Origin of the sequence: Psychrobacter sp. TWP2-1-2, assembly GCF_049896785.1 — a bacterium.
Lineage (GTDB): Bacteria > Pseudomonadota > Gammaproteobacteria > Pseudomonadales > Moraxellaceae > Psychrobacter.
In genome coordinates this window covers 1-57,671 of sequence record NZ_JAFCVA010000014.1, presented here as the reverse complement: position 1 = coordinate 57,671, position 57,671 = coordinate 1, and the positions used below count along the sequence as shown (strand labels likewise).

Annotated in this window: 48 protein-coding genes, 2 tRNA genes and 1 pseudogene (1 of these 51 running past the window's edge); 30 read left to right on the top strand and 21 right to left on the bottom strand. The window is 44.0% G+C overall.

The window, feature by feature from the left end; genetic code table 11:
* On the bottom strand, positions 1 to 411 hold the start of the coding sequence (locus ACP7AE_RS11965) for an IS3 family transposase (protein WP_426243301.1). Its footprint begins 465 nt before the window's first position; the window shows 411 of its 876 coding nt (coding positions 1-411); the start codon lies at positions 409 to 411; its stop codon lies beyond the left edge, outside the window.
* Positions 412 to 413: 2 nt separating this feature from the next.
* Complete coding sequence (locus ACP7AE_RS11960) at positions 414 to 725, bottom strand: transposase (RefSeq protein ID WP_379544545.1); 312 nt, start codon at positions 723 to 725, stop codon at positions 414 to 416.
* A gap of 397 nt (positions 726 to 1,122) precedes the next feature.
* On the opposite strand from ACP7AE_RS11960, the gene ACP7AE_RS11955 reads away from it, so the two are divergent.
* The 5 genes from ACP7AE_RS11955 (at position 1,123) to ACP7AE_RS11935 (ending at position 4,260) form a co-directional block, all read left to right on the top strand.
* Positions 1,123 to 2,022, top strand: coding sequence for a toll/interleukin-1 receptor domain-containing protein (locus ACP7AE_RS11955; protein WP_426243295.1), 900 nt, complete (start codon positions 1,123 to 1,125; stop codon positions 2,020 to 2,022).
* A gap of 27 nt (positions 2,023 to 2,049) precedes the next feature.
* The gene (locus tag ACP7AE_RS11950; protein WP_426243293.1) at positions 2,050 to 2,586 is read left to right on the top strand and encodes a hypothetical protein; all 537 of its coding nucleotides are present in this window, start codon (positions 2,050 to 2,052) and stop codon (positions 2,584 to 2,586) included.
* Between the two features lie 18 nt (positions 2,587 to 2,604).
* Entirely contained in the window at positions 2,605 to 3,015 is a 411-nt protein-coding gene (locus ACP7AE_RS11945) for an OsmC family protein (protein ID WP_426243291.1), read from the top strand.
* A 52-nt stretch (positions 3,016 to 3,067) separates the two neighbouring features.
* Positions 3,068 to 3,532, top strand: a complete 465-nt coding sequence (locus ACP7AE_RS11940) for a flavodoxin family protein (RefSeq protein ID WP_426243289.1) — start codon at positions 3,068 to 3,070, stop codon at positions 3,530 to 3,532.
* A gap of 74 nt (positions 3,533 to 3,606) precedes the next feature.
* On the top strand, positions 3,607 to 4,260 hold the full coding sequence (locus ACP7AE_RS11935; RefSeq protein WP_426243287.1) for a DUF938 domain-containing protein: 654 nt from the start codon (positions 3,607 to 3,609) through the stop codon (positions 4,258 to 4,260).
* A gap of 94 nt (positions 4,261 to 4,354) precedes the next feature.
* Here the strand turns inward: ACP7AE_RS11935 and ppc are convergent, their stop codons facing one another.
* Positions 4,355 to 7,144: a phosphoenolpyruvate carboxylase gene (gene ppc / locus ACP7AE_RS11930; protein WP_426243285.1), complete on the bottom strand. Its 2,790-nt coding sequence runs from the start codon at positions 7,142 to 7,144 to the stop codon at positions 4,355 to 4,357.
* A 94-nt stretch (positions 7,145 to 7,238) separates the two neighbouring features.
* Positions 7,239 to 8,030, bottom strand: coding sequence for a dienelactone hydrolase family protein (locus tag ACP7AE_RS11925; RefSeq protein ID WP_426138027.1), 792 nt, complete (start codon positions 8,028 to 8,030; stop codon positions 7,239 to 7,241).
* 295 nt (positions 8,031 to 8,325) lie between these two features.
* On the opposite strand from ACP7AE_RS11925, the gene ACP7AE_RS11920 reads away from it, so the two are divergent.
* Both ACP7AE_RS11920 and ACP7AE_RS11915 read left to right on the top strand, forming a co-directional pair.
* Complete coding sequence (locus ACP7AE_RS11920) at positions 8,326 to 10,413, top strand: catalase (RefSeq protein ID WP_426243283.1); 2,088 nt, start codon at positions 8,326 to 8,328, stop codon at positions 10,411 to 10,413.
* 246 nt (positions 10,414 to 10,659) lie between these two features.
* Entirely contained in the window at positions 10,660 to 11,448 is a 789-nt protein-coding gene (locus tag ACP7AE_RS11915) for an MBL fold metallo-hydrolase (protein ID WP_426243281.1), read from the top strand.
* 63 nt (positions 11,449 to 11,511) lie between these two features.
* On the opposite strand, the gene ACP7AE_RS11910 is transcribed toward ACP7AE_RS11915, so the two are convergent.
* From ACP7AE_RS11910 to ACP7AE_RS11895, 4 genes are all read right to left on the bottom strand, one after another.
* Positions 11,512 to 11,587, bottom strand: a tRNA-Lys gene (locus tag ACP7AE_RS11910).
* 160 nt (positions 11,588 to 11,747) lie between these two features.
* Positions 11,748 to 11,823: transfer RNA gene (locus ACP7AE_RS11905), tRNA-Lys, on the bottom strand.
* A gap of 397 nt (positions 11,824 to 12,220) precedes the next feature.
* A complete protein-coding gene (locus tag ACP7AE_RS11900) occupies positions 12,221 to 14,170 on the bottom strand; it encodes a MacB family efflux pump subunit (RefSeq protein WP_426243299.1) in 1,950 nt (649 codons plus the stop codon).
* 192 nt (positions 14,171 to 14,362) lie between these two features.
* Positions 14,363 to 15,703, bottom strand: a complete 1,341-nt coding sequence (locus ACP7AE_RS11895) for an efflux RND transporter periplasmic adaptor subunit (RefSeq protein ID WP_426243279.1) — start codon at positions 15,701 to 15,703, stop codon at positions 14,363 to 14,365.
* Between the two features lie 153 nt (positions 15,704 to 15,856).
* On the opposite strand from ACP7AE_RS11895, the gene ACP7AE_RS11890 reads away from it, so the two are divergent.
* On the top strand, positions 15,857 to 16,342 hold the full coding sequence (locus tag ACP7AE_RS11890; RefSeq protein WP_426243277.1) for an Imm63 family immunity protein: 486 nt from the start codon (positions 15,857 to 15,859) through the stop codon (positions 16,340 to 16,342).
* On the opposite strand, the gene holA is transcribed toward ACP7AE_RS11890, so the two are convergent.
* The 3 genes from holA to leuS form a co-directional block, all read right to left on the bottom strand.
* A complete protein-coding gene (gene holA / locus ACP7AE_RS11885; RefSeq protein WP_426243275.1) occupies positions 16,316 to 17,389 on the bottom strand; it encodes a DNA polymerase III subunit delta in 1,074 nt (357 codons plus the stop codon). The genes ACP7AE_RS11890 and holA overlap by 27 nt on opposite strands.
* 58 nt (positions 17,390 to 17,447) lie before the next feature.
* Entirely contained in the window at positions 17,448 to 18,167 is a 720-nt protein-coding gene (locus ACP7AE_RS11880) for a hypothetical protein (RefSeq protein ID WP_227676280.1), read from the bottom strand.
* A 73-nt stretch (positions 18,168 to 18,240) separates the two neighbouring features.
* A complete protein-coding gene (leuS, locus tag ACP7AE_RS11875) occupies positions 18,241 to 20,928 on the bottom strand; it encodes a leucine--tRNA ligase (protein WP_426243273.1) in 2,688 nt (895 codons plus the stop codon).
* A gap of 143 nt (positions 20,929 to 21,071) precedes the next feature.
* On the opposite strand from leuS, the gene ACP7AE_RS11870 reads away from it, so the two are divergent.
* Both ACP7AE_RS11870 and ACP7AE_RS11865 read left to right on the top strand, forming a co-directional pair.
* Complete coding sequence (locus ACP7AE_RS11870; RefSeq protein ID WP_426243271.1) at positions 21,072 to 21,683, top strand: hypothetical protein; 612 nt, start codon at positions 21,072 to 21,074, stop codon at positions 21,681 to 21,683.
* A gap of 38 nt (positions 21,684 to 21,721) precedes the next feature.
* The gene (locus ACP7AE_RS11865) at positions 21,722 to 22,093 is read left to right on the top strand and encodes a Spx/MgsR family RNA polymerase-binding regulatory protein (RefSeq protein WP_426243269.1); all 372 of its coding nucleotides are present in this window, start codon (positions 21,722 to 21,724) and stop codon (positions 22,091 to 22,093) included.
* Between the two features lie 31 nt (positions 22,094 to 22,124).
* Here ACP7AE_RS11865 and ACP7AE_RS11860 read toward each other — a convergent pair whose 3' ends face one another.
* The 6 genes from ACP7AE_RS11860 to ACP7AE_RS11835 form a co-directional block, all read right to left on the bottom strand.
* Positions 22,125 to 22,358: a hypothetical protein gene (locus ACP7AE_RS11860; RefSeq protein ID WP_426243267.1), complete on the bottom strand. Its 234-nt coding sequence runs from the start codon at positions 22,356 to 22,358 to the stop codon at positions 22,125 to 22,127.
* A 12-nt stretch (positions 22,359 to 22,370) separates the two neighbouring features.
* Positions 22,371 to 23,285 carry an acetylglutamate kinase gene (gene argB, locus ACP7AE_RS11855; protein WP_055124537.1) on the bottom strand — a complete coding sequence of 305 codons (915 nt, stop codon included), beginning with the start codon at positions 23,283 to 23,285 and terminating at the stop codon, positions 22,371 to 22,373.
* An 82-nt stretch (positions 23,286 to 23,367) separates the two neighbouring features.
* Positions 23,368 to 25,146 carry a phosphomannomutase/phosphoglucomutase gene (locus ACP7AE_RS11850; RefSeq protein ID WP_426243265.1) on the bottom strand — a complete coding sequence of 593 codons (1,779 nt, stop codon included), beginning with the start codon at positions 25,144 to 25,146 and terminating at the stop codon, positions 23,368 to 23,370.
* A gap of 90 nt (positions 25,147 to 25,236) precedes the next feature.
* Positions 25,237 to 25,701 (bottom strand): dUTP diphosphatase, encoded by a 465-nt coding sequence (gene dut, locus ACP7AE_RS11845; protein ID WP_045444733.1) that lies wholly within the window; start codon positions 25,699 to 25,701, stop codon positions 25,237 to 25,239.
* 110 nt (positions 25,702 to 25,811) lie between these two features.
* Positions 25,812 to 27,215 carry a magnesium transporter gene (gene mgtE / locus ACP7AE_RS11840; protein ID WP_083475673.1) on the bottom strand — a complete coding sequence of 468 codons (1,404 nt, stop codon included), beginning with the start codon at positions 27,213 to 27,215 and terminating at the stop codon, positions 25,812 to 25,814.
* Positions 27,216 to 27,327: 112 nt separating this feature from the next.
* Positions 27,328 to 29,361, bottom strand: coding sequence for a UvrD-helicase domain-containing protein (locus ACP7AE_RS11835; RefSeq protein WP_201539519.1), 2,034 nt, complete (start codon positions 29,359 to 29,361; stop codon positions 27,328 to 27,330).
* Positions 29,362 to 30,262: 901 nt separating this feature from the next.
* On the opposite strand from ACP7AE_RS11835, the gene ndhC reads away from it, so the two are divergent.
* From ndhC to ACP7AE_RS11765, 14 genes are all read left to right on the top strand, one after another.
* The gene (ndhC, locus tag ACP7AE_RS11830) at positions 30,263 to 30,886 is read left to right on the top strand and encodes an NADH-quinone oxidoreductase subunit A (RefSeq protein ID WP_055124534.1); all 624 of its coding nucleotides are present in this window, start codon (positions 30,263 to 30,265) and stop codon (positions 30,884 to 30,886) included.
* Positions 30,887 to 31,006: 120 nt separating this feature from the next.
* Positions 31,007 to 31,675, top strand: a complete 669-nt coding sequence (locus tag ACP7AE_RS11825; protein WP_404642164.1) for a NuoB/complex I 20 kDa subunit family protein — start codon at positions 31,007 to 31,009, stop codon at positions 31,673 to 31,675.
* Between the two features lie 246 nt (positions 31,676 to 31,921).
* Positions 31,922 to 33,697 (top strand): NADH-quinone oxidoreductase subunit C/D, encoded by a 1,776-nt coding sequence (nuoC, locus tag ACP7AE_RS11820; protein WP_201539521.1) that lies wholly within the window; start codon positions 31,922 to 31,924, stop codon positions 33,695 to 33,697.
* Positions 33,698 to 33,869: 172 nt separating this feature from the next.
* Positions 33,870 to 34,379: an NADH-quinone oxidoreductase subunit NuoE gene (gene nuoE / locus ACP7AE_RS11815; RefSeq protein WP_109592522.1), complete on the top strand. Its 510-nt coding sequence runs from the start codon at positions 33,870 to 33,872 to the stop codon at positions 34,377 to 34,379.
* Complete coding sequence (gene nuoF, locus ACP7AE_RS11810; protein ID WP_426243261.1) at positions 34,376 to 35,800, top strand: NADH-quinone oxidoreductase subunit NuoF; 1,425 nt, start codon at positions 34,376 to 34,378, stop codon at positions 35,798 to 35,800. The genes nuoE and nuoF overlap by 4 nt, the downstream gene beginning before the upstream one ends.
* A gap of 10 nt (positions 35,801 to 35,810) precedes the next feature.
* Complete coding sequence (gene nuoG, locus ACP7AE_RS11805; protein WP_201539523.1) at positions 35,811 to 38,891, top strand: NADH-quinone oxidoreductase subunit NuoG; 3,081 nt, start codon at positions 35,811 to 35,813, stop codon at positions 38,889 to 38,891.
* 52 nt (positions 38,892 to 38,943) lie between these two features.
* Positions 38,944 to 39,936 carry an NADH-quinone oxidoreductase subunit NuoH gene (gene nuoH, locus ACP7AE_RS11800; RefSeq protein WP_045445151.1) on the top strand — a complete coding sequence of 331 codons (993 nt, stop codon included), beginning with the start codon at positions 38,944 to 38,946 and terminating at the stop codon, positions 39,934 to 39,936.
* Between the two features lie 55 nt (positions 39,937 to 39,991).
* On the top strand, positions 39,992 to 40,540 hold the full coding sequence (gene nuoI, locus ACP7AE_RS11795; protein WP_045444743.1) for an NADH-quinone oxidoreductase subunit NuoI: 549 nt from the start codon (positions 39,992 to 39,994) through the stop codon (positions 40,538 to 40,540).
* Entirely contained in the window at positions 40,537 to 41,283 is a 747-nt protein-coding gene (gene nuoJ / locus ACP7AE_RS11790; RefSeq protein WP_426243259.1) for an NADH-quinone oxidoreductase subunit J, read from the top strand. Before nuoI ends, nuoJ begins: the two co-directional genes overlap by 4 nt.
* 98 nt (positions 41,284 to 41,381) lie before the next feature.
* Entirely contained in the window at positions 41,382 to 41,690 is a 309-nt protein-coding gene (nuoK, locus tag ACP7AE_RS11785) for an NADH-quinone oxidoreductase subunit NuoK (RefSeq protein ID WP_045445153.1), read from the top strand.
* Positions 41,691 to 41,694: 4 nt separating this feature from the next.
* Positions 41,695 to 43,569 (top strand): NADH-quinone oxidoreductase subunit L, encoded by a 1,875-nt coding sequence (gene nuoL, locus ACP7AE_RS11780; protein ID WP_426243257.1) that lies wholly within the window; start codon positions 41,695 to 41,697, stop codon positions 43,567 to 43,569.
* A 1-nt stretch (position 43,570) separates the two neighbouring features.
* Positions 43,571 to 45,196 carry an NADH-quinone oxidoreductase subunit M gene (gene nuoM / locus ACP7AE_RS11775; protein ID WP_201539525.1) on the top strand — a complete coding sequence of 542 codons (1,626 nt, stop codon included), beginning with the start codon at positions 43,571 to 43,573 and terminating at the stop codon, positions 45,194 to 45,196.
* A gap of 3 nt (positions 45,197 to 45,199) precedes the next feature.
* Positions 45,200 to 46,678: an NADH-quinone oxidoreductase subunit NuoN gene (gene nuoN / locus ACP7AE_RS11770; protein ID WP_426243255.1), complete on the top strand. Its 1,479-nt coding sequence runs from the start codon at positions 45,200 to 45,202 to the stop codon at positions 46,676 to 46,678.
* A 167-nt stretch (positions 46,679 to 46,845) separates the two neighbouring features.
* The gene (locus ACP7AE_RS11765; protein WP_426243253.1) at positions 46,846 to 47,688 is read left to right on the top strand and encodes a ferredoxin--NADP reductase; all 843 of its coding nucleotides are present in this window, start codon (positions 46,846 to 46,848) and stop codon (positions 47,686 to 47,688) included.
* 138 nt (positions 47,689 to 47,826) lie between these two features.
* On the opposite strand, the gene ACP7AE_RS11760 is transcribed toward ACP7AE_RS11765, so the two are convergent.
* Positions 47,827 to 48,606, bottom strand: a complete 780-nt coding sequence (locus ACP7AE_RS11760) for a hypothetical protein (protein WP_426243251.1) — start codon at positions 48,604 to 48,606, stop codon at positions 47,827 to 47,829.
* Between the two features lie 532 nt (positions 48,607 to 49,138).
* Here ACP7AE_RS11760 and ACP7AE_RS11755 point away from each other — a divergent pair.
* Both ACP7AE_RS11755 and ACP7AE_RS11750 read left to right on the top strand, forming a co-directional pair.
* Entirely contained in the window at positions 49,139 to 50,023 is an 885-nt protein-coding gene (locus ACP7AE_RS11755) for a TonB family protein (protein WP_193837034.1), read from the top strand.
* A 165-nt stretch (positions 50,024 to 50,188) separates the two neighbouring features.
* Entirely contained in the window at positions 50,189 to 51,064 is an 876-nt protein-coding gene (locus ACP7AE_RS11750) for a mechanosensitive ion channel family protein (protein WP_045451667.1), read from the top strand.
* 16 nt (positions 51,065 to 51,080) lie between these two features.
* Here ACP7AE_RS11750 and ybeY read toward each other — a convergent pair whose 3' ends face one another.
* The gene (gene ybeY / locus ACP7AE_RS11745; RefSeq protein ID WP_426243249.1) at positions 51,081 to 51,695 is read right to left on the bottom strand and encodes an rRNA maturation RNase YbeY; all 615 of its coding nucleotides are present in this window, start codon (positions 51,693 to 51,695) and stop codon (positions 51,081 to 51,083) included.
* Between the two features lie 152 nt (positions 51,696 to 51,847).
* Positions 51,848 to 52,930 (bottom strand): PhoH family protein, encoded by a 1,083-nt coding sequence (locus tag ACP7AE_RS11740; RefSeq protein WP_426243297.1) that lies wholly within the window; start codon positions 52,928 to 52,930, stop codon positions 51,848 to 51,850.
* A 623-nt stretch (positions 52,931 to 53,553) separates the two neighbouring features.
* On the opposite strand from ACP7AE_RS11740, the gene ACP7AE_RS11735 reads away from it, so the two are divergent.
* The 4 genes from ACP7AE_RS11735 (at position 53,554) to ACP7AE_RS11720 (ending at position 57,591) form a co-directional block, all read left to right on the top strand.
* Positions 53,554 to 54,861 (top strand): FAD-dependent monooxygenase, encoded by a 1,308-nt coding sequence (locus tag ACP7AE_RS11735; RefSeq protein WP_426243247.1) that lies wholly within the window; start codon positions 53,554 to 53,556, stop codon positions 54,859 to 54,861.
* 73 nt (positions 54,862 to 54,934) lie between these two features.
* The gene (locus tag ACP7AE_RS11730; protein ID WP_426243245.1) at positions 54,935 to 56,203 is read left to right on the top strand and encodes an FAD-dependent monooxygenase; all 1,269 of its coding nucleotides are present in this window, start codon (positions 54,935 to 54,937) and stop codon (positions 56,201 to 56,203) included.
* A gap of 38 nt (positions 56,204 to 56,241) precedes the next feature.
* Positions 56,242 to 56,961, top strand: coding sequence for an OmpA family protein (locus ACP7AE_RS11725; RefSeq protein ID WP_201539531.1), 720 nt, complete (start codon positions 56,242 to 56,244; stop codon positions 56,959 to 56,961).
* A 12-nt stretch (positions 56,962 to 56,973) separates the two neighbouring features.
* Positions 56,974 to 57,591, top strand: a complete 618-nt coding sequence (locus ACP7AE_RS11720) for an OmpA family protein (RefSeq protein WP_426243243.1) — start codon at positions 56,974 to 56,976, stop codon at positions 57,589 to 57,591.
* Here the strand turns inward: ACP7AE_RS11720 and ACP7AE_RS11715 are convergent.
* A pseudogene (locus tag ACP7AE_RS11715) lies at positions 57,566 to 57,671 on the bottom strand (IS5/IS1182 family transposase); the annotation flags it as partial. The gene ACP7AE_RS11720 and the pseudogene ACP7AE_RS11715 overlap by 26 nt on opposite strands.

Sequence of the window (57,671 nt, the reverse complement as noted above, 5' to 3'; positions counted from 1 at the left end):
GCCACCTTTGATACGAACATAAGTCACATCACCTGTCCAAACTTGATTAGGCGCATTTGGGCTAAACCTGCGGTCTAATATATTGTCATGGGTTCTATGCGCTTGATCAGCGTGCTTGTACTTGTGAGACTTAAGCTGACAACTGACCAAACCCATTTGCTTCATAAGCTTAGCGGCTAAGTAGCGCGTCAACCTAATGCGATGCTCATTCCACAGCATGGCGATAATGGTGCGAGTGCCTGCTGACTGCTTTGATTCGTTGAATACCTGACGTATCAAAGCTTTGAGTTTGACACGCTCAATATCAATGGGCTTAGTCTGTTTGCCGTAGTAGTAGGTGCTTCTCACTATACTAAATAGACGACACAACTGGCTTTTATTTAGGCGTTTGTCTTGCTCTACAAGCTTAATTATCAGTAGTAGCTTTTGAGACTGTCTGATGCCAGTAGAGCTGAAGCCTTTTTTAAGATGTCGCGCTCCATGGTCAATTGCTTAACTTGTTTGCGAAGCGCCTGTAGCTCTCGTTGTTCATCGGTGAGTGCCAAACCTTGAGTTGGCGTAACCCCTTGCTGCTCTTTTTTATACTTGCGTACCCAGTTATCTAGAGTAGAAGCTCCAATCCCTAACGATTCTGCCACTTCTGCAATCTTACGCTTATGATCAACCACTAAGCTGACGGCTTCTAACTTGAATTCTCGGGTATATTCTCTGCGTTTGGTAGTCATACTGGTTATCCTCTTTGGGGTAATATAACCGCTTATGCGCTGTCCAATTTTATTATGCCACTACAAGCTAATAATTTTCTTTAAGAAAAATTAGTTGGTGGTTATTAGATTTTTTATAGATATTACTATTTGAACAGCTTAATCCTCAAATAGATAAAGTCGTTAGTTTGCAGTTATGGTTTTATACTATAATCCAGAAGTAAAATATTGTAGCGCCAATGGTTGAGTAGGTCATCGTCAGCTCTCTATTCCTAGATCATCTTCTAACGTTAACTCGTTGGGTTTTTTCATGTGAGTAATTCTGTGTATGGCGTAGTTTATGTTGCTATATAATTGATTTATCATATTTATTTTAAATCTGAAGGGTGGTAAATTATAAATTTAAAGGAATAGACTATTGAATAATATTGCGATACCTAGCGACATAATTTCTTATTCATGGGACTCGGACAAACATAAAACGTGGGTTCGTGAAATTGCTACTCGTCTCAGACTGAATGGTGTAAATGTTAAACTAGATCAATGGCATGTAAAACCTGGACAAAGCCTTACTCAATTTATGGAGAAAGAAATAGTCGAATGTGATTATGTCATAATCATATATACTCTTAACTATTATGAAAAATCACTTAAGCGTCAAGGTGGAGTTGGCTACGAACAACAAATTATTTCTGGGCATATTGCAGCCGGAGTTTCTAGAGAAAAATTTATTCCAGTCGTGCGGGAAGGAGCATTTGAACCTGGATTAACTTGTGCTATACCACCTCATTTCGCAGGTATTTTTGCAATAGATATGAGAAAAAAAGACGCTATAGATAGTTCTGTTGAACTACTTTTAAGAAATATATTTGGAGACTTAGTGCATATAGTTCCAGAAATTGGTAGTCCTCCAAATTGGGAAGAGCAAGAGAAGGAGTTTAAATCTCTTCGGTTAGCAACGATGGACTTAGATGGATATGAACTTTTAAGTGGTTTAGCTCAAAATCATCGTACCCCTGACACATTTTATATGCCTAATGAAAATAATCGTCAAACTTTGAAAAATAATGATTCTGTTAAACTAATTTTTAATATTGAAGTTGAAGAGGATCTTAGCGACCTAGAAGATCATGGTTCATTTAGTGAAAGAATGTGGGTTATAGTTACTGGACGTAATGGCCCTTATTATACAGGATTACTAAAAAATGTACCGATCACTTCAGATGAACAAAAATGCCTATCTATGGATGACAAAGTGATATTCTTGCCAGAGCATGTAATTGATATTCAATTACATGAACATAAAGTTGTGAATTAATGAGTTATTACCGCACAAAGGAAACTTATGCTCAAATCTTTCACAGTAAAAGATATCGAAGAGCTCAAACAACTTGAGCAAAAACTATACGAATCAATGGATAAGACTTTATCGCAGATTAGCTCTGAGATTACCTCAAATTCTTCACAAACGCTCTTTTCAAAAATGAAGTTTGGCGGTATAGGTTTTGACCCTTTAGATTCTAAGCGTGAACTCAATATAGTCGAGCAGATTAACCAATCTTTTACTTATTTAGCTTCATTTTACGCATTGGAAATTCTATTTACTGAATACCAAGAATTAGCCCCATTTAGACTTAATCTTGGAACTGCTCCAGGTTCAGATATTGAATCAGAATGTGGTGAATTAGCTGCTGAAGTTTTTGCTGCAGTGGCTCCTACAAGCAATCAGAAGCTTAAGAAAGACATAAATAAGGTATTAGAAACTAATGCCAAATTAAAATTTGTATTTTTTATGTGCCCCAATTTTAAGTTAGGACGACAACTTAAGTTTGAGAGAGATGATGTAGTTGTATGGGCATCGAAGGGTGCAAATATATTATAACTATCAAAGAGAACCCCCATGACGACATCAAAAGTGACCTACCAAGGCGATTTGCGTACCACCGCCATTCATTTGCAGTCAAATAATGAAATCATTACTGATGCACCAGTTGATAACCAAGGCAAAGGTGAGGCGTTTTCGCCGACTGATTTGCTGGCGACGAGCTTAGCCAGTTGTATGTTGACCATTATCGGTATCAAAGCTCGCGATATGGAGATTGATATAGCAGGTACTACGAGCGAGGTGACCAAAATAATGGCTGCTGATCCAAGACGTGTTAGTGAAGTGCATATTGCTATTACTTTTAATCAAGAGTTAGATGATAAGACGCAAAAAATATTCTATAACACTGCGCTGACTTGTCCGGTTGCGAAAAGCATCCATCCTGATATTATTCAAAAAGTGACTATTAATTCTAAGAGCTATTGATTCCAAGAATTACTAATTCCAGAAACTAGCAATCTCTATAAGGGTGATTAATATGGCTAACAAAACCTTACTGATCGTTGCGCATGCGCCATCGCCTAATACTAAGAAGTTGGCGCAAGCGGCTTATGATGGTGCCAATCATCCTGATATAGATATCAATGTCATAATCAAATCTCCCCAAGATACGCAGCCTGAAGATGTGCTGGCAGCCGATGCACTATTATTAGGGACGACTGAGAACTTGGCGTATATGGCAGGGCTGACCAAAGACTTCTTTGATCGTTGCTATTATCCTGTGTTGGAAGAGAAGCAAGGCATGCCATTTGCACTATATATTCGCGCAGGTCATGACGGTACGGGTACTAAGCTTGCTATGAAAACCATTACGACCGGATTGCGTTGGTCATGGATTCAAGAGGCGCTGATTTTGCAAGGTGATTGGCAAGATGGTTTTACTGAACAAGTAGAAGAACTGGCGATGACACTGGCAGCTGGGGTAGAAGCGGGTATTTATTAGTTTTTTCAACGCTTTGCTTGTCGCCATTATTAATATCAAAGCTACAGTAATGAAGATATATAAGGATATTAGCAGTGTTGAATGATGATTTAGATAATAGCCAATCGATTGCTCCTGCTGGAATAGCATTTTCTCAAGCGTGTGAAAATAATAAACAGCCGATTCTGACAGTTCTACAAGAAGAGCTAAAAGACTTTAAGCATGTGTTAGAGGTTGGTTCTGGAACTGGTCAGCATAGTGTGTATTTCGCACCAAGATTGACGCATTTAACATGGCAGACCAGTGATGTGTTTGTCAATCACGCCACCATCAATGCTTGGCATGTTGCTTATCCTGCCCCTAATTTATATGCACCGCTTACTTTTGATGTATCGTGTGATTCAGTGCCAATGAAAAATGCGGTCGATATAACGTATGATGCGGTATTTACCGCCAATACCTTGCATATTATGTCGTGGTCTTTAGTGGCTAAATTATTCCAATTGGTCGGCGATATATTACCTTTAAATGGTAAGTTCATCGTTTATGGACCCTTTAACGAAAAGGGCAGTTATAGCAGTGCAAGCAATCGTCAGTTTGACCATAGCTTGCGCCAGCGTGATGCTAACAGTGGCATCCGTCATTTAGAAGACGTTATAGATTTGGCAAATGCACATCATTTAACGTTAAGTAGGCGTTATGAGATGCCATCTAACAATCAAATATTAGTATTCGAAAAACTCTATTAACGTAAAAAGCTGAGTTGATTCACTGTGATAACACCATGAATCAACTCAGCTTTATATAAGTTTGAATCCGTAAAGACCAACCTATTTATAAATACTAACCCGTATTGCGTAGCCCTGCTGCCAAAGCATTGATACTACGAATTAATGCATCTTCGACAGCCAGTCTCTCGTTATTTTCCAATTTATCATCACTAGCGTTATCAGGCTGGCGCATACGCTTGAGTAGCTCAATCTGGATATAGTTGATGGGGTCTAAATAGGCGTTACGCCATTCCAATGAATGAGCCAAGTCTTGTTGGTTTGAGAGTAAAGACGCTTGTTCTAGCAAGGAGTTGAGACCTGCGTGCGTCAGTTCATGCTCATCAATCACTGCCTGCATGACTTGCTCACGCAAGCTTTCGTCTTTACACAGTTGACTGTATGCACGGGCGATATTCATCTCGGATTTGGTAAAAGCCATTTCAATATTACTGACAAAGACATTGAAAAATGGCCAGTTTTTATTCATCTCCTTCATTAACGCTTCGTCTTTTTTGACGCTATCTAAAGCACTACCCACGCCATACCAAGCGGGAAGGGTAAAGCGTGCCAATGACCAGCCAAATACCCACGGTATCGCCCGAATCGTCGATTTGCTCGGCAGTCCTTTTTTACGGTGAGCAGGACGCGAGCCAATATTGAGCAATGAAATCTCTTGTACTGGCGTGGCCTCAGAATAAAACTGATAGAAGCCTTCTGTGTTATCCGTCAGCTCTCGATATTGCTGTTCGCCTGCATCTGCCAAATCAGCAAATAACGCTTCATAGCTATCTAGCTGTTTGGGTTGTTCGACAAATCGTGACGAGCTGGCTTTTAGCGCCCCCGTGATTCCCATGGTTAATTCAAACACGGCAGTATCTGGATTGGCATACTTGGCGTAAAGTACTTCGCCTTGTTCGGTGAACTTGATCTGTCCATGTAAAGTGCCAGCAGGCTGCGCGGCGATGGCTTGATGGGTTGAGCCACCACCACGACTGACGGAACCACCACGACCATGGAACAGGCGGGTGGTGATACCATATTGATTGGCGATATCGGTGATGGTTTGCTGGGCACTATATAATTGCCAAGCGGAGGTAATAATGCCGCCGTCTTTAGAAGAGTCTGAGTAGCCAAGCATAATCTCTTGAATGTTTCCTGAGTGCTCAAGTAGCTCCCGATACAGCGGATTGTTCAACACCATTGGCATAATCTTATCGATATTTTTTAAATCTTCGATGGTTTCAAACAGTGGCGCAACCGGTAGGGCAGAAAATAAATGCCCGTTCTTATCAATACCCGATAAGCCTGCAAAACGCATCAGTAGTAGTACCTCTAATAGCTGACTGGCGTTGTTGGTCATCGAAATTACATAGCTACCAAAAGTATCGTCGCCAACCAGTTTGCGCAGTTTAGCGACAGAATTCATCAGAGCAAGCTGTTCGTGTGTTTGCGCGCTTAAGTTGTCGGTATAAATCAGCGGTGCACCTGGCTTTTCTAGCAAACGCGTTAGCCATTGTTGGCGCTCTGTTTCGCTGAGGGTGCGATAGTCGGGTAGATTCGAGGCGCTAGCAAAAATATCTGCAATGACTTCGCCGTGATATCCTGAATCTTGGCGAATATCTAGCGAGGCTAAATGGAATCCACAGGTTTTGACTAGGCGAATGGTATCAAGCAGTAAGCCTTCGCCATGCGCTTTGTCATGAGTATTGACACTTTTGCGAATAAGGCGTAAATCATCTAGCAAGGCCGTCGGTGTTGAATAAGCCTCTTTTGCAGCCTCTTTATCTGTGCCTTGGCTTTGGATATGCTGGTTGGTCGCTTTTATTTTAGCCAGAATAATGGACAGCAGTCTTCGGTACGGCTCATTATTGTAATCATCAGGATTGTAGCAAAAGACTTTTTGATCGAGTGTGCTGTAGTCTTTGATACGGGTATAAATCTCTGGCGCGATATCGACGATAGTATCGCTATGAATCAGTTCACGACGCAATTTTCTGACCAATACTTGGTAATGACGCAGTACAGTATTGGCATGCATCAATACCGCCATTTCAGTGGTTTCATGGGTGACGAAAGGATTGCCATCTCTATCGCCACCAATCCAAGAGCCAAAACTGACAAAGGCGGGTAAAGGGTAGTCGATTAACTCAGGATAGATATCGACGATAGCGTCTTTTATATTACGATACACTTTGGGAATGGCAGTGAATAAGCTGGCATCAAAATAGTGTAAGCCGTTGTTTATTTCATCATAAACCAAAGGTTTTCGGCTGCGAACTTCGTCTGATGACCACAGTAAGTCAATGGTTTCTGCTGTTTTTTGCTTGGCTTGCATAAAGGCTAGACTGCCTTCTGGATAGTCGCTCATGGCATCGGTATGCTCATAGAGGGTTTGCAAGATATTCATGGTGGTGCGTCTACGGGCTTCGGTAGGATGAGCCGTAAAAACAGGAATAAATTTAAGGTGATCAATAAGCTCCTTGATTTGCGCAGGTTCGATTTGCCGCTCACGGCATTCTAACAAGGTGCGGCGAAAGGATCCCTCCCAGCTTTGATTGGACTGGGCACGCATAGTACGGCGTTGCTCACGCAGATAGTTTTCTTCCGTTAAATTGGCGAGGAAAAAGTAAATAGAGAATGCGCGAATGACGTTTTTTAAGGTTTGATTGTCTAATGAGGCAATAAGATCGATCATCTGCTGTTTGTGTGCTGGATTATGCTCGCGGCGCTCCTGAATAAAGCCTTTGCGCAATGTTTCGATAGTACGTAGGGTGTCCTCCCCAGATTGGCGAGAAATGGCCTCACCTAAAAATGCGCCTAACAATCTAACACGCGCACGCAATACGTCGTTCTTCAATAACATAATTGGCTTCCTTGGCTTTTAATCGACTCATTTATCAATGAGATAGGCTGGTTAATAATTAAGGGTCGCTGTTCTTATAGGATATAAATTAAAGTTATTTATATTCATTTGCTAAAAAATCCAAATAGTGGTTCCACGAGCGCTCATCTGCACGTGCATCATATCTATCACTGCCGAACACGCTAAAGGCATGTGGGGCACCACTGTATGTCACCATCTCATGCGGTACGTTGGCGGCTTCTAGCGTCTTACCCAAAGTTGCGAAGCTCTCTAGAGAGACAGATTCATCAGCAGAGCCATGGAATACTAAGATCTCTCCAGTTGTCTTGTCATAACTTTGACCCGTTGGAATATCAAAGGCACCATGGAAGGGTACAAATGCTTTTTGCTCAAATCCTGAGCGCGCCAGCTCCAGAGCAACGGTACCGCCAAAACAATATCCCATGGTAGTGCCTTTACGCACATCATTACCTTGTAGTCTTCCAGCATTCAGCGCACCTTGAAGTATGCGGCGCATTTTATTGCGATCATCGTATAGCTCCCCAGTTAAGCGTTTGTTTTCTTCAATAGAAGTAGGGCGAACGCCTTGTCCGAACATGTCTGCCGCTAATACATTGTAGCCCTCGCCTGCTAACATGTCAGCACGTTTACGCTCATAGTCTGTCAATCCATCCCAGTCATGAATGAGTAAAATAAAAGGCGCATTCGCTTTATCGGCTTTGGCGTAATAGCCTTCGTATGCTTGATCATCCACGGTATAGGTAATATTTTTGGTTGTAATAGCGGCAGCTGTTTGGCTGAAAGTCAGTGCCATTAGTCCGATTGACGCACCCATTAGCAATGAGTGATAAGGTTTTTTGGACGGAGTATTTGAAGTTGATAACATGGTAGGTCACCTTATAATCGTATAAAAAAGATAAATAGTTGGCTAAAACCATGCCCATTTTATTTATCAACTGTTTTAATGCTTCCTAAGAGCATACCTTAAAAAATCACCACATTACAAGAATCTATCGTCAACGTTGAAGCTCTGTTTAAATACGCTGAAATTACGGCTTTATCACGGCTGCAAACTTTAACCAAATATCAACAAGGAGTGCCATGAATTAGTCATATTTTTTGGCTAATATTAGAGACAGCTCGGTACAGAGCCTACTTTTAATTACTAGCTAGGATGCATAATGAAAAATAATATTGATCATACTGACCCCGCTAAAGATATGAATACGGAACGTGGCAATGGCGGTGAGACTCACCAGCGCGCAGGGAATGACGCTAAAGTGCTAACGACCCAACAAGGTGTCGTCATCTCTGACAATCAAAACTCTCTAAAAGCAGGCGCACGTGGGCCAACCTTATTAGAGGACTTTGTATTACGAGAAAAAATTCATCATTTTGACCATGAGCGTATTCCTGAGCGTATCGTTCATGCGCGTGGTAGTGCTGCTCACGGTTATTTTGAACTCACTGAGTCGCTCGAAAAATATACCACGGCGAAAATTTTAACTGAAACAGGTAAACAGACGCCTTTATTTACCCGTTTTTCTACGGTTGCAGGTAACAAAGGCTCAAAAGATACGCCACGTGATGTGCGTGGTTTTGCCGTAAAGATTTATACCGAAGAAGGCAATTGGGACATCGTTGGTAACAATATGCCGATTTTCTTTATTCAAGATGCGATGAAGTTTCCAGATTTGATTCACGCGGTTAAACCAGAGCCTGATCGTGGATTTCCGCAAGCCGCTTCGGCGCACGATACTTTTTGGGACTTTGTGTCATTAAGTCCTGAGACCATGCATAATTTAATTTGGCTGATGAGTGATCGTGCACTACCACGCAGTTTACGCATGATGGAAGGCTTTGGTATTCACAGCTATCGTTTAATCAACAAAGAAGGCAAGAGTACCTTTGTCCGTTTCCATTGGAAACCTGTACTTGGTGTACAGTCAACCACGTGGGATGAGGCGGTGAAAATCTCCGGCGCTGACCCTGATTATCATCGCCGTGATTTATTTGAAGCCATTAATAATGGCGACTATCCTGAATGGGAGTTTGGCGTCCAGCTATTTACTGAAGAAGAGGCTGATAAATTCCCGTTTGATCATCTAGATGCCACCAAATTGATTCCAGAAGAGATGGTGCCAGTGAAAGTCGTGGGTAAAATGGTGCTGAACCGTTATCCGGATAATTTCTTTGCAGAAACGGAGCAAGTGGCGTTCTGTCCATCGCATCTGCCACCGGGCATTGATTTCAGTAACGATCCATTATTACAAGGTCGATTGTTCAGTTATCTAGACACCCAGTTATCACGTTTAGGTTCGCCTAACTTTGCCCAAATTCCAATCAATGCACCGAAATGCCCGTTTGCTAATAATCAGCAAGATGGTCATATGCAGATGCAAGTACCTAAGACTCGTGTACTCTATGAACCGCAAAGCTTAGATCCGACTAGACCGCGCGAAAGTGCCAAACGTGGCTTTGAGTCATTCCACGAGCAGTTGGATGATGGTGTGAAAGGTCGCGTGCGTGCAGAAAGTTTTGCCGATCACTACAGTCAGCCGCGGATGTTCTATCGTAGCCAGACACCAGCTGAACAAGCACATATTGCGTCTGCTTATGCCTTTGAGCTAGGTAAAGTAGATACGGCGCATGTACGTACGCGTATGCTGAGTCACCTGCCGCATATCGATGAAGACTTGGCAAATCGTGTGGCAACAGCGCTAGGTATGGAACTGCCAGAGCCTGCTGATGCTGCTGCTCCTGTACAGGACATGGCGACATCGAAAGCAGTACAAACGATTGGTATAACGCCGAAAAGTTTACAAGGGCGTTTGATTGGTATCTTGGTCGCTGAAGGCTCTAAGCATAGTGAAATCAAAAAGTTCGAAGAGGCGGCAAAAGCGCAGGGTGCTAGTGTGAAAATCGTTGCGCCCAATAAAGAAGTTGTCTTAGATGACGACACTCGTATACAGGCTGATGAGCGTCTCGCTGGCGGTCCATCAGTGATGTTTGATGCGGTCGTTAGTATCATTATGCCAGACCAAGCTAAAAAGCTAGCAAAAGACAGCTCAGCATTAGATTGGTTTAACGATGCGTATGGTCATTGCAAAGCCATTGCTTATTGCGGCGCGACCGATGAGTTTATCTTAAGCAAACTGCCTATTGAAAAAGACAGTTTCGTGACGCCACTGGCTGAATTGGATACTTTTATTGAGAATGCCAAATCGCGTCTGTGGGAACGTGAGCCAAAGGTTCGTGACTTGGCATAAGGTAGTATTAAGTTTAAACTTCTGATACTTTTAAAATTTTACTAATTTAACGAAAACTCAGCTTTAGCGCTGGGTTTTTTTTGATGGCAAGTTTTATAAAAAAGCAATTTATAGCCACAAGCGTTCACTCAAAGTCATTACAAGTTGAATGGTGGGCGTTATACTAAATCCTATTAAGGCGCGTTAAAAGCGTCTCCTATAGTAGGGATGCTATAACAGTGAGCAATCATGTAGCAGGGAATGCAAATGAGTTTATGTGAAATTGTACGTTTAGAAGGATATATCCAAAGTACTTATCTTGCGGTATATCCAGATAAAATTATGCTACTGGACGGTGGTTGCCGCCCTGATGTAGTGATGGTATTAGATTATATTAGAACGACGTTACAGCGACCAATCAGCGATCTAAAAGTCGTCGTAGTGACCCATATGCACCCTGATCATGCAGGCGGCGCTCATCAATTCAGAAAAGAGACGGGCTGTATCATTGTTTCGGCAGAAAAAAAGCGTCAATGGTATAGCGGTATCGGTGGGCATGCCATGCATTTTGTGGATATAAACCTTGCGCATTATGTGGCGAGACGTCAAGGTCGCTCCCTTAAAAATCTGTATTATCCTGCTCATCTTACGCCTGATATTATCGTTAAAGATGGGGATAGTGTGCCGAAATTTGATGAATGGCAAGTACTGGAAACACCCGGACATACAGATCGTGACTTGTCTCTATTTCATGTACCAAGTCGGCAAGTCTATACGGCCGATCTCATTATCAAACTGCGTCATAAGTTCGTGGCGCCTTTTCCTATTTATGATCCTAAAGTCTATATTCAGTCACTACAAAGAATAAAGGCGTTGAAACCATCCATGGTCATGATGGCACATGGATGTGAGCTGGCAATAGATGCAGCAACGTTTGATATGCTGATTACGCAAGCACCCAAGCATCCACGGACGATCAAAGACACGATTAAGCATAAGCTACTGTGGCGAAAAGACGCTGACTTCACTATTTTTAAACGAAACCGTAAAAAATAAAGTAAAATTTTAAACAAAAAAAAGCCCAGTCACTATTAATATAATGACTGGGCTTTCTAAATATGGTGGGCCGACCGCGACTCGAACGCGGGACCAATTGATTAAAAGTCAACTGCTCTACCAACTGAGCTATCGGCCCTGAAGAGTGTATAAAAAAGCATGGCTCTTTTTAACTCTGCAAGTGAATTTACAACTTCGTAAATTCGGTGAAGTTTTCTAAAAGAAAGCTTCTTAAACTTTGTTACTTATTATGCCAATACCTGATAGGGCAATGTACATAACAAGCATAATACTAAATATGGTGGGCCGACCGCGACTCGAACGCGGGACCAATTGATTAAAAGTCAACTGCTCTACCAACTGAGCTATCGGCCCTGAGCGAAGATAAAATGAAGTATTACTTCATCTGAGTGCAAGAGGATTTACATTTTCGTAAATTCTAAAAACTCTATACCTTTACTAGGTTTATATCTACTACAAGATAAGCTTCCTTGAAGGCAAACTTATTAAAACTAGACATCTAAAAAATGTCTTTAAACTTAATTTTTAATATTAGGTCAATCAACATTAAAAGAGGCATTAAGTTTGTTTCAACGTTTAAAGAATTTCTATCCCTAAACGTGAGAGCACATTATATACACTATCAGGACAATTACAACCCCGTAATATAAAAAAAGTGCAATTAAAGTAAAAAATATGCATTTTATTGACGTTTATCAGTGAATTTAAAGGAAATGCCGTATTCGACTGTCTGATATTTGGCAAATAGCGGTTAATCTCTAGACAGTGCTTCAACAGGATCTAACTTGGCGGCATTACGTGCTGGTAAAAAGCCGAAGACAACGCCAATCAAGGTTGAACAAATAAAGGCAGCAATGATAGAAGTTGGTGAGTAAATCACTTTAAAGCTATCACCAGCAAAATTATTAATGATTTCACCGATAGCAAACGCTACTCCAATACCTAATAAGCCGCCCAAAATACAGACGAGTACGGCTTCTATCAAAAACTGCTGCATGATATCGTTTTGACGAGCCCCAACTGCCATACGTACACCAATTTCATTAGTGCGTTCCGTGACCGATACTAGCATAATATTCATCACACCAATACCACCAACGATCAATGAGATAACAGCAACCGATGAGATGAGCAGTGTCATAGTACCTGTAGTTGATTCAATGGTCTGACGAATAGAATCTGAGTTAATAATATTAAAATCATCTTTACCATGGCGACCTTCTATTATGTCGGAAATAGCTGACTCAGCTACACTAGATGAGACACTATCATCTAACAGTGCTATAAAACTATCAATATTTGCACTACCAGTTATACGTGACATCACAGTGGTATAAGGCATATATATGACGGGTGTCGTGCTACTTGGTCCAAAGCCACTGTCGCTTGCCTCAAGGACGCCAACCACTCGTCCAGGCACACTACCGATGAGTATAACTTCTCCGATAGGGTTATCTATATCTGCAAAAAAAGCACTCTTGGCATTGTCATCGATAATAATATCTTGACTGCGAAGGTCGATACTTTGCGAATCGAAACCTTGACCTAATGCCAGCGTCTCACCAGTGACCTCTAGATAATACTCACCAACACCATTGATGGTCGAGTCTTCCTGCACGCTGCGATAGCGTACACTAGAGCTGGTATTGACTTGAGGGCTCACATTGATAACATACGGTTGACTGCTGACCGCTTCTGCATCTTCTGGTGTGAGGTTGTCGTCATTATATTTACGTCGCGGGTCGCCTCTAGGGTAGCCGTCATTCACTGTTATAGTATTGGTTCCTAGCGAGCTAATATTTGCGAGAATTTGCTGCTGAGAGCCTTGACCAAGACCAACAATAGACACAACCGCAGCGATACCGATGATAATGCCTAACATGGTCAGTAAGGTGCGCATCTTGTGTGCACGCATGGCAAGTAAGGACATTTTAAAAGCTTCGAGCAAACGATCCACAAAACTGCCAAAGGCACTTTTACGATGTCCACCGAGGATAGATTCTGGGTGTTGAGTTGTCGGTTTATAATGCTCAGTTTTGTAATCTGCAATGACGTAACCGTCTTTCAGCTCAATCACCCGTTCGGCTTGTGCGGCAAGTTTGGGATCATGAGTGACCATAATGATGGTATGACCTTTAGCATTTAGGTCATGTAAGATCGCCATCACGTCTTCGCCAGATTTGCTATCTAGTGCACCAGTTGGCTCATCCGCTAAGATGACATCGCCACCATTCATCAGGGCGCGAGCAACAGAAACACGCTGCTGTTGGCCACCTGAGAGCTGGCTAGGACGATTATTTACCTTTTCACCAAGACCTAGATCGGTCAAGAGCTTTTCTGCGCGATTGATTCGTGCCTCAGTATTCATACCAGCATACACGGCAGGGACGGCAACGTTATCTTTAGCGCTAATGTCACCAAGCAGGTGGTAGCGCTGAAAGATAAAGCCAAAATGCTCTCGGCGTAACTCAGCCAATTCATCTGCCTCTAGCTTGTTTACTGATTGGCCATAAATCTTATAGTCACCTGCTGTCGCTTGATCTAAGCAACCCAAGATATTCATTAGAGTAGACTTACCAGAGCCAGATTGCCCGATAATCGCGACCATTTCACCTTGATTAATCGTTAAATTAACCTCGTGCAATACGCGAATGGTTTGCTCGCCGGCAGCAAACTCTCGAATAATACCCGACAGCTCCATAATGGGCTTGTCAGCGGTAGCTGCAGTATCATTCGATGAGTCGTTTTCTATCGAAGCGCTAGTGCTGTCGGTCGGCTGTTTAGCAGATTGAGATATAGTCATAGCAATGTCTTTAATCAAAGATAGTGAGTGTCGTGAGAAAAGGGCTAAGTTGCTCAAGCCCTTTCATCGTTAACATAGTCAAAGAATTAATTACATCCTTGGAGTACCACCAGGTATACGAGTACGACCACCACCTTTACCTGAAGCATTGGCACTACCTTCGCCGATGATAACCTGCTCACCTTCTTTTAAACCACTTAAAATCTGCGCATTTACTCGGTTATCAATGCCTACTTCTACTGTGCGAGGTTCTACTGTGCCGTCATCACTTAGTACGCGTACAACCTTGCTGGTTTTTGCTTGACCTTCAGTTTGATTTCTCGCGGGTCTTTCTTGTATGGCTGCTGATGGCACAAGCAACGCGTCTTTGGCTTGATCGATGATGATATAAATCTGGGCGGTCATATCAATACGAAATAATCGCTCAGGGTTAGCTACTTCAACATAGCCAACATAGTAGATCGCAGAATCGGTTGAGCTGGTCTTGCTAATCTCCTCAGGTGCAGGCTCAATAGCTGTCAGTGTCGCATCATACTGCTTGTCTGGATTACCGATGATATTAAAGTAGGCGGGCATACCAGCATTGACATTGATAACATCGGCTTCGGAGATTTGTGCGTTGATTCTAACAGTAGACAAATCTGCTAAAGTTACGATGGTCGGGGCTGTTTGATTGGCATTGACCGTCGTGCCTTGCTCTGTGGTCACTGAGACGACAGTACCTGATATTGGTGCGCGAATCGTTGTATAGCTAAGGTCTTCTTGAGCCGTTGCGACATTGGTTTGAGACTTTCGTAATGCTGCTTGTTGGCTATTAATGTTTGCAGTGGCTGTTGCAATGGCGGCTTGTGCCGTATCAATAGCAGCGCGTGCATTGGCGACCGCTGCCTGCGCTGTTTGAACTTTTGTTGCCTGTGTATCGTAATCCTGTTGTGATATCGCATCGATAGCGAGTAGTCCTTGCAGGCGTGAAAAATCAGACTGTGCTTGTTTAAGCTCAGACTGACGGCTGGCAAGATCAGCATAGGCACTTTTTAGACTAGCTTGTTTGCTTAACGACTCTGCTTGCGCACTTTGTAGCGCGGCTTCGCTTTGCTCAAGACTGGCTTGTTCATTGCTCAGGCTGTTCTTCTGAGTCACTTGATCAATCTGTGCAATCAAATCGCCTTGTTTCACCTCGTCACCCACTTCTACATAGAGGTTTGTGACCTCACCAGAAACCTGTGCACCGACATCAACGGTATTAAGTGCTTTAACTTTACCTGATGCCATGACATTATTTTCGATATCACCAACCTCAACAGGTGCGGTTAAATAACTGGGTTTTTCTTCTTCTGGTTTTAAAAAAGTATAGGCCAAAGCCCCTAATGCTACGATGATTAAGGCGATGACACCCCATTTGATAGCAGACTTTTTGCTTATTTTTCGCATAACAACAATCCAGTCACAATTAAATCAAGTGTAGATATAGTAGAGACTTCACCTGCAAAAGGGAACGGAAATTAGTTTACGAAAGGTTAAGAAGTTCAGCAGTAGAGATAAGGCAGACTATATTATGGAAATAATAAACAAAGGAAGAATGTAATGTTAAACCATCAGCAAATTCAAAAAATAATTAACGATTATAGTAAAAAGATAGGGCTAAATATTGATGATGTTATTTTAAGAGATATGCCTTCTGGATTTGGTGAGCCACACTTGGAGATAAGCGGTGGCTATTACCACTATGTAATATGTGAGCGCGGTAGTGAGTTATCTAGAGAATCTTTTTTAGATGTAGATGATTTCATTTATGAGTTTTTTGAGATGGTAACGTCTAGGGTAGCAGGCGAGTATGAGCAAGAGAATAGTGTCATGAGTGAAGATCAAAGAGTTATACGCTTTAATAAGCAAATTGAACTTATAACGCAGCTAAATCATGAATGGGGTAGAAAAAAAGAAGCAGATATAACAGAAACTTTAAAAAACTTTCCTTATTCAGTTAATAACAGAACTTACGATAAGAAAACTTGGCTAAATAAGTTATTGAATTTTTTCAACCAATCAAACGGCAAACAGCCGCTTACCTGATAACTCAAGCGCTGCCTGCAATAATAACTCCCACGCTGGCTGACGCACGAGTCCTTTGATGGCTTGGTCACATTTATAAAGCAGGGCAGGCCATTCAGCCGTTTGAGTTTTTGACTGGCGACGGCATGCTTGCTGGTACAACCCTTGTTTGCTACGCCAAATGCCTAGGCTTTGTGGGTCTTGCCCATCCATCAATTGCATAATTTGCCGCATGTCTTTACTAACCGCCCATAATACCAAGGTGGTTGGCTCGTCGGTGGCTTTCAGCTGAAACATGATTTTAGCGACTTGCGTGCTGTTACCGGCAAGCATGGCATCCGATAAATCAAAGACGCTAAACTGTGCATCACTGACCAACGCAGCTTGTAGATCCTTAATGTCTAAGGCAATATTGTTTTTCAGTTGTGTAGAATGGTCAGTCTGTTGACTAGCCTCAATATTCTTAGCGACTAACTGCGGCGCAAATAAATAGGAGAGCCGCCATAAGGTCTGATAAGCGCTTAGCAGATGGTGCTCAGTATGCGACATAAGCAGCTGCCACGCATCTTGCGATAGCCGTAAACCAAACTGCTGAGCTTGTATTTGCAGTAGCTGCTGTCGTTGCTGCTCATTATATAAATTGCAATCAATGACATGACCATATTGAGCAAATGGCGTAAACCACTTGCTGCTTTGCGCTCGTTTGTCTTGCTTGGGCGTGAGCCATAATAAACTATGACTGTGCGTCCCTGTTTGAGCTTCAACGGCAAAGCGCTCAAGCTCAGCGATGACGGCTTTGTCAGGTTTGTGATTGCCCGTCACGATCAAAGCGCTGGCGTCGTCAAACAAAGACTGACTGCCAAGCTCTGACAATACCTCTTGCCAGCTCTTGACGGAAATCAGCTCAATACGCTTAATCGCGTAATTCTGCGCGCGCCAATGTGGTCGCAGGGCATCGATGAGCCATTGACTGAGTAGTGGCTCATCACCATGCGCCAGCCACAAGCCCGCGACTGCAACGGAAGGCTGTAGTAGCTTTGGGTAGGCTTGTATAAAGGTATCTTGCATAGGGTAATAAGTACACAGATTGATGAAAATAAACGTGGAATGTGTTGCGCATTATAAACTATGGGTTTGGCACCACCACCGCGATCGATGTTGAGCCATTACCGCTTTGCACAGATTGTCTGACTCCAGAAGAGCTGATCTTTGGTAGGGAGATGGCGACATATTGATCAGTAATTCGGCGTGCCAAACTGTCATAGAGCCAGTCACGAATTTGATCGCCTTGCTGATCATCAGTGCTCACCGATGCTTCATTATATTGATAGCTACGCTCGACTTGGATGGGGTTGCTTAGCGTAATTGGTTTACCATTTTCCATCGTCTGATAGCTAACATCTGCTGAAAGTACCAAACGGATCTCTGTCAAGACACCGACCAGCTCATAACGCTTAAAACGGACGTTATTGATGGTGATAGCGGCAATGGGTTCAGCACTTGCTTGTTTGTTATTGTTCGCAACATCAGCTGCTGTCATGTTGTCAATGACATCAACACCTAAAGTTTTTAGGCGTCTTGTCAATGGCAGCTTAAGCGGAAATGAGGTGCGATTGTCTTCGAGAATCACGGCTGTTTTGGCGACATCAAGCAGCATTGGTGCGTCATAGCCACGTAATTGAAAGCCGCAGCCACTAATAGCTGCCGTTGCACCTAGTAGCGTAAACATTGGCAGGGCAGTCAGAAAAGCCGCCGCCAGTTTTTGTCCGTTTGATTTTTTAGCAAAAGCGTCTTTTTTGCTTAAGCTGGCTTTGGGGGACTGACCTGCTCGATATTTATACGACATAATCGCTATCCTAATATTATAAAAAGGCTCAGACTATTCATTAAACTAATAAAAAGTACTGAGCCTAAAAAATCTAGCCTACCACCACGATGTTTACCAGCTTATTAGGGACGACGATTTCTTTTTTGATGTCGCCAGTCAAGAATTTTGCCACACTTTCCATTGAACGTGCTTGTGCTTTTAGCTGTTCTGGATCGCTATTTGGGGCTACATCCATTTTACCGCGCATTTTACCATTGACCTGTACTACCATCGTGATCATATCTTGTACCAGAGCGCTTTTATCAACTTCTGGATAATTCAAGGTAATGGTATCTAAACCCAATTGCTCAAGTAAATGTTCACCAATGTGCGGCGCATATACGGATAGCATAATCAGCAGATCCGTCAATGCCTCATGCTGTACCTGTAGGTCTTGCTTGCTATTGGCCTTAAAGCCAGTCAGCTCGTTGGCAAGCTCCATCAAACTTGATACAGGCGTGTTCAATGCCAAACGATCACCCAAATCACTATCAATTTTAGCAATGGTTTCATGAGTTTTACGGCGTAAGTTTTTGGCTTCTTTTCTTAAGCCATCAGTGCTCAAAGCTTCATTGTTCAGCGTCTCGACGCTTAAGTTCGCGGCAGTAAGCGCTTGCATGTGTTCAGCAGCAATACGCCATACTTTTTTGACGAAGTTATAAGGGCCTTTGAGCGCATCATCTGACCATTCTAGCGTTTGATCCGCAGGTGCGGTGAAGAGCGTATAGAGACGAACGGTATCAGCGCCGTATTTATCGATGGTAATTTGCGGATCGACACCGTTATTTTTTGACTTAGACATTTTTTCGATTTTGCCAATGGTCACAGGCTGCCCATCAGATTTTAAGATGGCTTTAATCGGCTGACCTCGTTCGTCATAGTCGATATCAATGTCTTCTGCAAAATAGTAAGTGGTACTGCCATCCGCATTTAGGCGATAGAATGTCCCTGCCAATACCATGCCTTGCGTCATCAAATTAGCAAACGGCTCATTTCCTGACACCAAGTCTTCATCACGCATCAGTTTATGGAAGAAGCGTGCATAAAGTAGATGCATTACCGCGTGCTCAACACCGCCGATGTATTGATCGACAGGCAGCCACTTATTGGCGGCAGATTTATTGACCATGCTTTGCGCATCATTTGGGCTTGCAAAGCGTGCATAGTACCAGCTTGATTCCACAAAGGTATCAAAGGTATCAGTCTCGCGCTCAGCAGGATTACCGCATTTAGGACATGTCGTATTGACAAACTCTGGAATGTTTTTTAATGGATTTCCACGGCCATCAGGAACGACATCAGTCGGTAAGACAACGGGCAAATCTTGCTCTTCGACAGGTACGGTACCGCAATGCTCACAGTTTACCATTGGGATAGGACAGCCCCAATAACGCTGGCGAGAAACCCCCCAATCACGGAGACGGTATTGGATTTTTTTCTTAGCAAGCTCTTGTGGTTCTAGTTTGGTCAGCATCGCTTCAAATGCTTGCTCAAAGTCTAGCCCGTCAAATTCGCCTGAATTGACCAAAGTATTGCGTTCGGTATAAGCGCGATTAATCTCAGTATCGTTCGCCTTTGCATCTGCTTCTAACGTATCGAAATAGCCGACAGGGATATCGATGACTTGTTTGATGGGTAAGCTGTATTTAATCGCAAACTCATAATCACGCTCATCATGAGCAGGGACAGCCATCACCGCGCCTGAGCCGTAGCTCATGAGTACATAGTTGGCAACCCATACTGGCACTTCTTCGCCAGTGAGTGGGTGCGTGACCGTAAGACCAGTAGCCATACCGATTTTTTCAGCTTTAGCTAGGTCTGCTTCTGCAACTGAGCCTTTTTTGCAAAGCGCACAGAATTGCGCAATCGCTTCATCATGCTCAGCCGCATACTGCGCTAGCGGATGTTCGGCGGCGACCGCCACATAAGTCACACCCATCAAAGTATCAGGGCGAGTAGTAAACACATCTAAGGTATTGGTCTCGCCAGCAAGCTCATAAGGGAAGTGTACTTCCATGCCTGCGCTACGACCAATCCAGTTGCGCTGCATGGTCAATACTTCTGATGGCCAGTGACCTTCTAACTGATCCAAATCATCGAGCAATTCGTCAGCATAATCGGTGATATTGAAGTAATACATCGGAATGTCGCGCTTTTCGACCGCAGCGCCACTACGCCAGCCTTTACCATCGATGACTTGCTCGTTGGCTAAGACGGTATTATCAACAGGATCCCAGTTGACGGTCGACAGTTTTTTGTAGACCAAGCCTTTTTTGTATAACTGTAAAAACAACCACTGTTCCCACTGATAATACTCAGGGCTGCAAGTGGCAAATTCACGTGACCAGTCAATCGATAAACCGAGTAATTTAAGCTGCGCGCGCATGCTGTCAATATTGGCAAACGTCCATTGGGCAGGTGGAGTTTGGTTGGCAATCGCCGCGTTTTCTGCTGGCAAGCCAAAGCCATCCCAGCCCATAGGCTGCATGACTTCATAGCCCTTGAGGCGATAATAACGGCTCAGTACATCAGAAATCGTATAGTTACGCACGTGACCCATATGCAGCTTACCGCTTGGGTAAGGGAACATCGACAGCATATAGCGACTTGGCTTATCGCTTGGCTCATTGCTCACTTCAAAGCGCTTGTCAGTTGCCCATTTGGCTTGCTGCGCCGCTTCTATCGCTTGTGGGTTATAATGATTGTTTTCAGCTTGGTCAGATGTCACAGTATTGCTCATAGTTGGCTCGAGATTGAATATTTTGATAAGAAATTAGATACGCTAGAATAGCGCAAATCGGCAAAAAATGCGATGGGGCAGCGCAATAATAGAGCAGTATTAAATACTATATAAACACTTATGGACTTACAGTAAGGCTAGGCATGCAAAAACTAAAAAAAGGGCAAGTATTCACATATCCTATTGATTTGTATTTATCAAACAAACACATATTATTAATTTTGGCTTTGGGGTTGTTGATTTTTCCGCTGTATTATTACGGCGTACCTATAATGCAAGAGGAGGGCGGTTGGGTTGCCGTCATAATCTTGTTGTTACTTATAATACTTATCGTTTTAGGAATAATAGTGTCATTACTGGCTTTACTTAGCGGTAAACCTGCCTTACAGATCAGTACGAATGGACTAACTATTTTGCAAGTTCTACGCAAGTCAAAACAAAAATCTGTGTTGTGGCGTGATGTTGAGTATATAGATATAAGTTATCAGGTTTATGGTAGAACAGAGACTTGGGCATTGGTTATTCAACCAAAACAAGGTAAGGTCATACAGTATCCGTTAAAAACTATGAGGTACAAAGATACGCTACTCAATGAGATGGAGATTTATCATATTGTTAAACTCGCTTTTGAAGGAAAGCCTGCCATACATTATCAGTCGATTGAAATGGAAAGAATAAAGCTGATTACTAAAAAAACCAAATGGCTATTATTAATTATTTTTATACTGTTATCGCTCGTTTATTTTTTTCAGTAAATAAGCATTTAATTTATATTTGACGTTGAGGAGTCTCTATGACCATCACTATTTACGGTATCAAATCTTGTAGCACCATGAAAAAAGCCTTTGCTAAGCTTGATGATCTAGGCGTTAGCTATGAATTTCATGATTATAAAAAACAAGGTATCGATAAAGATAGCGTTCAGCGTTGGGTAGCTAAATTAGGCATCGATAAGGTGCTCAATAAGCGCGGTACGACATGGCGCAAACTAGACGACAGTCAAAAGCAAGCGGCGGATAGCGATGTGGATAAAGCTATTGATTTGCTCGTAGAAAATACTAGTATGATCAAACGTCCGATAGTTGAAGGTGAGCGGTTAGATAAAAATAAGCCATTATTATTATGCGGTTATGATGAAGCTGAGTTTGATAAAGTTTTTTCGTAAAAGAATACGGCTACCATCAATAAAGCCCGAGCTAAGAACCTCTTAGCTCGGGCTTTATAACACCTAAAATAAACCAAATCACACTAAAGCCCCAAATAATAAGCACATACAGGCGAATTTGTTCGGCATTCCAATCTAGTGCAAACCACTCAATGAGGAAAAATGACTTCCACCCTTCTATCCATTTTGCGCCACCATAGCCAATAATCCACCAGCAATACAGGCTTTCTAAGATAAAAAGTAGACACCAAAGCCACAATGCCATGATTTACTCCTGCTACTCGGCCAATGATGAGCCTAAATCACGACTGATTAATGTACCAACCCCTTCATTGGTAAAAATCTCTAACAGCGTGGCATGAGGCACGCGACCATCGACGATCACCGCGCTTTTTACACCGCTACGTACCGCATCAAGTGCACATTGGATTTTGGGAATCATGCCGCCTGAGATAGTGCCGTCTTCAATGAGGCTGTCGACTTTCTTTGGCGTGAGTCCAGTCACGACTTCGCCGTCACGACCCAGCACACCTTTGATGTTGGTCAATAGCATTAATTTCTCAGCTTGCAAGAATTCCGCTACTTTACCTGCAACCAAGTCGGCATTGATATTGTACGTATTGCCTTCGCTATCGACCCCAAGCGGCGCGATGACGGGAATAAAGTCAGAGGCAATGAGCATGTTAATCACGTCTTTATTGACACTGACCACATCACCGACAAACCCTAAATCTACGGGCACAGCAATCCCATCTGCGCCAATTTTTTCCATCATCAGTTTTTTGGCTAGGATTAAATTGGCATCTTTACCCGTCAAACCGATAGCGCGGCCACCGTGCTTGTTGATTAAGCTAACAATAGATTTGTTGACGCTACCACCCAAAACCATCTCGACGATATCCATGGTGCTTTTATCGGTGACGCGCATCCCATCGATACGGTCTGACTGACGCCCCAACTCTTTTAATAAGTTATCCACTTGTGGGCCACCGCCATGCACGACCACGGGATGAATGCCAACGGTTTTTAACAAGACGATGTCGCGGGCAAATGAGCTCTCAAGCGCAGGATCCGTCATCGCATTGCCACCGTATTTGACCACGATAAGCTTATCGACAAAGCGCTGGATATAAGGCAGCGCCGTGGTCAATACTTCAGCAGTGTTTTTGGCATCATCTAAATTAAGCGTCATTATAAACTCCTAAGTTATGGTATTAAAAAGTCATATTTTTATTTGACAGCAACTACTTTGACGGTAACTATTTTGATCAAAACTATTCGGCAGGAATAGCGACAATTTGTTCCGCCAGTTTTTTATCAAATGGGCGACATAAAGCGGCAAATTTTGCTTGGATGTCACGTAAGTCTTCTATGCTATCACCAGCAAAGCGTGCGGTAAGATTGTGACTGGTGTTTGATTGGCGGAGCACCCCAAAACCATGGGCGAAATCCAAACGCACGCCATCAATACAGCTCAGCTTCGTCCCCACTGGAAATAAGCATTTGGCTTGCTTGGACGTCATATATTGCCGACTCATCGAACAACGGCAAAGCGATGGCTGGCTAGTAGCTATCCAATGATCACCAGAATCTTCTGCCATGGTCGCTTCCACGAGCTGGCGTAAATACTGACAAAATTTTGTCAGCTGTACGACGAGAGCATCGTCTTTTTTAAGGGTTTTAGGCATCGGCAAATAATGATCTGCTGTACTGACCATAGCAGGCAATTGCTCTGTAATATCAGTCAGAGATTTTTTACCGTGAGCATCGTAAGCTGTTAGCCAATGCAGCAATCGCAAGACCGCGTACATGGCATCATCATAGATAATAAAGCGGCTATCGTTAAATATGAAATGCCCTGACAATTCACCCGCAAAGACAATTTGACCAGCAGAATGCTGCATCTGTCGGCGCATAAAGCTGCTGCCCGTTTTACTGAGCACAGGTGTTGCGCCAAGCTCAGACAAGAGTTTCGGTAGATGATGGGAGCATTTAATATCAAAAAGGATTTGAGAGGGCAGTTGTGAATGGACTGGGCTTTTATAACACAGCGTTTCAGGGTGTTCGGTCAGCGCCACTTGCGCTAATAAATATAGCAAGTGATCGGGCGTGACAACTTTACCGCTATTATCGACGATCATTAAGCGGTCGCCATCGCCATCAAAAGCGATACCTATATCTGCTTGATGTTGACGCACACTTCGCTGTAATTGTTTGAGACGGTGTGGTTCAGTGGGATCAGGATTGCCAGAGGGAAAACTGCCATCTGCGGTGTCATTAATCATGATGACCTGCTGGCAAAAATGCTCAAATAAACGCTGGGCGATATTACTGGTCGCCCCATGCATGCAGTCTATGACAACCACCACATCAAGGGTGTCAGGTGGTTGTTGGTTATCTTTGAGAAGTGGTTTATTACAGGGATGGATTTGCTTAAAAACTTGAGCGATAGCCTCAATATAAGTCATCGCGACTTGTGCATCAGATAAATTGAAAGGTTGATTACAAATAGATTTAGCAGTTGTATTTGTCAGCGTATTTTGAGCATCGACCTGTGTTTGAGCGTGATTGAGGTGGCAGGCATAGTTAGTTCGCGTTTTTTGCCAAAGCAACTGAATCTCTGCATGGCTCGGAGATTGATGGTTAACCAACCATTTGATACCTAAAATGTCTTTAGCAGAATGACTGGCGGTGACGATAATGCCATGACCAGAATGTTGCTCTGCCCAAAAAACCATCATGGGGGTAGTAATTAACCCCAGCTGGATAACCTGTAGGCCATATTCAGTCAGTATATTAGCCAATCTCTGAGCGATAATATCACTACCGAGACGCACATCATAACCAAGCACAATGACGGTTCTTTTAAGGTCGATACTTGGTTTTGGTAAGCAGGCTTTGGCAGGAGCTGCGGTTGAGTTGCAATCTGCGACACTGTAAAGCTGAGCAAATGCCTTGCCTAATGCTTGGATAAAATCCGTCGTAAAATGCTGGCGTGAACCACGAATATCATAAGCACGAAATAAGCATTGCTGCGCAGCAAAAGACGGCATCGCTTACTCTCCTTATGGCGTGATTCACGTGATGGTGATTTTGTGATGACTAAAGTACAATTAAAATGGCAAATCAGTAATGATAACTAATTACTGGCGGCCTGAATGTCCAAAGCCGCCTGCACCGCGTGCACTGGTATCACTAAACTCTGACACCACTTCAAACTCAGGGCGGGCAACGGGTACGACGACATATTGTGCCATACGTTCCGCAGGATTCAACACAAAGTCTTCATTACTACGATTCCAAATACTGACCATCAGCTCACCTTGATAATCGGCATCAATCAAGCCAACCAAATTACCCAAGACGATACCGTGCTTATGACCAAGACCTGAGCGCGGTAAAATCATCCCTGCAAAGTTAGGATCTTGGATATAAACCGCCAAACCAGTACCAATTAAATGCGTGGCACCTGCTTTAATCGTCAATGGCTCATCAATACAAGCGCGCAAGTCGATACCAGCGCTGCCATCAGTGGCGCGTGTCGGTAACGAGAACGCTTTATCTTCAGTAATTTTAGGGTTTAATACTTTAACTTGTACAGCTTGCATAACGCACTCACTTAACGGTTGGATAGTTTCTAAATCATATTGTTTCTAAATAAGATAATTTCTAAACTATATGATTTCTAAATAATATTGTTTGAACGTTGGCTATGTGATTATAGTATCAACACACTCGCCAAACCTAAGAATGACATAAAGCCGACGATATCCGTCACGGTGGTTAAAATAACCGAGGCGGATAGGGCAGGGTCAATATTCATGCGTTTTAGGAGCAGTGGAATACTAATGCCCGAAACGTTAGCAGCAGTCATATTAATGGCAATGGCAAAACCAATGACGGCGCTGATTTTAATGTCATGAAACCATAGTTGGGCAATAATCGCCATGATTATCGCCCATATGATACCGTTTATCGCGCCAACCCACAGCTCTTTATTTAATAACCATAAACGGTTAGAACCACCGATTTGACCCATCGCCATACCACGAATAACCACTGTCAGAGTTTGTGACCCAGCAATACCGCCCATACTCGCGACCACAGGCATGAGTATCGCCAGCGCCACCACTTTTGCCAGTACCGCCTCGAACTGACCAATCACAGCGGCAGCCAATAAGGCGGTACACAAGTTAATGCCTAACCAAATACTGCGGCTTTTGGCACTGGTTAAAATAGGCGCAAACAGCTCTTCATCTTGGCTGACACCCGCGAGGTTTTTCATGGTGCTATCGACATCATCTTGGATAATTTCCATGATGTCCTCGCCATTTAACTGACCGACCAACTCACCATGGCTATTAATAACGGGGGCAAAACGAATGTCCTCTGAGCGGAAAATCGCTGCGGCATCTTGGATGTCTAAGCGATCATTAATGGTGATGGCGTTATCAATCAATTCTGAGACTAAGGTAGTTTGATCATGTTTAATCAAATCGACCAGACTGAGCAGCCCAAGTAATTGTTGGCTTTGATCAACGACCAGCAGCTCTTGGCTTTCATCATCGAGCAAATCGTCATTTTCTCGTAGCCAATTCTGTACTTCTGCAAGGGTGATATCATCCCTGATCTGAATGAGGTCAGGATCCATATAACGACCGACTTCCCAGTCAGCATAGGTATCGAGCTTATTGACCTGTACTCGGATGTCTTCATCCAAGGTTGCCATCACCGAGGTACGCACACTTTCGGTGACGGTGTCTAAAATCTCAGAGATGTCTTGCGCATCAAGGTCTTGGGTAAATAAGGAAATGTCTTTCGATGAAACGTTTTCTAACAGCGGCTGGCGTGTATCAAACTCTAACTCGGCAAGTACTTCGCCTTTGATATTTTCTGGTACTTGTGCCCAAATCAATAAGCGATTTTGGCTAGGGAACGATTCTAATAGGCTCGCAATCTCATATTTGGACTGCTTTTCTAAAAACTCAGTAATCGCCTCGTATGCCTTGTCAGCAACCAAACTTTGCAGGTATAGAAGCTTATATTCGCCGCTATACTCTGCCGGATTATAATCTCCCTGTAGCGTAGATGGTCGTTCCTGATCAGGCATAGGGGTAGGCATAAAGGTTCCAAAGTTTTTAGAAAGTATAAATAATAACAAGCACTAAAATGTCGAATAAGTGCTAATTTCTCATGTCGCTAACTGGTGATGCTCTCAAGCGCTAAGCCTAACGCTAACGATTACCCAATAAAGCGCGAATATTAGCCAAGTATTCATCAGCAACGGCTTCTGGATCTTTAGTCGCTTTTTTCTTTTTCGCCTTGGCTGGCCAGTCAATATGCTCTTCTGGTAACTCATCTAAGAAGCGCGATTCAGAAGTGACACGCATCTGTCCGCCCGCACGGCGCTGAGTCGCTAACGTCAATGTCAGCTCTCGACGCGCACGAGTAATGCCGACATACATCAAGCGCCGTTCTTCTTCGACCGTCTCGCTTAGGATAGAATTGCGGTGCGGTAGCATTTCTTCCTCAAGCCCCATGATATACACAAAATCAAATTCCAAACCTTTTGCTGCATGCAAGGTCATCAAGTTAACCTTGTTGGTGTTTTCTTCTTCTTGCTGTTGCTCGAGCATATCCAGCAACACCAGCTTACGAATGATGGTATCAATGGTGCGATCTTCGTCTTCTTCGGCGCGATTAATCAGTGATTGAATACTAGTGTAGAGCATATCAATATTATCGATACGGTTTTTTTCTTGTTGCGGGGTTTTGGCGTCGCTACGCACAAAGTCGATATAACCCGTTTCATCAATCATTTGGCGGACGATAGGCACAGGGTCAGGATGCTGATCGAGCTCACGCGTATAATGTTCAATAAACTCACCGAACTCCTTTATCGTACCATAAGCCTTCGATGGCAAAACATGCGCGAGCCCTGCATGCGTACAAGAAGCGAGTAGCGAGATGCTATGCTCTTGTGAAAATAAGCCTAACTTCTCTAGCGTTGCTGGCCCCATTCCACGCTTAGGCGTATTGATAATACGTAAAAACGCACTGTCGTCTTCAGGGTTAAGAATCAAACGCAGATAGCCCATGATGTCTTTAATTTCACTACGTGCAAAGAACGACTGACCACCCGACAACTTATAAGGCACTTGCAGTTGACGCAACTGCGCCTCTAGCATGCGTGCCTGAAAGTTACTGCGATAAAGAACGGCATATTGCTCCCACTCATTACCGAAACGCAGTTTATGAGTGACAATCTCTTTTGCCACACGCTCAGACTCATCATCATCATTACGACAGTTAATAATGCGAATTTTTTCACCTTGACCTTTATCTGACCAGAGTTTCTTCTCAAATAAATGCTCGTTATTGGTAATAACGGCATTGGCAGAGGTCAAAATACGCGTGGTCGAGCGATAGTTTTGCTCAAGCATGACGATTTTGAGTTTTGGGAAATCTTCTTTGAGTAGCGCCATGTTTTCCGGTTTTGCACCGCGCCACGCATAGATAGATTGATCGTCATCGCCCACGACGGTAAAACGCCCTTGCGGTCCGACTAAGTATTTAATCATCTCATACTGGGCGGTGTTGGTATCTTGATATTCATCGACCAATAAATAGCGTATACGGTTTTGCCATTTATCACGCAGCTCTCTGTTTTCACGTAATATCTTGGTCGGCAGGACAATCAAATCATCGAAATCAACGGCGTTATAAGCACGCAAATTGCGCTCATATAAGGCATAGAGGTTGGCGAAGATCATGTCTTCTGGATCGTCTAAGGTTTCCATCGCCTTATCCGGCTCAATCAGATCGTTTTTCCAGTCAGAAATCATTTTAATGGCTTTACCGACCAATTCACGACTTTCAGCGCCGCTTAAATTGTCACGCATCATCAGCTCCATCAGCAAACGCTTACTGTCGTCGCTGTCCATGATGGAGAAGTTACCTTTGAGCGGGGTATGAATCAGCTCATAACGCAAAAACTGTAGCCCAAATTGGTGAAAGGTAGACACCGTTAGCCCGCGAGTTTTTTCACTCGGCAGCAATTTACTGACACGGGCTTTCATCTCGCGCGCCGCTTTATTGGTAAAGGTCACCGCGGTGATACGCTCGGCTGGCATGTTGCATTCTTCGATTAGATACGCAATCTTGCGGGTAATCACCGATGTCTTACCGGAGCCGGCACCTGCTAGCACAAGCAATGGACCGGATACGTAAAGCATCGCTTCTTGTTGTTTGGGATTAAGTTGACTCATAAGGTGACCTGTAAGACAAAAGCAAAAAGAAAGCAAAAAAGGCGAGTGTTGATATCAAGCGTTGCTCAGTGAGATAAAAACGGCACGTATGAGGCAGATCGATAGCGCAAGATGGCAACATAGCATTATAGTTTGTTGCGTCATCTCGATATCAAAACATGGCGTCGATAAGGTTAATCAACCTATCCGCTAATCACGCTCATGACCGTTAATATTTTGTGACAATTAATCGAGAGCGCCATCGTTAAAACAGCCGCTGATACTACCATGCAATTAGGCGGGTTATTATAAAGCAAAAACCGTCACATTGGGGAGGAGTTCAAGGATCGGCACCCAGTAAAAAAGCGTTAATTTTTCGTGACTTATACTATATATACTAGCGTCCACTCAAAAATGTGGATTTAGGCTTAATATAAGGTAACGTCTATATCATAATTCATGGTAAAAAAAACATGTTTCTTTCACCTATAAAGTGACCGTTCAATACAGTTAAAAACTAGCTTTTAGGCACTGATATGCGTATAGTACGTAAATAATTTATGCCAGTTGTCTCGTCATTGTTGACCACGTGTAATGAGCTATTAAATCAATTAAATAAACTATCGAATATGATATTGATTTAATACGTTGATCTTACGTTGTTAGAAGATGCGTTAGGCGACCAGCCTTTCTCCGTTATATATCGGAGTATCTATAGTTGGTCATGTCTGACATCGTCGTCAATAAGCTTGATAATTGGTTATTACCAGCACAGTATCTATATGAGCCATTGAGTTATTAAGACCCAATGGCAGTTACTTTGTGTTTTCGTCTGCGTTATGCCAGTCGCTATTACCACTCTATAGTTTGTGAGTATGCGCGCTGCGCTTGACACTCGATTGGGTGAGGAGCACGTATTATCATGTCTGCTTTTAATTGGTCAGCCATTGCTTTTATCTTAGCCGCCATTGGGCTAGTGGTCTTTATGCTGGTTGTGCCGCGTTTGCTTGGCGGTCGCTCTCAGGGCTCACAAAAAGAAGAAGTATTTGAAGCGGGTGTTGTCGGAGCTGGCAACGCCCGTATTCGTTTGTCTGCCAAATTCTATTTGGTGGCAATCTTCTTCGTTATCTTTGATTTAGAAGCGCTATATTTGTACGCTTATGCCGTTTCAGTACGTGAAGCAGGCTGGCTGGGCTTCGCTGCTGCCGCGATATTCATTACCATCTTGATTATAGGCTTGGTATACGAGCTCAGTCTGGGTGCGATGAATTGGGCACCATCGGACAAGCGCCGCAAGCAACCACGTCTATATGCAGCTCCGGCAGGTTTTAATTTGGCAGATATTACGCAGTTTGATGGCGTCGATGAGCTGATGGTCGATCCAACTGGCAAGATACCAGCCCAGTCTTCAGGGCAGATTAACGTCTCGAACAATATCGAGACTAATCGCCGTCACTTGCAAAATATCGATCATATTAATACTACTGGTAATGTGACTTCCATGGATTTTGCCACATCTGCGCAACAAGACAAAGTCAAACGCTAATCGCTTTTGACGGTCTTGTGGCACGTTACTGCAAAATGGTCGCTTATTAATAATAGAAGTTAAGGGGATAGCGGAAGCAAGATGATTGCTGCGCTTCGCCTAATATAAAGGTTGTATGTTATGAAATACACATTAACAAAAGCCAACCCTGATGCAGATATCTATCCTGCACAGACCAGTCAAACGGTCAATGACCCAATCGAAGACGAAGTGAATAAAAACGTCTTTATGGGTCGTCTCGAAGACCTCGTCCATTCAACAGCAAACTGGGGGCGCAAGCACTCACTTTGGCCATTTAACTTTGGTACCTCTTGCTGTTATGTCGAATATGCCACCACCCTAACTGCCGTTCATGATTTGTCACGTTTTGGTGCCGAAGTTATCCGCGCGTCGCCCCGTCAGGCGGATGTGATGATCGTCGCTGGTACTTGTTTTGTCAAAATGGCACCGGTTATTCAGCGCCTTTATGAGCAAATGCTTGAGCCAAAATGGGTTATCTCGATGGGTGCCTGTGCCAATTCGGGCGGTATGTATGATATCTATTCGGTCGTGCAAGGCGTGGATAAAATTATTCCTGTTGATGTCTATGTGCCCGGTTGTCCGCCGCGTCCAGAAGCGTTGATCCAAGGCTTAATGTTGCTGCAAGAGTCGATTACTAAAGAGCGTCGCCCGCTAGGTATTCATGTCAATGATCAGGGTATCTATCAGCCACAAATGACGCCTGAGCGTGACCGTAAGCAAGCAGATCGTATCGCTGTGAAAAACTTGCGTAGCCCAGACAGTATTTAATCAGCGAGCCTGTAGCCAAACTGCATTTGATAAATAGCATATTAGGCATAAATTATTTGGTTATATCATGTTTTAGTTTGGCTCAATCATACACAATCCGTAAAAGTGCTCAGTACGCATATATTCATCGTAGTTCGCTTATGTTTAGCGTAGTTCAGTTATGATTAACATGGTTCAGTTATGATTAACATAGCTCGGTTAGGCTCAACATAGCTCAATGATGATTAATGAAGGAATACATCATTCATGGTCACGGTAGTTGAAAACATAGATCCTAATATTAAGCCTATTCCAGCGGTTATCACCGAGCTGGAGCAGAAGTATGCCGGTAAGTTTGTCGTGCAGCACACTGTGGATGAGATTCCAACGGTTTGGGTGGCACGTGCTGATTTGCTCGACGTTCTTTTATTCTTGCGTAAATTACCCCAGCCATACGTCATGCTATTTGACTTGTCAGCGATAGATGAGCGTCTGCGTCAGCATCGCCAAGGGTTGCCTGACAGTGACTTTACAGTGTTTTATCACCTAATGTCGCTTGAGCGTAATAGTGATGTGCGTATTAAAGTCGCGCTGAGTGAAGACGATGTCAATGTACCGAGCGCTACGCAGATTTGGCCAAATGCCAACTGGTACGAGCGTGAAGTGTGGGACATGTTCGGTATTGTCTTTACCGGTCATCCGCATTTGACCCGTATTCTATTACCAAAATACTGGGAAGGTCATCCACTGCGTAAAGAGTATCATGCTCGTGCGACTGAGTTTACTCCATATTTCTTGAATACCGCCAAGCAGCAGTACGAGCAAGAAAACTTGCGTTTTGTCCCAGAAGAATGGGGCATGAAACGCTCAGGTCGTGATGAAGACTTTATGTTCTTGAACATCGGTCCTAACCATCCCTCTGCTCACGGTGCTTTTAGACTTGTGCTACAGCTCGATGGTGAAGAAGTCGTCGATTGTATCCCTGATATCGGTTATCACCATCGCGGTGCAGAAAAAATGGCTGAGCGTCAAACTTGGCACTCATTTATTCCTTATACCGACCGTATCGATTATCTCGGCGGTGTGATGAATGAGCTGCCGTACATCATGTCGGTCGAAAAGCTGGCTGGGATTACGATTCCACCGCGCGCTGAGACTATCCGCGTGATGATGAGTGAGTTTTTCCGTATTACCAATAACTTGCTATTCGTTGGTACGTTCATTCAGGATGCGGGTGGCATGACCCCTGTATTCTATATGTTTACCGATCGCCAAAAAGCTTATGACGTCATCGAAGCCGTGACTGGCTATCGTATGCATCCTGCTTGGTTCCGTATCGGCGGTACGGCTGCTGATCTACCACGTGGCTGGCAGCGTCTGGTTCGCGAATTCTTGGATTGGATGCCAAAACGCTTGGACGAATATGTCAAAGCGGCATTGCAAAATAGCGTGCTCAAAGGCCGCACCCAAGGCGTTGCTCAGTATAATGCTAAGCAAGCATTAGCGTGGGGCGTCACTGGTGCAGGTCTGCGCGCGACAGGCGTTGACTTCGATTTGCGTAAAGCACGTCCATACATGGGCTATGAGAATTACGACTTTGAAGTGCCAGTCGGTTATAACGGTGATGCTTATGATCGCTGTATGGTAAAAGTCGAAGAGATGCGTCAGTCGCTACGTATTATTCGCCAGTGCATGGATAACATGCCACAAGGCCCTTATAAAGCCGATCATCCACTAGCGGTACCACCGCCAAAAGACCGTACCTTAAACGATATTGAAACCTTGATTAATCACTTTATCTCAGTATCTTGGGGTCCTGTGATGCCAGCGGGCGAGTGTACGACGATTGTAGAAGCGACCAAAGGGTTGAACAGCTATTACATCACATCGGATAAGGCGACGATGAGCTATCGTACCCGTATTCGTACGCCGACATTTGCGCATTTGCAGCAGATGCCATCGGTGATTAATGGCTCGCTCGTCTCTGATGCCATTATGTATTTGGCATCGATTGATATTGTAATGGCTGACTGTGATCGCTAATACTTTAGTCTAATGCTTTGATCAGAAAATTATTGTTATTAAAGAAATACGTTTATCAATATATCATTGCCAAATGGCACACCAAAATGCTGATATCTTGCCATATAGCGACACTTATAAGACTGTCGCTATTAGCTGATAAAGCGTGATGAGTGAGGACAGATAGAAGACTATGAAAATTGTTTCCGACAAAATGCCAAAAGTAGATGTGGCAAGCATTCTCACTAGCGAGGAAATTGCGGCTATTCATGAGTTTATGCACCATTACCCACAAGCACGTGCTGCTTCGCTCGATGCGCTAAAGATTGTGCAAAAGCGCAACGGCTGGGTCGATGACGCACAAGTGAATGCCATTGCCAATATTCTAGACATTCCGATGTCAGATATGGACGGGGTTGCTACTTTCTTTAACCGTATTTATCGTCAGCCTGTCGGTCGCCACGTCATCCTTATCTGTGATTCAGTGGCTTGTTTTTTGACAGGCTATGAGGCGTTATCGTCTGAAATCAGATCGCAGCTGGGTATTGAGTATGGTCAGACAACGGCTGATGGTCGTTTTACGCTATTGCCAATTTGCTGCTTAGGTAACTGTGATAAAGGCCCTGCTGTGTTGATTGACGAAGACACGTATGGTCCTGTTCAGCCTGAAGAAGTCACGCAATTATTGGAGCTATACGCATGAGATTAACGCTTTCAGAGCAGATTGCTCAACGTAGTCAAGGCAAAGCGCCAAGCCAGCTCAATGAGCAGCGCATTCCAATTTATGGTGATAAAGCAACAGCGACTAGCGAAACCAAACCGTTAACATGGCGTCTAGCACACCATGATGCCGTACTAGATTTGACCACCTATGAGTCGTTAAAAGGCTTTGATGGCTTAAAGCAAGCTTTGAGTCAATCGCCCAAAGCAGTCGGTGACATGATTAAAGCTGCTAACGTTAGAGGTCGCGGCGGTGCAGGTTTTAATGCTGGTTTGAAATGGACATTTATGTCACCGCCAGATGGTCTACCACGTTATCTCATCTGTAATGCTGATGAAATGGAGCCGGGCACCTTTAAAGATCGCCTATTGATGGAGCGCCTACCGTTTCAGTTAATTGAAGGTATGTTGATTACCGCGCATGCGATTGGTGCAACTGACGGGTATATCTTTATCCGTGGTGAGTACATCTTGGCCGCTGAACGTTTGGTCGCTGCTATCGAAGAATGCTTGGCCAATAATCTAATGGGCAAGAATATTTTAGGCTCAGATTTTAGTTTTAATCTGCATGTGCATACTGGCGCTGGACGTTATATTTGCGGTGAAGAAACCGCATTGATTAATTGCTTAGAAGGTCGCCGTGCTAATCCACGTACCAAACCACCGTTTCCACAAATTTCTGGTGCATGGGGTCGTCCAACCGTCGTCAACAACGTTGAAACCTTGTGTAACATGCCAGCCATCCTAAACCATGGTGTTGAATGGTATCAGTCATTATCTAACATCAAAGGCAAGAGCCAGACACCGGGTACCAAACTGTTTGGCTGCTCAGGTTTAGTCAATGACCCAGGTCTGTGGGAGTTACCGTTTGGTTATACGGCACGCGAAATCATTGAGGATTTAGCGGGTGGTATGCAAGAAGGTAAAACACTGAAAGCTTGGCTACCAGGTGGCGCCTCTACTGACTTTTTAACCACTGAGCATTTAGATGTGGTGGTGGATTTTGACACCATTCAAAAAGCAGGTAGCCGTATGGGTACTGGGCTAATTATGGTCGTGGATGAAACACAAGATATGGTGCCACTCGTTCGTAATCTCGAGATTTTCTTCCAACGCGAATCCTGCGGTTGGTGTACGCCATGCCGTGACGGTCTGCCTTGGGGTGTCAAATTGCTTACTGCTATCAATGATGGTGAAGGGCAAGTCGGCGATGTGGAAAAGCTAGAAGGCCTTACGCGTGACTTATGGATTGGTAAAACTTTCTGTGCACATGCGCCGGGTGCGATGGAACCACTGATGAGTGCGATTAAATATTTCCGTCCAGAGTTTGATCAAAAAATCGCGCAGGCGGTTGGTGTCGATGTCATTGATGCGGCAGCCAATCAACAGCCAGAAGTGAAATAAGGAGAGCGGCATGGCAGTCATACATATTGATGGAACCACTGTCGAAGTAGATAGCGCAGATAACTTGCTACAAGCCTGCTTATCACTCGGCATTGATGTGCCGTATTTTTGTTATCATCCAGCCCTTGGCTCAGTAGGCTCGTGCCGTCAGTGCGCGGTCAAGCAATTCCAAAACAAAGAAGATATGGAAGCAGGTCGCGGCCGTCTTGTGATGTCATGTATGGTCGCTCCGGGCGATGACATGTATATCTCTGTCACTGACGATGAAGCCAAAGCATTCCGCAAGTCGATGGTTGAGTTACTGATGACCAACCATCCACATGACTGTCCAACTTGCGAAGAGGGCGGACATTGCCATTTGCAAGACATGACCTATATGTCAGGTCATAGCCGTCGTCGTTATCGCTTTACCAAACGCACGCATCATAACCAAGAGCTTGGCCCATTCATCGCGCATGAGATGAACCGCTGTATCGCTTGCTATCGCTGTGTCCGTTTTTATAAAGACTACGCAGGCGGCGAAGATTTGGGTGTTTACGGCTCAAACAATCGCGTTTACTTTGGCCGTGATAAAGATGGCCAGTTCGAAAGCGAATTCTCAGGTAACTTAACGGAAGTATGCCCAACGGGTGTCTTTACCGATAAAACGCATTCTGAGCGCTACAACCGTAAATGGGACATGCAGTATGCGCCAAGCATCTGTCATGGTTGCTCAGCAGGTTGTAATATCTCACCGGGTGAGCGTTATGGTGAATTGCGCCGTATTGAAAACCGCTATAATGGTGAAGTAAACCGCTATTTCTTATGTGACCGTGGCCGCTTTGGTTATGGCTATGTCAATCGTGACGATCGCCCAACCCAAGCGCTTGAACGTATCAATGATAAGCATGTCAAAATCAATATTGATTATGCATTAGATGAAACCATCAAGCGTATCAAAGACAAAAAAGTCATCGGTATTGGCTCACCGCGTGCCAGTCTAGAAACCAACTTTGCGCTAAAAAACCTCGTTGGCTTTGATAAGTTTTCAACGGGTCTCAATCATCAGCAGCAAGCACTGGTCAATAAATGCATCGAAGTATTAAGTACTGATGGCATTTATAACCCTAGCATGACTGATATCGAAAGTTATGATGCGGTGTTGGTATTGGGTGAAGATATCACTCAAACTTCGTCACGTGTCGCGTTGTCAGTACGCCAAGCGGCAAAAAACGAAGGCCTGAAAATGGCAGCGGCGCTACAAACGCAGCCGTGGCTTGCCGAGCCTGTTAAACGTATTGCTCAAGATGCGTTAAGCCCAGTTTATGTCATCGACGTGGTACAGACTAAGCTAGAAGACATCAGTAAAGTCAGTGTCGTAGCAACGCCTGAAGACATCACTAAACTTGGCTTTAAAGTGGCTGATGAAATTGCCAATTTCGCTGATGATTTCGCAGAAATCGCAGATCCACAAGCAGCTGAGCAAGATGTCGATACTGCTACTAGTACTAATGCCAGTACTGAGACTGACGGTATGCAAGCATTAGCGAAGCAAATCGCTTATGACTTGATTCAAGCGGATAAGCCACTGGTCATCTCGGGTAGCAGCTTATCGTCTACCGTATTGATCGAAGCAGCGGCGCAGATTACTCAAGCATTGACCCAAAAACGCTCAGCCATTAAAGCGACTGAACAGCAGCAAGTGGACACGTATAATGCTCAAGTCCGTGATGAGCAAGCGCAAATAGAAGATAAAGAGCTATCTGCTAAACCAAACAAACCTGAAACCGGTGTTGATACAGAAACTCAAGACAATGTAGAACGCGCTCCTGCTAAAAAACTTGAGCTGAAAGAAGTAAACAATAAGTATCATGCACAAGCAGGTATCTACTTAACAGTTACCGATGCCAATAGCATGGGTGTTTGCATGCTTGGAGGTCAATCAGTAGAAGAGCTGCTGGCCACTGATTTTGATGTGGTTATCGTTGCTGAAAATCAGCTGACTGATGCCATCGATGCCAATAAATTAACGCAGCTATTATCTGATAAAACCGTCATTGCGCTAGATCATCAGCTACTTGATTGGCACAAAGATGTCGATATTGTATTACCTGCGGCTAGTTTTGCAGAAGCAGACGGTACGTTGATATCGGCTGAAGGTCGTGCACAGCGTTTCTTCCAAGTTTACGACAACGAATACTATCATCCAATGAGCAGTATTAAAGAGGGCTGGCGCTGGTTACATGCCGTGCATAGCAGCATCGAGGGTCGTGATGTTGATTGGACGCAGCTAGATGACGTCATCAATGCATTGATCGCCACGCATCCTAAGCTTGCGGGTATTAAAAATGCTGCTCCTGATGCCGATTACCGTATGACGGGTCTTAAAATTGCTCGTCAGCCGCGTCGCTATTCAGGTCGTACCGCTATGCGTGCACCGATATCTGTGCATGAGCCGATGCAGCCAAAAGATTTAGACACCGGTTTGACTTTCTCAATGGAAGGTTATAGTGGTAAAGAAACGCCAAGCTCAATGATTCCTTTTGCCAATGCGGCAGGCTGGAACTCACCGCAAGCGTGGAACAAGTATCAAGACAAGGTCGGTGGTCATCTAAAAAATGGCGACCCAGGTGTGCGCATGTTCGATCAGCTAGCACGTTTAGAAACACGTCAATATGTTGCACCAGATGCTATGTCTGCGACGACGACCGATATGCAGCAAGGACAAGCCAAACTGGTGCCTATCAATAATATTTATGCCAGCTCTATGATGGCGTCACGTAGCCCAGTGGTTGCGGAGCAACTGCCTGTTGCTGCATGGCGTATCGGGATGGATGATGCTAAGGACTGGAACATCGCTAATGGCGATTACTTAGCGATTGAAGTCGATAAGCAACAAATTACCTTACCAGTACAGATTGTCGGTTATTTAGCAGAAGGCTGTATCGGTTACCCAGTTGGGCAGGTGAGTATTATTCATCCATCAATGCCAGCGTCGGTTCGCAAAGTGGATGCACCAGTGACGATGATGGGTAGCATGGCTAACGATATGATGAACAATAACGATGCTGCGCAAATGAACACAGCACCGACCACCACACAGGAGGTGTAATATGCAAGTTACCCGTATTATCCCTGATGTGCCAAGCTTCTTGGCTGGTAGCATGAGCTTTGATGCTTGGTCCATTTTATTTATGGTCGGGCAATCACTGGTCATCTTCTTGGTCGTGGTTATGGTTGCCGCTATGATGATTGTCTATGAGCGCCGCATGCTAGCACTCTGGCAAGACCGTTACGGTCCAAACCGCGTCGGACCCTTTGGTTCGTTGCAGCTGGTTGCTGATATGCTCAAAATCTTCTTTAAAGAAGATTGGACGCCGAACTTTACCGATAAGTTTATGTTTACCTTGGCACCTGCGGTCGCGATGTTTACCGCATTGGCCTCATTTGCCATTATTCCTATCTCGCCGACGCTTGGCGTGGCTGATTGGGACATTGGTATTCTGTTCTTCTTTGCGATGGCAGGTATTGCCGTCTATGCAGTGATGTTCGGTGGTTGGGCCTCTGCCAATAAATTCTCGCTACTGGGTGGTTTGCGCTCTGCTGCACAAACGATCAGTTATGAAGTCTTCTTGGGCTTATCACTGATGGGCGTAGTCGCATTGACAGGCTCATTTAACTTGCGCGCCATTGTTGAGGCGCAAATCGACGGCTGGTATATCATTCCGCAGTTTTTTGGCTTTTTGACCTTTGTCGTTGCTGGTGTTGCAGTCACCCATAGACATCCATTTGATCAGCCAGAAGCAGAACAAGAGCTGGCTGAAGGCTATCATGTTGAATATTCTGGCATGAAGTTCGGTATGTTCTTTATTGGCGAATATGTCAACGTTGTCCTGATTTCTGCCCTGATGACGTGCTTATTCTTTGGTGGTTGGTTGGCACCTTTTAATTTAGATATTCCATTTATTCCACCAGCTTTTTGGTTCATGATTAAAACGCTGTTCTTTATGACCATGTTTATTTTGGCTCGAGGCTCACTCATGCGTCCGCGTTATGATCAAGTGATGAACTTTGGCTGGAAAGTTTGTCTGCCAGTAACGTTGATTAATCTGTTGGTTACTGCTGCGGTCATTTTGATCTTTTCCCCAACGTTATAGTCATCACTAGCCATCATTGATGAACTAGGGTAAAGCTGATAAGGATAATAATCCCATGTTTACTACCATAAAAAAGACCGTCATTGGACTATTTACCATTGTCCGCAGCATGTGGATGGTCAATAGTCATGCGCTCAGACCGCGTGACACCATCCTTTATCCTGAGGTGCCGGTACCTGTGCCGCCGCGTTTTCGTGGACGTATTGTCCTAACGCGTGACCCTGATGGAGACGAGCGCTGTGTGGCTTGTAACTTGTGTGCGGTGGCATGCCCGGTAGGGTGTATCTCCTTACAAAAAGCGGAACGTGAAGACGGTCGTTGGTATCCAGAGTTTTTTCGAATTAACTTTTCGCGCTGTATTTTTTGTGGCTTGTGTGAAGAGGCGTGTCCAACGACAGCCATTCAAATGACGCCTGACTTTGAGTTGGGTGAATATAAGCGCCAAGACTTGGTCTATGAAAAAGAGCATTTGCTCATTTCAGGGCCGGGTAAATATCCTGATTATAACTATTATCGTGTGACGGGTATGGCGGTAGCGGACAAACCAAAAGGCGCAGCACAAAACGAAGCTGCACCGATTGATCTAAGGAGCTTGCTACCATGATGAATATTTTGAACCATCCTGAACTGGCTGGGTTTTATTCGCTTGCAGCAGTGGCCATATTTGCCAGTCTGCGCGTCGTGACTCAAGCCAATCCAGTGCATGCTATCTTATCGATGATTGTGTCATTACTGGCAATCGCAGGGATATTTTTTGTACTAGGCGCGCCATTTGCTGGTGCGTTAGAGATTGTTGTCTATGCCGGTGCTATTATGGTGCTATTTGTTTTTGTCATCATGATGCTTAATTTAGGCATGAGCAATGATGAGCGTGAAGAGCGCTGGCTTGATGCGGGCACTTGGGCGCTACCGACAGGGTTAACGATTATTATCGCGGTTGTGCTGTATGCGATGATTGGTATGGGTCATGACGAAGCGGCAATGATTGGTGGCTCGACAATATCTGCCAAAGCAGTGGGTACGGTGCTATTTACTAAATATGTGATGTTGATAGAAGTGGCTGCATTGCTACTGTTGGCAGCCTTGGTCGCCGCGTATCATTTGGGTAAAGAGTCTATCGCTGATGAGGTTACTGTTAATGCAAACCACAGTAATGATCGTCAAGCATCTAATGCTAATGTTGCGAGTATCAAACACTACGATAATCACGGCATGCCTATAGATGCTGACGCGGCGAAAATGGCAGAACCTTACGAATATAAAGATGTTGACCCGCATGACTATGTAAGTATGAATGTAGGTACGCAGCTGGGTGTGAATAAAGTCACGCGCAAGGAGTCAGACTAATGGTACTAGCAGCGAGCGTGGCACAAGATGTGTCAAACGTGCCGTTTGCCCACGAGGTAGCGGGCTTAGTACAGCCAGTTGCTGAGGCGCAGAATGTACTGGGCATGATACCCATGAGCCATGGACTGATTTTGGCAGGTATCTTATTTGCCATTGGTCTGTGCGGCGTCATGGTACGACGTAATTTCCTATTTATGCTAATGAGCCTTGAGATCATGATGAATGCAACAGCATTAGCATTTGTGGTGGCAGGCAGTCGTTGGGTCGATCCAGATGGACAGATTATGTTTATCTTTATTTTGACCTTGGCAGCAGCAGAGGCCGCCATTGGTTTGGCAATATTATTGCGGTTTTATCATCAGCGTGGGCATCTCGATGTCGACAGCGCCAATGAGATGAAAGGATGATGTCATGAGTTTATTACCATTAACCTTTATATTCCCGCTCGTTGGCTTTTTGATTTTAGCCTTTATGCGCGACAAGCTAACAGAGCAGGTGGCAGCGATTGTCGGTGTCGGTAGTATGCTGTTATCAGCACTATGCACGTTAATCGTTAGTTATACTTTTTTAACCAATAATCCAGCAGGAACAGTCATAGAGATTCCGCTTTGGACATGGTTCCAAGTCGGAGATTTTGCCCCAAGTTTCGGTCTGAGCTTTGATGGTTTGGCACTGACGATGACGGGTGTCATCACTGGGATTGGCTTTTTAATCCATCTCTTTGCCGCTTGGTATATGAAAGGTGACACTGGCTTTGCCCGTTTCTTTAGCTATATGAACTTGTTCGTTGCCAGTATGCTATTGCTAGTATTAGCAGATAACTTGTTCTTGCTTTATCTTGGCTGGGAAGGCGTGGGTATCTGTTCGTACTTACTGATCGGTTTTTATTACCATGACCGCGCCAATGGTCTTGCAGCGATGAAAGCCTTTACGGTGACGCGCGTAGGTGATGTATTCTTAGCCTTCGGTCTGTTTTTATTATTCCGTGAATTTGGTACGCTTAATATTCAAGAGATTATTATCCGTGCACCAGAAGTGTTTGATATCAACAATCCAACGATGATGTTGACAACCATGATGTTAGTTGGCGGCGCGATGGGTAAATCAGCCCAACTGCCATTACATACATGGCTGGCTGATGCGATGGCAGGTCCGACGCCAGTATCAGCGCTTATTCACGCGGCAACGATGGTCACGGCAGGTGTTTATTTAATCGCTCGCTTACATCCATTGTTTGAGCTGACGCCTGGTATTTTATTATATTGGGTCGGCGGCGTAGGGGCATTGACGTTGGTCGTTGCTGGATTCTGTGCACTGGCACAAACCGACATCAAACGTATTCTTGCTTACTCAACCATGAGCCAAATTGGCTATATGTTCTTAGCACTCGGCGTTGGCGCGTGGCAAGGCGCAATTTTCCATTTGATGACCCATGCTTTCTTTAAAGCATTGTTATTCTTATCATCAGGTGCAGTCATTCTTGCGGTACACCATGAGCAAAACATCTTTAAGATGGGCGGTCTACGTAAAAAGATACCGTTGGTATTTTGGTGCTATATCGTTGGTGGCGGTGCACTTGCGGCAATACCTTGGGTCACCGTTGGCTTTTATTCTAAAGAAGCGATTCTTTGGGAAAGTTATGCAACCGGTCATATGGTCTTATTTTATATGGGTGTATTCGGTGCTTTCTTAACCGCGCTTTATACCTTCCGTATGATTTGGATTATCTTCTTTGGTGAAGAGAAAACGCACGCGCATAAGTTATCTGGTGTGTCGTATTGGCTGCCACTTAGTGTGTTGCTCGTATTATCAACGGCAGTGGGCGCATTTATTACCCCGCCATTACAAGGCGTATTGCCAGAGAGCGTTGGGCATTTATTGGAAGTCGCTGGTCAAGCGCATGGTAAGCATACGGCTGAGTTTATCGCCATGGGTGCGATGCTGGCTGGTCTAATAATAGCGGCGCTATTATATGTGGTGGATAAAGGTCGCATGCTCACCCGCTTTAAGCGCTCACGTGTTGGTGGGGCGCTATATCACTGGTGTTATCATGGTCTAGGTTTTGATGCGCTATACGATGTAATTTTTGTAAAACCCTTTTTGTTCATCGGCCGCTTATTTAAAGCCGACCCTATCGATAAAGCGTGGCTCGTCTTGCCTAAGCTGGCATCTGCTGGTAATAAGGTATTGTCTGCGACGCAAACTGGGTCACTTCGAGGTTACGCTGCAAGCTTTGGCTTGGGCATGGCTGTATTACTAGTGCTGGTAATGATGACGGTGGTATAAGATGATTGAGTTACAACAAACGTGGATGCTACCAGCATTAATTGCAATTCCCTTTATTGCCGGGTTGTTATGTTGGTTGGTCGAGCGCTTTAATAAACGTCTGCCGCGCTGGATTGCTCTAATCGGTATGACGTTGACCTTTGTATTATCGCTAGTGATGTGGCAATACGGCGACTTTAGTGGCATGAGTAAGCAAGTCATTGCGCCAGACGCTGCTGTGCCTTGGGTCGCTGAATTTAGTGTGCCTTGGATACCGAGCTTTGGTATTAGCTTCCATTTAGCGATGGATGGCTTGTCACTGATGATGGTGGCGTTGACAGGATTGCTCGGTATTGCTGCAGTGGCTTGTTCGTGGAATGAGATTCAGCGTCGAGTCGGCTTTTTTCATCTCAACCTTTTGTGGAGCTTGGGCGGCGTCATTGGTGTTTTCTTAGCCATTGATCTGTTCTTGTTCTTCTTCTTTTGGGAGATGATGCTGGTTCCTATCTACTTCTTGATCGCTATTTGGGGTCATGATGTGGTTGGCAAAACCAAGGAATACGCAGCGACTAAGTTCTTTATTTATACCCAAGCGTCTGGGCTTATTATGCTGGTCGGTATTTTGATATTGGTCATTATCAGCTACGCTCAAAAAGGGGTGGTCAGCTTTAATTATAATGATTTGCTCGGTACGTCACTTGGCGGCTGGGAATATCCGATCATGCTGTGCTTCTTTATTGGCTTTGCCGTTAAGCTGCCGATTATTCCGTTCCATGGCTGGTTGCCAGATGCGCACGCACAAGCCCCAACGGCAGGTTCAGTGGATTTGGCAGGGGTGCTAATTAAAACCGCCGCATATGGTTTGATTCGTTTTGTGTTGCCGTTATTCCCAGCAGCATCACAAGATTTTGCGCCGATTGCCATGACCTTGGGTACGATTGGTATCTTTTATGGCGCATGGCTCGCCTTTATGCAGACCGATATGAAGCGTCTACTGGCTTATACCAGTATCTCGCATATGGGCTTTGTGGTATTGGCAATTTATGCTGGAACCTTACTCAGCTTGCAAGGTCTGATGATTCAGATGTTAGCGCACGGCTTAAGCTCAGCAGCGCTATTCATCATGGCAGGGCAGTTATATGAGCGTCTACATACGCGTGATTTGACCTTGATGGGTGGTATGTGGGGTCAGTTCCGTTACTACGCACCGATACTGATGTTCTTCTGTGCGGCATTGCTCGGTATTCCGGGGACAGGTAATTTCATTGGCGAGTTCATGATTTTATTTGGTGCTTTTGCTCAGTATCCAGTATTTGTGGTCTTTGCAACATTCAGTCTGGTACTAGCAGGGCTATACTCGCTTATTTTGATTCACCGTGCATTATTTGGCAAAAATAATATCGAAGCAGTCGCCATGCAAGAAACCAAAGCACATGGTTTGCCTACGCGTCCATTAAAAGATTTGGGCAAGCGTGAGTTGTCATTGTTATTGATGCTCGCTGCAGGCTTGGTATGGCTTGGTCTATATCCACAGCCGTTCCTTGATACCTCAAGTCATGCGATGCAGTGGATCAATAACGCTTATATATACAGTCAAGTCACACAAGTAGATGCGTCGCAACTGCTTGATGCAATGGAGGCACGTTAAGTCATGAATGATATTACGATGAATGATTTGATGGGATTGTTGCCTTATGCGCCAATCATTGCCGTCGTTATTACGGTATTGGTGGTCATGATTGCCATCGCAATTAAACGCTCACATATGGTGACTGGTACGATAACGGTCGTCGGCTTAAATATTGGTCTGTTTACCCTCATTGGGCAAATGACAGGTATGGTGAATAGCGGTACTCTCGTACCAAATGCTGAGCAGTTATTCGTTATTGATAACTTTGCTCAGTTTAATATGGTGATTATTTTTATCTGTGCATTGGCTTGTTGTACGTTATCTTATGCGTATTTGGCCAATCTCAAGGATAATAAAGAAGAGCTATATTTGCTCATGTTGCTATCGACGATTGGTGCTTTGCTGATGGTCAGTGCTCAGCATTTAGCATCATTCTTTATGAGCTTAGAGATGCTGTCTATACCGCTATACGGTATGCTGTCATATACCTATATGCGCAACTGCTCACTAGAGTCAGGGCTGAAGTACTTGGTGCTGTCAGCGACGGCATCAGCGACATTGCTCATGGGTATGGCATTTATCTATGCCGAAGTAGGCTCGCTCGCCTTTAAGCCAATCAGTATGGTATTGGGTGATGTTTTTGAGTCGCCACTTCTGATACTTGGTGCGGCGATGATGATGTTTGGTATCGCCTTTAAACTCTCTGCTGCGCCGTTTCATATGTGGACACCAGATGTATACGAAGGTGCTCCAGCACCAATCGCTACCTTTTTAGCATCGGTATCAAAAGTAGCTATGATGGGCTTGGCGGTTCGTTTCTTAATCGATACGTCTTTATTGGCCTTGCCATCGGTGCAAATGCTGTTAATGGTCATGGCAACTTTATCTATCTTAGTCGGTAACTTATTAGCAGTACGTCAAACCAGCCTCAAACGCCTATTGGGTTATTCATCCATTGCCCATATGGGTTATGTGTTGATTGTCATCGTCAGTATCGGCGCGGCAGCGGATAGTATCTCTAGTATGTATATGGCGGTTTATGCATTAACCTCTATCGGTGCCTTTGGCGTTGTAACCTTGATGTCGAGCCCTTATCGTTTATCTGGTGAGGCTGATGAGCTGACCCATTATCAAGGGCTGTTTTGGCGTCGTCCCGTATTGACTGCGGTTATGACTATTATGATGTTGTCATTGGCGGGTATTCCGTTGACGGCTGGCTTTATTACCAAGCTATTTGCGATATTGGCAGCGGTACAAGGAACCAATTGGTTCTTGGCAGCGATGATTATCTTGGGTAGTGCGATCGGCTTATTCTATTACTTGCGCGTGATGCTCACCCTCTTTAAACGTCCGAAACAGTTCATTGAGTTTGACGTTTCTAGCCAATGGGCGATGCGTACTGGCGGGATTATGGTTATTGCGGTGACCGCGATGATTATCTTCTTTGGTATCTTGCCAAACAGCATGATTGAATGGGCAAGTCTGGCACGTATTTGGTAAATAGCAAAAGGGTAAGTAGGGGTATGCTGATACCGCTGCTTATCTGTTATTACGGTCAGAAACCCAAGATGCGCCAGCTTTGTGATAAGCTTGGCGCATCTTTTATTTTGTGTCGTTTAAAGTCTTGATAAAAATAATGATTACTAAAAAGTGAGTCGATAATTCTTATGAGTGATAATATTCAGACAGTAACTGTGCTTAGTAAGACCACGTGGACGCCAAACCTATTTAGCTTCACTGTCAGCCGTCCTGATAGCTTTAAGTTTACTGCGGGTCAATTTGTGCGTTTGGGCGTCAATCCCAGTCAATTAAAATATTATAAACAGCAGCGTGCAGCAGGTAATGCCGTTGCTAATGAAGAACAGAATGAGAAACTAAACGAAGACATCTTTCGGGCTTATTCCATCGTCTCTTCACCTTTTGATGAAGTATTAGAATTCTTTTCTATCGTTATTCCGGATGGTGCATTTACGTCGCAGTTGCAGCATTTAGAAGTGGGCGATGAGCTGCTGCTTAATACCATGCCGTTTGGTTTTTTAACCTTGGCACGTTATCAAAAGCCTTTACCAAAAGATTTATGGCTGCTCGCGACTGGAACGGGCTTGGCACCATTTTTATCAATGTTACAAGATTTGCAGACGTGGGAAGATTACGAGCACATCATCTTGGCTTATAGTGCGCGCTCGATAGAAGAGCTTGCCTATATCGACAAGATTGAAAGCTTGCAAGAAGACTTTGGTTCTTTGGTCGATCATCCAGCAAAACTAATCTTTATTCCCATCGTTACCCGTGAACCTGTCGAAGGCGCCCTGACAGAGCGTCTGCCCAAGTTGCTGCTAGATGGTACGCTACAAGCGCGAGCAGGGATTGCCTTAGATGTTGATAGTACGCACGTCATGTTATGTGGCAATCCAGACATGGTGGAAGACACCAAAGAAGCGCTCAAGACCTTAGGTTTGGTGATGAATCGTCGCGGCGAGGGCAATATTGCTGTAGAAAATTACTGGTAGTTGCATGATTGATGACGGCACGCTTTAGAAGCCATTGAAAATTTGCTTGATAAAAAAGCGCTGACGCTAAAAGACAATAGTCTCTAAGTGTCAGCGCTTTTTTGCTAAGTAAAAAACGTCATTTGTATACTGAGGGATTTATACCTGACTCGGTTCGGTCGCATCATCTATGGGGTTAATAGGGCCTTGCATCAGCTCAGGCTCATCATCATTGCCGATAATATCTTCGTTACTACTGGCAGCCAACAAATCACGATAATTGATTTGAGTTTTCAAAATCATTTGCTCTTCTTCAAGCTCGCCATAGTTAACTTGAACTTTATGCAAAGTGCTCATGATTTTTTTGTTCTTTTTTAACCAGCGATTGATATCAAGGTAGATAACCTCGTCTTTTGCACGGGCGATATTGATATAAGAGAGAATAAAGCCTAATGGGTCTTTTTTCAGAATAGTGTGATAAAACCAAATAAACAGTTTGATACCTTGGCGCTTAATAAACGACTCACAACGTAGATTTAGCACATCAGTATAAGTCTGTTGACCAAAGACAAATCGCTGGACGTTACGATCGAGCTGTACATGAATCAAACTAAAATTACTCGCCACCTCTGCATAAATGCCACCAGCATCGACTGTACAGTATAAGCGGAACCAGTCATCATGCATCTCAACACGTAACTCTAAGATGGCTTTTACATTATCAGTGACGAACTTCTGCAGCGCATCATTGACATAAATCTGTGCCACTGGCAGCGACAACTCATCTTCGAATTTATCAGTCGTTCTATGATATATCTGTTTGATTGATTGGGTAAGGCGCTCCCAACCATCGCTAAATGATTCGTCGAAACGATAGCCCATATTTTCAAAAAATTCATCAAAATTGTCTGAATTATCCCTGTTATCAAAATCACTCAAACTTATTATCCTTATAATTATAGGGGAGGTAGCTGACTCAATGGCATAAAGAGCGACTGATTAAAAAATGACAGACAGACTGACTGTTCTTTAATGAAAGCTGGCGAGTGGTCATTACATGCGTTTTTGCTTAACCAGCAATAATCTGCCCTGTCTATTTACGCCTGTTTAACCCGCCCTAATGACACAAAAATTATAAAACAGTATATAACAAATATGATGGCTTCAAAATGGACACATGGGTTTTGTCGCAAATCATTTAATTGGCAATGCTTATATGTTCAAAATACGGTCTAGCGATGACATAGCCGCATTGGTTTTATATCATTTTTGCTGGTTCAACTCGTCAATAAATTGACCAAAGGAGATAAATCATGTGTGAGTGGATTAAAATGAGTCGGCAACGGTTGTGCTAGCGACAGAATTCTATGTCATGTTATGATAGCGCCAGCATAAATCCTGCTCATTATCATAACGCTTATTACTTGCTGTCTTGTATTTATAAGCTCATATTCATAAGCTGAGACCCATTGTGGCCTATATCAAAGATTCACAAAGCTATCATTTTTCCGCGCAAGCACCTAAGCGGGATGTTAGTTTACCGGTGGCCATCGTTATCGCTGTGGCCGTACACGCCATTATTATTTTTGGTATAGGCTTTTCGATGGGCAAAGATCCTGCAGCAATGATGCAAGATGTAGCAAAAGCGCTAACCGACAATATGCAGCCAAATGAAGACGCCCACTTTATTGCTAATGCTTCCCAAGAAGGTGGCGGCACAGTGGAGGAGCAATTAAGACAAGAGAACGACCAAATCAGTCCATTGTCTGCTGAGCAAATAAGTGAGACGCAAGATGTGATTAGCCTGCAGCGTCAAGTACGCCAGCAGCATTATCAAGAAAGCTATCTGCGTACCACCTTAAGCTGGCGTCAAGCGAGCGTGGAGTCTGATAATGATAGCAAGCAAGCACAAGATGATATGATGGCGCAAGAAGAGCGTCTGCGTAAACAAATTGCTACTTTAGAGACACAGCTGTCTCAACGTCAGCAAGTTTATGCAACCAAATCAAAAGTCGTGACGGTCGATAGCAATTCGACCACGCTCGGTGCTGCAGATTATATTAATACCTTCCGTGAGCATATCGAACGCATTGGGAATTTGCATTATCCCATGCAGGCGCGGGCGCAAAAAATCAATGGCGAAGTTCGCCTGATGGTTATTATCAGTAGTGATGGTAATGTTAAAGCCATACGTCTGCTTGAAAGCTCCAACTCCACATTATTAGATGAAGCAGCAAAGCAATCGGTACGCCAAGCAGCGCCCTTTGGTAAATTCACCAAAGACATGGGCGATATCGTCGAATTGCGTCTGATACGCACTTTTCTTTATAGTGATAAAGTCACTGTCACTTATTAGAGCATGTTGAATATTCGCAATCAGCAGTGCCTATTTGTGAATATCAAACACGCCCTAAGCGAATTCAATATATAGATGATGAGCGTTAGCTACGCTGCAAACAGATAAGATACCAATATTTATAACAAACGAATACCACACACCGCTATAAAATAAAGAGTCAGTATGGAATTTTTAGGTTTTACAATAGATGTTGCCAACTTAACCAGTAACGCATTAAGCTTGGTCATTAAAGTTGCGCTAGCGATATTAATATTCGTCGTAGGTCGCTGGCTTGCCAAAAAGGCAGTCACCGTTGCTCACAAAATGATGTTGCGTAGTCGCTTAGATGATACCGTTGCGAACTTTTTAGGTCGCTTAATCTATGGGGTGCTACTGGTCGTGGTTGCGTTAGCTGCTTTGAGTAAGGTTGGCGTACAGACCACCTCAGTCGTCGCTATATTGGGCGGTGCTGCAGTAGCCATTGGTCTGTCACTAAAAGATCAGTTGTCTAACTTTGCCGCTGGCATCATGATTGTGACGTTTCGCCCCTTTGTGCGCGGCGATTATGTGCAAATCAGCAGCTACACAGGAACCGTAACAGAAATCACTTTGGTAAATACCCACCTGACGACGATAAACAATCACGATATCATTATCCCAAATAGTGATATTACGACTTCAGCTGTGACGAACTATACGGCGCTACCCAACCGCCGTGTCGATATCACGGTTGGTATTGGCTATGATGCCGATATCAAAACTGCCAAAAACGTGATGCTGAATTTGGCAAAAAATAATCCGTTGGCCTTTACTGACCCTGAACCTATCGTACGTGTCACCAATTTGGGTGATAACTCAGTAGACTTGACGCTCAATATTTGGACAACCAATGCTGACTGGTGGACCATGCAGTGTGATTTGCTGGAGCAATTCAAATACGCCTTGGATGATGAAAAAATCGACATTCCATTCCCGCAGCGTAATGTCCATGTCAAAGGACTGGATCAGATGATTAATCAGATGAGTCAAGCACAAAAGCTACCGATGACCAAAGATTAGTCGCTAAAAATTCGAACTAAGTATAAGGGTTTGGAAGGCTGAGACCTGCTAAAATCTCAATTTCAAACCGTTCCATCTCATCTTGCTCGGCTTGTCCAAGCTCATGATCAAAACCCAATAAGTGCAGCACACCATGTATCAGTAAATGGCTAATGTGCTGTGCGGTTGTCTTTTCTTGTTCTGCGGCTTCACGTACTATGACGCCATGACAGATGACCAGCTCACCGAGGGGTAGCGTTGGCATCAGCTCAATAATTGCGGCTGGCAGATCACTTGGATAAGATAAAATATTGGTCGCATAATCCTTACCGCGTGCTTCCAAATTTAATGCCTGACCCTCGATCTCATCGGTAATGTATATGTCTAATACTTTAGATTTCTCTTGCCATAGCTCAGGGTCGATATCTACAAAATAGGGTAACGTTAGACCTTCTTTAATGCGCCCATCGATATAATCCAACGCTGCCATCATCACAGACTGTAAGTGCTTACGATCATAAAAAGTGTCTAGTATGTCATCATCAATACTATTGGTGGCACTGATATCAAGTGCTGCCAAACTGGCATCATCGCCAGCACGCTCATTTGCATCATGGTTGTCAAAACTGTTGTTACCCTTCTCTTGGCTCATGCCATTATCCTTTTACTTTATTGTAAGATGGTGTGCTTTATTATCTGATATAACCTATGACTAAAGCTAAAAAATGCTAGTCGTAAAAAGCCGGATTACTGACAGTAATCCGGCTTTGCATTTTTATAACATTAAGTAGCAGGCTAGACCGTTTATAGCTTGGCTGCAGCATTAGCGATAACTTGTTTACGCTCTTGCTCTTTTCTGCGCTCAAACTTACGCTTTTCTTCTAACGCTACTTGTTCTTCATCATAAACATCGTAGGCTTCTACAATTTTCTGTACCAATTGATGACGTACCACATCTTTTGAATCAAACTTGGTGATATGAATTTCTTCAATACCACTTAAGATTTCCATTGCTTGCGCTAAGCCTGACTTATGACCACGTGGTAAATCGACCTGTGTAATATCACCTGTAATTACTGCTCGTGAACCGAAACCCAAACGGGTCAAAAACATCTTCATTTGCTCAGGCGTGGTATTTTGCGCTTCATCTAAGATGACAAACGAGTTGTTTAACGTACGACCGCGCATATAGGCAAGGGGTGCGATTTCGATGACTTGTTTTTCAATCAGCTTGCCCACTTTTTCAACGCCGATCATCTCATATAGCGCATCATATAATGGACGCAAGTAGGGATCGATTTTTTGCGTCAAGTCACCTGGCAGAAAGCCCAGTTTTTCACCAGCTTCTACCGCCGGACGCACCAATAAAATCCGCTCAATCTCATTACGCTCAAGCATATCCACGGCGCAAGCCACGGCTAAATAGGTCTTACCCGTACCAGCAGGACCAATACCAAATGACACATCAGACGATAAAATATCTTTAACATAGCGCTGCTGATTGCCACCGCGCGGTACAATCTTACCATTCCGAGTACGCAGACTAGTAGGCGTAAAGTCGCTGGCTGGGCTTAAGTTATCTTCGTTATCTGCCAATGGCTCATCGCCTTCTATATCCTCATCGCGTGCGATGCTTGATTGGATAATAAGATGTAGCTCCTCTGCGCTAATGTCCTTGGTATTCTGTGCCTCATCTACCAGTTTATAAATAATACGTTCACCGCGCTCGACATTCGATATGTCGCCACTCAAACAGAAGTCACCTTGACGCTGCATGATTTTGATATCGAGGCGTTGTTGGATGTATTTCATGTGGTTGTTGTATTCACCAAGCACGGTTTTGAGCTGTGATGGTGTCAATGATTCAAACTTTATACGGCGGCTCATGGAATCAGTCAAGCGATTATCCTTTTATTATGTACCCCAATGCTATGATTTGGTTTTGATGGCATTGCGGGTTTAAGAGATAAAATGGTCGGTCGTTATGGTCTTGGCTTTACGTTATAGAGATAGAAATGACGGTAGAATTATTATTCGTTTTAGGAGTGATGATAAGTAACGGTCTTGTCTTTATTATGGTCGATAGATTTTAAATTTCAAGCCATAGGTCGAACAGATGACACTGTTTTTGTACGACGATTGCAACCGCTTTTCGACTTTGATATTTTTATGTCCATTTTTGAGCGGGTTATGACATTGCAAATAACGTTTAGAGCGTTATTAAATCAAGCGTTTCAGGTATACGTTTTGGCTACTGTTAAGGCGACAGAGTTGGAGGCGATTTGTGGTAATCTATGGGTGATGTCATAGTGATTTATCGCTGAGTTTAAAATATGAATAAAATGATGAAAGCTGACGAAGGTTAGGGTGTATTACGCATTCGACTAAGGCTATGCCGATGTGTGAATGTTCAATACGCCCTAAAAAATTGAGATAATTCTAGCGATTATTCATCGCTTATAGTGCGTGCGCCCAACAGCGTAAAATAGACATGAAAATTAGGAATAATAATGCAAAATACTGATGTAAATTTATCGAATGCTAAAAAAAAGTTTGAACATAAAAAGGCAGCTACTGAGCAGCAAGTCCTCATCGCTGGTGGTGGTCATGTGGGATTGTCATTTGCACTGTTGCTAGCGCATCATGGTATTGCTAGCACGTTATTAGAAAAAAATAGCTATCCAACCATCAGTCCAAATGATGACAGCAATCGCAGTCATTATTTAGACAGCCGCAATACAGCACTGTCACGTCGTACGGTACAGATTTATCAAGAAACTGGGTTATGGGGTGAGTTGCAAAGTCATGCTTGTCGTATCGATGCGGTGCAGATTAGTGAGCAAGGCAGCTTTGGGCGTGCACAATTAAATAAAGCTGAAGAGCAGGTCGAGTCATTTGGACAAGTGATGGAAAATGCGTGGCTCGGACGTAAGCTTTTATTAGCCGTGCAGCAAGAGCCATTAATCACTTTGATCGATAATGCCAACGTCATCGCCGTTGACCAACAAAGCGATGGGGTGACGCTCAGCTTTAGCTATTACGGTGAAGAAGAGCATGAGCAGCAGTTGCAAGCCAGCGTGTTGGTAGCTTGTGATGGTCGCGATTCGACGGTACGCCAATTATTAAACATTGGCACGACGACATATGATTATCAGCAAACCGCTATCGTCGGTGTGGTAGAAACGGACAAGCCGCACGCGCATGTAGCGATTGAGCGTTTTAGTCCAGCAGGGCCACTGGCGGTGTTGCCACTGACCGATCCAGACGGCGATGGAAATGACGACTATCAGACAGGCTATAGACGCTCGGTGGTTTGGGTTTGTCCAAAAGGTGAAGAGACCAATTATCTAGAGGATGACGCACACTTTTTACAGACCCTACAGCAAGCTTTCGGTGAGCGCGCTGGCACGTTTGTCGCTGCTGGTCGCCGCGGCGCTTATCCACTGACACGCGTGCTGGCAGACAAGCAAGTAGAGGGTCGCTGTGTCATCATGGGCAATGCTGCTCATACCTTGCACCCTGTCGCTGGTCAAGGTTTTAACCTCTGTATGCGCGATGCTCATGTGCTGGCACAAATGATGAGCGCGCAAGTGCTAAAAGGCGAAGACATCGGCGATATGCAACTGTTAAAACGCTATGAAAAAGCACGGCTAAGCGATCAAAAACGCGTCATTCGCTTCTGTGATGCCGTGGTACATGGTTTTACCCATCCTAACCCAGCGATCAAGCTGGCAAGGAATGTGGCGTTGGTTGCCTTTGATAAACTGCCAAATATTAAGCCACTAGTCGCTAACTACGCGATGGGGTTAAAGTCCTAGTTTGCCATATCACGGTATATTAATGGTCTAGACCAATGTTCTATACGATTGCACTTAACTGTAGGAATAACTTATGAAGAATAATCATACGCTGATTATCGGTAGCGGTATTGTTGGGGCAACGCTTGCTTTAACGTTGGCGCAAGCAAAAATGCCCGTGACGTTAATTGATGCTCGCTCTGCACGTGATGACTCAGAATGGCAACAGGTGCTTGGCAAGCGGGATGCGCGCGTTTATGCCTTGAGTCTTGCTAGTATTAACTTACTTAAAGACGTGGGCGCATGGCAAAAGATAGCAGCATCAGAGCGTAAAGCGGACTACTCGCAAATGCAAGTGTGGCAACTAAACGGTATGGGTGAGCTATTGTTTGGTGACAGTGCTGATAATTATCCTAACCGTCATTTACCGAAAATGCTCGGTAGCATGGTCGAGCCTGCTGTCATTGAGCATGCGTTATGGCAACGCCTGTATGAAGATGATGTCAGTGATTATCTAACCATTATCGCGGGGCAAAAAGTCACAAACATGGATTGGCTAGGTGCAAAGCAAGGCTACCGTGTGACGTTAGACAATCATACTGCTATCGATGCGATGCTGCTGGTTGGTGCTGATGGTCGTGGCTCATTTGTACGCCAACAAGCGGCGATTGGGCTAGATACACTCGACTATAATCAAACGGCTATTTGCTGTGCGATTCACACCGAAAAACCGCATCAAGCGACTGCCCGTCAGGCGATGCTGCCCACAGGTACGCTGGCATTATTACCATTAGCGGATATTACTGATGAAGACAAAGCCAACCCAGAGCACTGGCAGTCGATCGTATGGACATTGCAGCGCAATCAAGCATTGGCGTTGATAGAGGAGGACGCGCGCGTCATTGCTGATAAATTGGCTGCTGCCAGTAACTATGAGCTAGGTGCTATCACTCAGATTGAGTCAATCGCTAGCTTTCCACTGACCGCGCAACAAGCGAAAAGCTACGTCGCGGACAACTTAGTCTTGATCGGTGATGCAGCGCATGGCGTCCATCCCTTAGCGGGTCAAGGGTTGAATCTGGGCATGCTCGATGTACAGACTTTAAGCGAGCAATTGGCACATGATTTTGAACGTAGTGGTGGAACCAGTTGGGGCAGCAATCAAACGTTGCGTAGCTACGAGCGTTTGCGTCGTCCGCATAATAGTATAATGATGCATAGCTTTTCCGCGCTTAATTGGCTATTCGCAGGGTCACTTGCACAGATGCGTCCTATTCAACAAATTCGTAATGAAGGTATGTATCGCGTTGGCAAAATTAAGCCATTAATGAGACTGTTTGCTAAGCAGGCGAGTGGGGTTTAAGGTTTGAATCAAGTTATTAACTAAACTAAGGATGGCGTATGAAGACTCAGTCATGGATGGCGATAGCCATCGTAATAGCTAGTTTTATTTTAGCCTCCTGCCAATCTACACCTAAAAATAATACAATAGATAAAAATGTAGACAACACACCTAAAGTATTGATAGAGCCACTTGCAGATACAGACAATGACAGCGTGCCCGATGAACTTGATAACTGTCCTAACACTGCTGAAGGGGTCAAGGTTGATCCCTATGGTTGTCCAGTGGCGGTCAATTTGATTGGGTCACTAGTAATGGATATTCGAGTCTATTTCACCTCAGATAGCCTTACCCTAACCAACGAAGCTTATTTAACTGAAGTACAAAAGGTCGCTGAAAAAACGCGTAACAACCCTAATTTAGTTACCATTTTATCAGGCCATATCTCCAAAGCTGAAACTGAAAACCGTCAATCCACTAACGCCACGCCTAATAATAGGCGCTTAGCGAGTAATCGCGTGAAATTAGTCAAAGATTATTTAGTAGAGCAAGGGATTGTTGCTGATAAAATTTTGGCGTTTGATTGCAGGGATAAAATTCAGCTTGGTGTTAATAATGAAGGTGCTAATATTGAAACTGAAAAGCATGCTGCTGAAATGTCATTGTTGAATCAAAGAGTTTTTGGGGCGGTAATAGAAGCTGATAAAGCATATTCTAGGAATTACCCTGATGAGCAGCATTCTTTGAAGCATTATAAAGAAGTCTGTCAGCAGCTTTAGAAGAAATAATTTATGAATACGCTATTGAGAAGTATGCTTGTTGTTTTAATCAGCGTCTTAACGCTATCCGCATGTCAAACCGCTGACTTGTCTAAGCAAACAAGCCAAACTATTAAGATGCCAAATATAACGGTTAGTTTAGATAGCGACGGCGTGCCTGATGATTTAGATCAATGCCCAAATACGACAGAGAACGTGGTAGTGGACGAAAAAGGTTGTCCTGAGATTACAAGTCTTATTGGTATGCCTCCACTGATGGAGTATCGTGCTTTTTTTACCAAGGACAGCAGTGAGCTATTGCCACAGTATCATGATGAGCTTGATAGAGTAGCAGAACAGATGAATAACTATGATACGGCTACTATAAAAATTGAAGCTCATGTCTCGAAGGATGAGGTCAATAAAGCTTCTACCTCAATGTTGCAATCAAACTCACTGGCTAAGAATAGAGCACTCATTGTTAAAAACTACCTAGTTTTAAATCACAAAATCGAGTCTAGTCGTCTGACTACTCTCGATTGCGGTATTAAAGGTTCTATTGCACCTTCTGATACAGAGGAAGGCAGATCTATGAATCGTAGAGTTTATAGCTTAGGGCGTGTCCCTAATTCAGTTTGCAATGAATCATAGTACAAGCTAGATACAGCATAGACTTATAATTACGAGCCAATTTCTCGTATCTAGTCGCAATACTACGGAAGTGCTTTAGC

What these genes read in the sequence shown, in the direction of transcription:
- ACP7AE_RS11765 (WP_426243253.1), top strand. Translation starts at nt 46,846, where the DNA reads ATGAGTGATAATATTCAGACAGTAACTGTGCTTAGTAAGACCACGTGG.
- ACP7AE_RS11950 (WP_426243293.1), top strand. Translation starts at nt 2,050, where the DNA reads ATGCTCAAATCTTTCACAGTAAAAGATATCGAAGAGCTCAAACAACTT.
- ACP7AE_RS11915 (WP_426243281.1), top strand. Translation starts at nt 10,660, where the DNA reads ATGAGTTTATGTGAAATTGTACGTTTAGAAGGATATATCCAAAGTACT.
- ACP7AE_RS11850 (WP_426243265.1), bottom strand. Translation starts at nt 25,146, where the DNA reads ATGCCGTCTTTTGCTGCGCAGCAATGCTTATTTCGTGCTTATGATATT.
- dut (WP_045444733.1), bottom strand. Translation starts at nt 25,701, where the DNA reads ATGCAAGCTGTACAAGTTAAAGTATTAAACCCTAAAATTACTGAAGAT.
- nuoM (WP_201539525.1), top strand. Translation starts at nt 43,571, where the DNA reads ATGATTGAGTTACAACAAACGTGGATGCTACCAGCATTAATTGCAATT.
- ACP7AE_RS11925 (WP_426138027.1), bottom strand. Translation starts at nt 8,030, where the DNA reads ATGTTATCAACTTCAAATACTCCGTCCAAAAAACCTTATCACTCATTG.
- nuoC (WP_201539521.1), top strand. Translation starts at nt 31,922, where the DNA reads ATGGTCACGGTAGTTGAAAACATAGATCCTAATATTAAGCCTATTCCA.
- ACP7AE_RS11920 (WP_426243283.1), top strand. Translation starts at nt 8,326, where the DNA reads ATGAAAAATAATATTGATCATACTGACCCCGCTAAAGATATGAATACG.
- ACP7AE_RS11880 (WP_227676280.1), bottom strand. Translation starts at nt 18,167, where the DNA reads ATGTCGTATAAATATCGAGCAGGTCAGTCCCCCAAAGCCAGCTTAAGC.
- ACP7AE_RS11900 (WP_426243299.1), bottom strand. Translation starts at nt 14,170, where the DNA reads ATGGAGCTGTCGGGTATTATTCGAGAGTTTGCTGCCGGCGAGCAAACC.
- ACP7AE_RS11730 (WP_426243245.1), top strand. Translation starts at nt 54,935, where the DNA reads ATGAAGAATAATCATACGCTGATTATCGGTAGCGGTATTGTTGGGGCA.
- leuS (WP_426243273.1), bottom strand. Translation starts at nt 20,928, where the DNA reads ATGAGCAATACTGTGACATCTGACCAAGCTGAAAACAATCATTATAAC.
- ACP7AE_RS11895 (WP_426243279.1), bottom strand. Translation starts at nt 15,703, where the DNA reads ATGCGAAAAATAAGCAAAAAGTCTGCTATCAAATGGGGTGTCATCGCC.
- ACP7AE_RS11720 (WP_426243243.1), top strand. Translation starts at nt 56,974, where the DNA reads ATGAATACGCTATTGAGAAGTATGCTTGTTGTTTTAATCAGCGTCTTA.
- ACP7AE_RS11960 (WP_379544545.1), bottom strand. Translation starts at nt 725, where the DNA reads ATGACTACCAAACGCAGAGAATATACCCGAGAATTCAAGTTAGAAGCC.
- ACP7AE_RS11945 (WP_426243291.1), top strand. Translation starts at nt 2,605, where the DNA reads ATGACGACATCAAAAGTGACCTACCAAGGCGATTTGCGTACCACCGCC.
- nuoI (WP_045444743.1), top strand. Translation starts at nt 39,992, where the DNA reads ATGTTTACTACCATAAAAAAGACCGTCATTGGACTATTTACCATTGTC.
- ndhC (WP_055124534.1), top strand. Translation starts at nt 30,263, where the DNA reads ATGTCTGCTTTTAATTGGTCAGCCATTGCTTTTATCTTAGCCGCCATT.
- ybeY (WP_426243249.1), bottom strand. Translation starts at nt 51,695, where the DNA reads ATGAGCCAAGAGAAGGGTAACAACAGTTTTGACAACCATGATGCAAAT.
- ACP7AE_RS11740 (WP_426243297.1), bottom strand. Translation starts at nt 52,930, where the DNA reads ATGAGCCGCCGTATAAAGTTTGAATCATTGACACCATCACAGCTCAAA.
- ACP7AE_RS11940 (WP_426243289.1), top strand. Translation starts at nt 3,068, where the DNA reads ATGGCTAACAAAACCTTACTGATCGTTGCGCATGCGCCATCGCCTAAT.
- nuoJ (WP_426243259.1), top strand. Translation starts at nt 40,537, where the DNA reads ATGATGAATATTTTGAACCATCCTGAACTGGCTGGGTTTTATTCGCTT.
- ACP7AE_RS11735 (WP_426243247.1), top strand. Translation starts at nt 53,554, where the DNA reads ATGCAAAATACTGATGTAAATTTATCGAATGCTAAAAAAAAGTTTGAA.
- ACP7AE_RS11750 (WP_045451667.1), top strand. Translation starts at nt 50,189, where the DNA reads ATGGAATTTTTAGGTTTTACAATAGATGTTGCCAACTTAACCAGTAAC.
- mgtE (WP_083475673.1), bottom strand. Translation starts at nt 27,215, where the DNA reads ATGCCTACCCCTATGCCTGATCAGGAACGACCATCTACGCTACAGGGA.
- argB (WP_055124537.1), bottom strand. Translation starts at nt 23,285, where the DNA reads ATGACGCTTAATTTAGATGATGCCAAAAACACTGCTGAAGTATTGACC.
- ACP7AE_RS11835 (WP_201539519.1), bottom strand. Translation starts at nt 29,361, where the DNA reads ATGAGTCAACTTAATCCCAAACAACAAGAAGCGATGCTTTACGTATCC.
- ACP7AE_RS11865 (WP_426243269.1), top strand. Translation starts at nt 21,722, where the DNA reads ATGACCATCACTATTTACGGTATCAAATCTTGTAGCACCATGAAAAAA.
- nuoG (WP_201539523.1), top strand. Translation starts at nt 35,811, where the DNA reads ATGGCAGTCATACATATTGATGGAACCACTGTCGAAGTAGATAGCGCA.
- nuoF (WP_426243261.1), top strand. Translation starts at nt 34,376, where the DNA reads ATGAGATTAACGCTTTCAGAGCAGATTGCTCAACGTAGTCAAGGCAAA.
- nuoL (WP_426243257.1), top strand. Translation starts at nt 41,695, where the DNA reads ATGAGTTTATTACCATTAACCTTTATATTCCCGCTCGTTGGCTTTTTG.
- ACP7AE_RS11870 (WP_426243271.1), top strand. Translation starts at nt 21,072, where the DNA reads ATGCAAAAACTAAAAAAAGGGCAAGTATTCACATATCCTATTGATTTG.
- ppc (WP_426243285.1), bottom strand. Translation starts at nt 7,144, where the DNA reads ATGTTATTGAAGAACGACGTATTGCGTGCGCGTGTTAGATTGTTAGGC.
- nuoN (WP_426243255.1), top strand. Translation starts at nt 45,200, where the DNA reads ATGAATGATATTACGATGAATGATTTGATGGGATTGTTGCCTTATGCG.
- ACP7AE_RS11890 (WP_426243277.1), top strand. Translation starts at nt 15,857, where the DNA reads ATGTTAAACCATCAGCAAATTCAAAAAATAATTAACGATTATAGTAAA.
- holA (WP_426243275.1), bottom strand. Translation starts at nt 17,389, where the DNA reads ATGCAAGATACCTTTATACAAGCCTACCCAAAGCTACTACAGCCTTCC.
- ACP7AE_RS11725 (WP_201539531.1), top strand. Translation starts at nt 56,242, where the DNA reads ATGAAGACTCAGTCATGGATGGCGATAGCCATCGTAATAGCTAGTTTT.
- ACP7AE_RS11825 (WP_404642164.1), top strand. Translation starts at nt 31,007, where the DNA reads ATGAAATACACATTAACAAAAGCCAACCCTGATGCAGATATCTATCCT.
- nuoE (WP_109592522.1), top strand. Translation starts at nt 33,870, where the DNA reads ATGAAAATTGTTTCCGACAAAATGCCAAAAGTAGATGTGGCAAGCATT.
- nuoH (WP_045445151.1), top strand. Translation starts at nt 38,944, where the DNA reads ATGAGCTTTGATGCTTGGTCCATTTTATTTATGGTCGGGCAATCACTG.
- ACP7AE_RS11860 (WP_426243267.1), bottom strand. Translation starts at nt 22,358, where the DNA reads ATGGCATTGTGGCTTTGGTGTCTACTTTTTATCTTAGAAAGCCTGTAT.